The organism is Neisseriaceae bacterium CLB008, from assembly GCA_041228285.1.
Lineage (GTDB): Bacteria > Pseudomonadota > Gammaproteobacteria > Burkholderiales > Neisseriaceae > JAGNPU01.
The window spans coordinates 3,102,641-3,159,685 of the sequence record CP166133.1 but is presented as its reverse complement, the minus strand read 5'-3'; the positions used below and the strand labels follow the sequence as shown (position 1 = coordinate 3,159,685).

Sequence of the window (57,045 nt, the reverse complement as noted above, 5' to 3'; positions counted from 1 at the left end):
AGATTGTAAATCGGGCAGCGCGTGGCTACCGCGGTTTTCAGCGCCTGTAGGCGCTCCTCAGACTCATCGGTTTTAATCTGCACCGAGAAGATCAGGCTTTGAAAATGAGTCGACACGTCCGGCTCGCCCATCAAACCACGTAGGTCAATCACGCCCTTGGTATCAAACGACAGCGCGCTAAAGCGAAAACCCAGCTCTTTCGCAATCAGCGGAATCATCACACCCTTACAGCCGTTTAAAGAAGCCACCAAATACTCCAAAGGGTTCGGCCCTTGATTGTCACCGCCCAAGACGGCGGGTTCGTCCATCACCACCGGGGCAAAATCACGAATTTGACTGTGGGTCTGTACGCCTGACTGCCAATGGCTGCGGGCGGCTACGGCTAATGTGTGGGTACTCATGTCGCGTCCTATTCCGTTTTTTAATGTTTATTAGGTTTCGCCATGATAAAAGACATGAAGCCATCTGTCAATCTAGACGTCTATTTATTCTCAGTTCCTGACTTGACAGCATTTAAACGTTTGATTTAACCTTAGTCTATGAACCTACCCGCACCCCTATTTACTTTTGCCCGTTGGCAAGGCCTGCACCTTTGAATCGTGCGGTCTTCGTTTTGTGCGTGGTAGCAGCCTAAGCTGCCAACCCAATAAACCAAAAACCGCCTAAAGGCGGTTTTTTTAATGATTCATGTTACCCATAGGACTCTTTAGCATCATGAAAACGATTTTTTCAGGCATTCAGCCCAGCGGTACCCCCACTCTTGGCAACTACGTTGGTGCATTGAGCCAATTTGTCGACATCCAGCACGATTACGACTGCTACTTCTGCATCGTTGACCAACACGCCATCACCGTGCGCCAAGATAAAGAGGCGCTGCGCGCCAACATCCGCTCGCTGGCGGCTCTGTATCTGGCCTGCGGCCTGGATCCTGAACAAGTCACCCTCTTCATCCAGTCTGAAAACCCAGCCCATGCTCAAGCCGGCTGGATGCTGCAGTGTATTGCCTACATCGGCGAACTAGAACGCATGACGCAATTTAAAGACAAATCGCGCTCAGGTCGCGCCGCCAAAGAAGGCGTCAGCGCTGGCCTACTGACCTACCCACCGCTGATGGCCGCCGACATCTTGTTGTACGGCACCGACATTGTGCCCGTGGGCGACGACCAAAAGCAGCATTTAGAGCTGACCCGCGACCTAGCAGAACGCTTTAATATGCAGTACGCGCCGATTTTCACCATTCCCGAAGTGAAGATGCCCAAAGTAGGTGGCCGCGTGATGTCGCTGCAAGAGCCCACCAGCAAAATGAGCAAAAGCGATGAAAACCCTAAAGGCTTTATTTCGCTTTTAGATACGCCAAAACAAATTGAGAAAAAATTCAAGAGCGCCGTCACCGACTCAGAAGGCATCATCAAATTCGACGTGGCCAACAAGCCGGGCGTCAGCAACCTCTTAAGCATTTATTCAACCTTAAGCAAAAAGAGCATTCCTGAACTAGAAACCCAGTACGAAGGCCTAGGTTACGGCGCTCTGAAGCAAGACTTGGCCAATGTGGTGATCGACCTGTTGACGCCGCTACAGGAAAAGCGCGAACACTATTTGAACTCACAAATCCTTGACGACATCTTGGATAACGGCGCCGAAAAGGCCCGCAACAAAGCCAACGAGATGCTGTTTAAAATGGAACGCGCCATGGGCTTAGGCCGCCGCTAAGCGACCGTCACACCTTGATCAAGCCCAAACCCGAGCCCAGGCTCGGGTTTTTTATGGTCAGCGTCATCAGAAGGCCATTGATTTGGTGAGTAAACGCAGCCGACCAAACCACTCGGAAACGCCAAAGCAAAATCTGCGTGGGTCACGACCCACCCTACGCATCACGGCAAGCCAGTGTAGGGTGGGTAAAGCGCAGCCTACCCACCATTTCAACCGACCAAACAAGCCCAAACACAAAACCGCGCGGGTCACGACCCACCCTACCAAACACCATACGGCCGACGTAGGGTGGGTAAAGCGCAGCCTACCCACCAAAACACCCTGCAACGCCAATGCAAAACCTACGTGGGTCACGACCCACCCTACCAAACATCGCTCGGCCGACGTAGGGTGGGTAAAGCGCAGCCTACCCACCAATACCATCCGATGATGCCCAACAAAAAACCCGAGCAAGGCTCGGGTTTTTCTGGTCTACCGTTCAGGCATCTGGTCCAACAGGCCTTACATAAACATTTGCGGAATCAACAGCGACAGGCTGCCAATCAAGGCCACGATCGGCATCATGATTTTACCTAAGAGGCCGGTGATCAATAAGCCTAAAATAATCCACGTACCGTAAGGCTCTACTTTTTGGAACTGCATCGATTGCTTCGCGGGCAAAAACGTGTCCACGAAACGACCACCGTCTAAAGGCAATATCGGCAACATATTCAAGGCAAACAACACGGCATTGATCAAAATACCGTATTGCGCCATGCGGTACAGCGGCTCTTGATACTCATAAGCAATGTGGGTCGACAGGCCCATGATCAACCCCCAAATCAAGGCCATCACCAGATTAGAGAGCGGCCCAGCAATCGCCACCATGCGCATGCCCATACGCATGTTTTTAAAGTTACGCGTGTTGATTGGCACGGGCTTGGCCCAGCCAAAAATAAACGGCGTAGCCATCAAGGTGATCAGCGGTACCAAAATGGTGCCGACCGGGTCAATGTGTTTAATTGGATTAAGGGTTAAACGACCCAGCATCTGGGCAGTGTTGTCGCCATAGTGCTTGGCAGCATAGCCATGCGCCGCCTCATGAACGGTAATGGCCAGTAACACTGGCAATAAGGCCAATAAAAAAACACCTAGGTCAAAATTTTGAAACATGATGGTGGTTCTCGCTCTGTGAGTCGTGATGAATGAGGCTTATAGCCCAAAAATACTGCTGTCGCCCTTGCCTTGGCGGACCAACTCAACGCCATCAGTCATGTCGATGACGGTGGTGGGCTCTTGGCCACACCAACCGCCGTCGATGATGACGTCGACGGCATGGTCTAGGCGGTCTTTGATTTCATAAGGATCAGTTAAAGGCTCCTCATCCTCGGGCAGCATCAGGGTGCAAGACAGCATCGGCTCGCCCAAGGTGGCGATTAAGGCGCGGGCGATGTCGTTGTCGGGCACCCGTAACCCAATGGTGCTGCGCTTAGGATGTTGGGTACGACGCGGCACTTCTTTACTGGCCTGCAAAATAAAGGTGTAGCTGCCCGGCGTGGCTGCTTTGAGCATCCGAAACTGGCTGTTGTCGACTTTGGCGTACGTGCCTAAATCGCTTAAATCAGCGCACACCAAGGTTAAATGATGTTTGAGGTCGATCTGGCGAATGGCCAAAATGCGGTTCATGGCGTCCTTATTGTCTAAGGCACAGCCAAGGGCGTAGCAAGAGTCGGTTGGGTAAACCACCACGCCGCCCTTTTTAATCACGTCAGCAGCCTGATCAATCAAGCGCTGTTGTGGGGTTTCGGGGTGTATCGATAAAAACAAAGCCATGAGGCCTCCTTAATCAAACTGGGTCCAAATGGGCCGACAAATTTTCGGTAACTCTGGCGGGCAGCCCATTTTACGGCCGCCTTCACCTTGGGCATGAAAATCACTGCCGGCGCTGGCGTAAAGCTCAAACTTATCCGCCATTAGGGCAAAATTAATCACCTCATTGAGGCTGTGGCTGCCGCTGCTGACTTCGATGCCCACACCACCGGCCTCTTTAAATTCTCGTACCAGCTCTCTGAGCGCCGTGGCGCTGACAGTATAACGACCAGGGTGGGCGATCACCGCCACGCCGCCGGCGTCGTTAATCACCCGCACCGTGTCTTCTAGCGTCGCCCAATCATGGGAGACATAGCCGGGCTTGCCTTCGCCTAAGTATTTTTTAAACGCCTGCTGCATATGCTTCACGTGGCCGGCCTGCATCAAATAGCGCGCCATGTGGGCACGGCCTACCATTTCAGGATTACTGGCCAAGGCCAGAGCGCCGTCATACAGGCCATCAATGCCTTTTTTAGCCAGTTTTTCCGAGATCCGCCCCAATCGCTCCAGCCGCCCGGAACGCACGGTGGCCTGATGCGCCAACAAGGCCTCATTCTGATCGTCAAAGTTCAGCCCCACAATGTGGATGCTGCGACCACGCCAGGTAATCGAGGCTTCGGTGCCGTTGATGAAGCGCATGCCTAACGCTTCTGCCGCCGCGCGCGCTTCGGCTAAGCCGCCGGTATGGTCGTGATCGGTCAACGACACCATGGTGGTGCCGTTTTCATGCGCCATCGCCATCACCTCGCTGGGGCTATGGGCGCCATCGGAAACGGTCGAATGACAGTGTAAATCAACGCTCATGCTCATCCTTAGCGGCTGCAGCAGCCTTAATGGCCTGCTGCTGGGCTTCATAAGCCCGTTTTTCTTCATAATAAGTGTCCCACACGCAAGGCGTGCAGCCACTGCCGCAGCAGGCCCAGTCTTCAGGCGCCACAGGCTCTTCCAGCACAGGCGTCAAAGCGACAGGATCACTCATCAAATCCGGCTCGCACTTCAATCTTAAAGCCATCGCCGGTGACGATGCTGCCGGCCACAATTTTCGCCGTCTTACGCAGCTCTACCTGGCCATTTACCTTAATCAGGCCTTCGGCCACCATCATTTTGCCTTGGCCGCCGGTTTCGGACACGCCGACCATCTTCAATAGATTACACAAGGCCACATGAGGGTGGTCTTCTAAATAAAACAATTCATTCATCTGGGTTCTCAGTTACTTCAGACATCAATACACGATGTCTTAACGGTTAAAGGCGTCATTTTACGCTTAATTATTTGAATCACCTAATCAAAACCCATGCCTTTAATCAGGTTTAAGGGGCTTTTTTCGGTAAAAAAGACAGATCCATCACGTAGTTTTCCGGCGCATCGGGAATCACCTTCACGATGATTTTCTCAGGCAGGTAGGGCTTAGGATCAAATTCAATGGGATCGCTGCGAAACTGAATGATCTGACGGGTTTCTGGGTGCTCCCACACCGTGAAAATCTCATAGCGGGTGACATAATTGTTTTCGCCTTTTTTTCTGTCCCACGATCGCACGTGATCGATGTGGGTCGGCACTTCTACCCCATAGGCCTGCGCAGCCTGCTCATGCTTGTATTTAGGCCAGATCAAGAAAGACGTCACCAGCACCATCGCCGCGGCGGCAAGCCAAGTTGCAGGGTGAGGCAGCATTAAGGCCAACACCATAAAAATCAGGGTAACCACCACTGCCACAAGTAACATGGTCATTTGATGTCCTTTATCAGACCGGTAAAACAACAATTGTACTGAATCAAGGCCAAAACTCAAACCCCATAAATACATAAACCCCAGCTTAGTTTCAAGCTGGGGTCCTGAATACACTTTCCCATTTTTGTGGTAGTGTTTTTAGTAGTTTCTCCGGTCTTCTCTATGTACACTTGACGTGTTTTTTATATGAATAACATACCAGTCTTATGTCACTGATTATTCAGGACTCTAGTATATTTATTCAATAACAGCAACCATATCACGAGCAAAGGTCTTTTCGCAATACTTGCACTGCATTTTTGTTCCCGACTGTGAACTTTTTACGTAGAAATAGCTCTTCACCGGCTCATTGTGCGTGGCACAATTCGAATTAGGGCAAGAGAAAATGTCTTCGATGACTTCAGGCGACTCTAGGTGTAACTTCTTAGAAACCTCAAAGTTTTCAATTACATTCACGGTGGCGTGCGGCGCAAACAGAGCCAATTCATTGGCCTGCGTATCGCTGAAATGTACGTTTTCAACTTTAATCAAGTCTTTTGCGCCCATATGGCGACTATTTAGATTAAATCCAACAGTGACACGTTGTCCAAGCTGGTCTAACTTAAATAAACGCAGAATCGTCAGCGCTTGGCCTGCTGGAATGTGGTCAATAACGGTGCCTTCTTTTAAGGCTTCAACGTTGCGTGTGTAATCCATGTTCATCCCCTTATACCTCTTCGTTCAACACTAAAGCCAAGAGCGCTTGGCGGGCGTACACCCCGTTTTTGGCTTGTTCAAAATAATACGCATGCTGGGTTTTATCCACGTCAGGCGTGATTTCATCCACGCGTGGCAGCGGGTGCAAAATGCGCATATTGGGCTTGGCGTCGGCCAACATGTCGGCGCGCAGCACAAACTTACCCTGAATTTTCTTGAACTCATCTTCGTCAAAGCGCTCGCGCTGAACGCGGGTCATGTACAACACGTCCACAATCGGGATGATTTCTTCCAGCGACTCAACGATGCTGTAGCTGACATTAGCCGCATCCAACTCTTCGCAGATGTATTCAGGCATGGCCAATTGGCGCGGCGCCACAAAATAAAATTCACAGCCCCATTTGCTCAAGGCCTGAGCCAAAGAATGTACGGTACGGCCGTATTTCAAATCACCCGCTAAGGCGACTTTCAGGCCTTTTAAAGTACCTTGAGTTTCAACGATGCTGAATAAGTCTAACAGCGTTTGCGTTGGGTGCTGATTGGAGCCATCGCCGCCATTGATCACCGGCACGGCGCTGAACTCACTGGCCACGCGCGCAGCACCGTCTTTAGGATGGCGCATCACGATGGCGTCGGTATACGAACCGATGATGCGCATCGCATCAGCAATGGTCTCGCCTTTTTTAGCACTGGTGTTGCCGCCATCGGCAAAGCCAATCACGCGGCCACCTAAGCGCTGAATCGCGGTTTCAAACGACAGACGGGTACGGGTCGACGGCTCAAAAAAGCAGCTGCCGATCAGCTTGTCTTTTAACAGGTCATCTCTGGGATTGGTTTTCAGAGATTGTGCGGTGGTTAATACCAATTCCAACTCAGGAACGGTAAGCTGAGCAATCGATAAAATGTTTTTTTGATAAAGTAGATTGGCCATTAGCTTTCCTTGCTTTCATTGTGTGCAGGCAAAAAAATACCCCGAATAAACGGGGGATTTTTCATAAATACGGAAAATGGGAGAACGCTGCGGTTTCAGCAGATTCAATTACCAACACAGATCGTTCTCGCGTTGTCAGTCTTAAATACATCGTCGTTCTCTCCAATTAAACCCTCAGATTATGCCACGACTTTTCTGACTTGTCTCGATATTTTTAAACTATTTTACGCTTAATGCTGACGGAATACGACATAACGTGCCACGTTTTCCAATGCTTGGGCGCGTGCACCGAAGCCAGACAGCGCAGCAATGGCTTGTTCTGCCAAGCCTTCTGCGTAGGCGCGCGCCGCATCCAAGCCCAACAGCTTCACATAGGTCGGCTTGTCATTGGCTTCGTCTTTACCTGCCGTTTTACCCAAGGTGGCGGTGTCTTGCTCAACGTCGAGCACGTCATCAATCACTTGGAAGGCCAAGCCCAAGTAACGGCCATAGGCATCCAACTGCGCCAACTGCTCATCGCTCAGCTCAGGGCAGCTCAAGCCTCCCAATACCACCGCCACGCGAATCAACGCACCGGTTTTTAAGCCATGCATGTGTTCTAGCTGGGCCTGCGTCAGCATTTGCCCAACATTCGCCAAGTCAATGGCCTGACCACCAGCCATGCCTTCACTACCGCTGGCTACGGCCAATGCTCGCACCATGTGCAGCACGCGGGCGGGCGCCAGAGTACTGGCTTGACTCAACACTTCAAACGCACGCGTTTGCAAGGCATCCCCAACCAATAGCGCCGTCGCCTGATCATAGGCCACGTGGCAGGTTGGCTTACCGCGGCGCAGTAAGTCATTGTCCATCTCTGGCATGTCGTCATGCACCAAGGAATACACGTGAATCATTTCCACCGCGGCCATCGCCCGTACCAGCGCATCGGCATCATGCTCGCCCAGCTGCGCGGCGGCACTAGCCAGCAGTGGCCGTACGCGCTTGCCGCCATCTAAGGCGCTGTAGCGCATGGCTTCGTGTAGACGGCTCGGCGTCACATCATCGGTGGGTAAAAATTGGCCTAAGGCCAGTTCGGTCTGCTGCTGCGCTGCGTGCATCCAGGCTTTAAAGTTCTCAGGGGTCATTTACTCGTCCAAATCTAAGTCAGACAGCGTGTCGCCGTCTAAAACGCTTAATTTTTGCGCCACATCGGCCAGCTTCTGCTGGCAAAACTTAATCAATTCGCCGCCTTCTTGATAGGCTTTCAAAGCCTCTTCTAGGGGCATGTCGTTACTTTGCATGGCCTGCGTCAACGCTTCTAAGCGCGCCATAGCGGCTTCAAAGGTCAGGTTTTCAGGCGTATTTTGGGTCTCAGTCATGGTCTTGGCTCTGTCTACGTCAATGTGCTTCATTGTAACTGATTCAATCAAAACGTGGGCGGCGTTTGCTGCCACTATTGGCCGAATAGTGTTCATGCTTTTAGTGCGTAAGCATTCATGAGTGGTCAACTATGGTTTGTCGATTAGAGAAAAAATATCAGGTTTAATCATCTAAAAATAACCCTTTAGGTTTGAGTTTAAAGTTTGTTGATTCACTGATATCAATTTTATCTCACCACCTCAGCCTCCCAGTGAAGTACCCGTCCCCTTTTAGTCGCCGAGGCGGGTTCTATTGGCCCAGATAAAGCGGGCAAGACGCTTGTGGCGGCCGACCACGCTTTTATAGGAGGGCGCCGCTTTTGCACGCGCTGGGCCAATAGGTTCCGCCGAGGGAGCCCCCTTCAGAGAAGGGGGCGAATAAGCAGGGGTGGCCTTTTCTTTGCGTACTTTACTTTTGGCCACCCAAAAGAAAGTATGTCGCCTACAGGCGAAAGGCAACCTTTAATCAATAGCGAAATAACCGAAGCATTGTGAAACAAACAATTTCAAACAGTGGGCACGCTACGCCTTACCCACCCTACGGTTCAGCCGAGGCCTCTACCCGCCGAACGCAACGGCAAAACACAAAAAAACTGCTTCCGAAGAAGCAGTTCCTTAATCCATCACGCCATCAGATCACGCTACACCTGACCCAAAAGCTGACGCAACACATAATGTAAAATACCGCCCGCCTTGAAGTAGTCCACCTCATTCAACGTGTCGATGCGGCAAATCACCGGAATCTCAATCACTTCACCCGATTCACGCGTCACGACTACTTTCATGGCTTGGCCAGGCTTCACGTCGTCGTTCAAGCCAGGAATCGATACCACTTCACGACCGGTTAAATCGTAGGTAGCGGCATTTTCACCGGGTTGATACTGCAAGGCCAAGATGCCCATGCCGATTAAGTTGGAACGGTGAATCCGTTCAAAGCTTTCGGCCAACACGGCTTTAACACCCTGTAGGTTCGGGCCTTTAGCCGCCCAATCGCGGCTAGAGCCGCTGCCGTATTCCTTACCGGCTAAAACCACGGTTGGGGTGCCTTCTTCTTGATAGCGCATGGCTGCATCGTAAATCGACAGTACTTCACCGCTAGGAATGTGCTGGGTGTAGCCACCCTCTTTATCCGCCAGCATCTTGTTGCGGATGCGGATGTTGGCGAACGTACCGCGCATCATCACTTCGTGGTTACCTCGACGCGAACCATAGGAGTTAAAGTCGGCCGGCAATACGCCTTTAGACTGCAAATAGCGGCCTGCGGGTGAATCCTTACCGATGTTGCCTGCGGGCGAAATGTGGTCGGTGGTAATCGAGTCGCCAAAGTAGGCCAAAATACGGGCGTTATTGATTGGCCCTAACGGTTGAATCGGCGCCTCAATGCCCTCAAAGTACGGAGGGTGTTGAACATAGGTCGAATCCGCCTGCCATTCATAGGTTTGGCTATCGGGCACGGCAATCGCCTGCCAGGTCGCATCGCCATCGAACACGCCATCGTAGCCCTTACGGAACATGGCGCCTTCCACTAAAGCCACAGCATCGGCGATCTCAGCGTTACTCGGCCAAATATCGCGCAAATACACGGGCTGATTTTGGCCATCTACGCCAATCGGGTCTTTGGCTAAATCAATGCGGGTGGTGCCGGCTAAGGCATAGGCCACCACTAAAGGCGGTGAGCCTAACCAGTTGGCCTTCACTTGTGGGTGAATACGGCCTTCAAAGTTACGGTTGCCCGACAAAACGGCAGACACGGCCAAGTCATGGTCATCAATGGCCTTACCCACTGGCTCAGCCAAAGGGCCGGAGTTACCAATACAGGTGGTGCAACCATAGCCCGCTAGGTTAAAGCCCAGCTGGTCTAAGAACGGGGTGAGACCCGCTTTCAGCAGATAGTCTGTGACGACTTTAGAACCAGGCGCCAAAGAAGATTTCACCCAAGGCTTACGCGCCAAACCTTTTTCAACCGCTTTTTTGGCTACCAAGCCAGCGGCCATCATCACACTGGGGTTTGAGGTATTGGTACACGAGGTAATGGCGGCCAACACCACTTTACCGTGGGTCAATTCAAAATCCTGACCGTCTAGGCTCACTGGCACGCTGACTTCTTCATGATTGCTCTGGGTTTTCAAGAACTCATTGAACGCCCCTTGCACTTGGCTTAAGGCTACGCGGTCTTGCGGACGGCGCGGGCCGGCTAAACTGGTTTCCACCGTGCTCATGTCTAAATGTAGGGTGTCGGTAAATTCTGGCTCGTCGCCGGGCTCACGCCATAGTCCTTGAGCTTTGGCATAGGCTTCAACGCGGGCAATGAGGTCTTCTTCACGGCCGGTGAGGCGCAAATAGCGCAAGGTCACGTCGTCGACGGGGAAGAAACCACAGGTAGCACCATACTCTGGGGCCATATTGGCGATGGTGGCGCGGTCGGCCAAAGGCAGATCGGCCAGGCCGTCGCCATAAAATTCGACGAATTTACCCACCACGCCTTTGGCGCGCAGCATTTGGGTAACGGTCAACACGAGGTCGGTGGCGGTCATGCCTTCGCTTAGGCGACCGGTCAGCTTAAAGCCCACTACTTCAGGAATCAGCATAGAAATCGGCTGACCCAGCATGGCGGCTTCGGCCTCAATCCCGCCCACGCCCCAACCCAGTACGCCCAGACCGTTCACCATGGTGGTGTGCGAGTCGGTGCCGACTAAGGTATCGGGATAGGCCCAGGTTTTGCCGTCTTCTTCTTTGGTCCAAACGGTTTGGGCCAAATATTCCAGATTCACTTGGTGACAAATACCGGTACCAGGCGGCACGACTCTAAAATTATCAAACGCTTTTTGGCCCCAGCGTAAGAAGGCATAACGTTCATGGTTACGCTTCATTTCCATGGCCACGTTTAAATCAAACGCATTGGCCGTGCCAAAAGCATCCACCATCACCGAGTGGTCAATCACTAGGTCAACGGGCGACAAAGGGTTAATTTTATTGGGGTCGCCGCCGGCTTTTTTCATCGCTTCGCGCATGGCGGCTAAATCCACCACGGCCGGCACGCCGGTAAAGTCTTGCATCAAAACACGGGCAGGACGGTATTGGATTTCACGCTTGGATTGGCGCGTGGCCAGCCAGTCACGAATGGCCTCAATGTCGGCCAAGGTAACGGTTTTGCCATCTTCATAGCGCAATAGGTTTTCCAGCAACACTTTCATGGATTTAGGCAAACGCGACACATCACCTAAGTGGCCTTCGGCCTTATGAATGTCGTGATAGTGATACGTTTTGCTGCCCACGGTTAAGGTGGCTTCGGTATTCAGACTTTTTTGGTGCTGATTCATGGTTGTGACCTCCTATCATTATTTTTTATGGTACTGCGGCTGTTTCGATAACGACTTAAATCATGTGAACCACATCGGAGAAAACCAAAAAAGCACGCCTCACTTCAAAACGAACTGAGCCATGCTTTCTTGTTTTATTTGGTTTGGCAAGGCCGTGACGACAACGTCAGCGTGACGCATCCTAGGACGATAAATCCTCATCTTGATCTCCTTGCCAAATGGTTAATACGCAATCCAGCATACGCCATTTAACCTATTAAATCAAAGTATAGAGGTCAACAAATAGGGAATTCAATCGGGGCGATAGCTATTTAGGCGCATACTGCTGGCTGAGAATTCGCGCGAGCTCTGTGGGACGATCGGGGGTGTAATACAGCTCGGTAAAGATCAAGCTGTCGGCGCCGCGTAGGTGGTGCCAATTCTGATCGGTATCGACTAATTCACTGAAGGTGCGAGCAGGGCTATGGGCGCGTAAAAAGGCCTGCGCTTGAGCACGAGATAGGGCCACGTGGCGCTTCGGCGTGGTCCCGTAGGTGACGGATTGCTGTAGGCCCGTACCGGCGATCAAAGGCGTGACCTGTAGGTCTAGCCATTCCACTTCAGTATGGGTAAACACCTTCAAAATGCCATACAGCAGGGCTTGATCAACCAGCGCCTGTTTGATGTCGTCGCGGTCATCGGGCAACACCAGCGGGTGCAGCTTAATCACTAAATTATGAGTGTCGGCATGGCTAACCTCAAGGCTGCCGTCGCTGCGCTCATACAGACCACGCTCTTCAAACATCCGCACAGGATGCAGATAGGTTAACACGTCTTCGCTGCTGAAATAATACCCTGTCACCTCATGCACCACAACCGGCGTTACCGGCTGCACCGTTGTGCCGTCAATGCGTTCACCGCCCACATAATCACAGGCAGTTAAACCACTAAACAAGAACGCAATCAACCATGTCTTCAAACACAAGGGATACATAGGCTTTAATAACCGCATCAATAACGAGGGAATATAATATGATAATTGAGGCTATTGATTTTGTCGAATCCAGCGCAACCACGGCTTAAACAACTCAGGCTGTAAAGCAGCAATGGCGGAACGGTTCCAGACATTTTCGCCGCTCCAGAAGGCATCCCCTTCTAGCGTGGCCAAGAGGCCGCCGGCTTCTTCTAAAATCAAGGCGCCTGCGGCGTAATCCCATAGTTTTTGGCCGCCGTGTACGTACACGTCGTAGCGGCCAGAGGCCAAATAGCACCAATCCAAGGCACTGCTGCCCATGCTGCGCTGACTGCCACAAGGCGATAAGTTTTGAATGCGGCTGGCTAATTTACCAGAACGCAGATATTTGACCTCCACCCCAGCAATCGCTTCACTGAGGGGATTAACGGTGTGCTTCAGCGGTAGGGCCACGCCATTCATAAAGGCGCCGCCATCGCGTTTGGCGTAAAACATTTCTTGAGTGGCAGGATTGTACACCACGCCAAGGTGGCTTTTGCCGCCTTTGACATAGGCCACAGAAAGGGCAAAATGCGGCAGCCCATTGAGGAAGTTGGTGGTGCCATCAATCGGATCCACGACCCACACCCCCGCCTCATGCTGCTGCCACAAGTCATGCTGCTGCGCTTCAGTCATTTCCTCACCCAACACAGGGCAAGCCACAATGCCCCCTAGACGCTGGGCAAAAGCGGTTTGCGAAGCAATGTCGGCCTCGGTGAATAAAGAACCATCTTCTTTCTTCCCCCTACCGACGCGCAAAAACCGAGGCATCACCTCGGTTTGTGCAACTTCTCTGACTAAATTAATCAGCTGATCTAACACTCACTCATCCTTTGGCTCCGCGAGCCATATTGATTAGCCAACCCAATACTAAAGCAATGCCTGCTGGCAGCAACCATTCCATAGAAATGTCGCGGAACGGTAAAAATTCAATAGTACCCTTGGCAAAGACAGACAGCAAGCTAACCACCACAGTGGTGTACACCGTCATTTGCATGGCCAAACGGCTCACGGGCACGACTAGATTCAAGTACACCAAGGCAATCAATACAATAATAATGGGGTAAATCACCATCAGCACAGGGATAGACAGGCTAATCACCTGATTCAAACCCATGGTGGCGATCCCAAAGCTTACCACTGTAAAAAGCACGGCGTAAGTCTTGTAGCTGATCTTTGGATAAATTGATTGGAAAAACGCACTCACGGCCACGACCAAACCAGTAGCGGTGGTCAAACAGGCTAGGGTCACGATGATGCTCAACAGATAGCGGCCAAACGAGCCATAGGTCAGGGTTGCTACTTCAGTCAAGATGTAAGCCCCTAAGTTACCGGGCACTGCCGCAGCCTGTTCAGTGGTCAAAGCAAAGTGGTTACCTACCCAACCCAAAGACATGTACACCAAGGCCAAGCCAGCACCGGCGACCAAACTGGCCATCACGGTGTATTTAAACAAGCCCGTTTCGCGAGTCACGCCGGTGGCTTTCACCGCACTCATGGCAATCATCGCAAACGCAACGGCGGCGATGGTGTCCATGGTTTGATAGCCTTCAACGAAACCGTGGAAAAACGGTGCTTCGGCATTAAAGCTCGCCTGAGGCTCCGTCGCGCCAGGGCCTAAGACCATAAAGGCGCGCACGGCCAATGCAAAGATCGAGATCAACAGCATGGGGGTCAATACTTGACCAATACGGTCTACCATTTTAGAGGGGTTAATGCTCAGGTACAGCACCACGGCAAAGTAAATTGCGGCCGCAAGCGGCAGATAATTGGTATCTGTATTGCCAATAAAGGGCACTAAGCCCATTTCAAACGCCACAGTGGCGGTACGCGGAATGGCAAACAAGGGGCCGATGGTCAGATAGACCACGATGACCAAGATCAAACCAAACAAAGGGTGAACCTTACTGGCCTCGCCCTGAATGCCGCCTTCGTTAAAGGCACCGGCAATTAAGCCCAAGAGCGGCAGACCCACACCGGTGATCACAAACCCCAAAATAGCCCAGCTAAAATCGTTGCCGCTGGCCCAACCTAGGCTAGGCGGGAAAATCAAGTTGCCCGCACCAAAGAATAGGGCGAATAGCATAAAGCCAATCACCATTGTATTTTTAACCATACTTACTGACTCCAAAGACCACAGGTCTTCCTTCAAACTAATTAATTAAGCACAAAATTGATTATAATAAGACACCATTCGTCTTAAGTAGAACATTATGCCCCGTTTTTATTGCTTGTTTCCCATCGAAGTCGCACATACTTACCCCCTACCCGATGCCGTGGTGCGCCATATTCAGGTGCGTCGCCTACAGGTGGGTGACACACTTGAGCTGTTTAACGGTGATGGCCATGCCTATGCGGGCACATTAACCCACTTAGACAAAAAAAACGCCTCGGTGCACATCGACACGAAGCTGGCCACTCATAACGAATCACCTTTAGAGATTACCCTGATTCAGGCCATCTCTAGCGGCGACCGCATGGATTTCACCTTGCAAAAATGCGTTGAACTCGGGGTTAAACACTTCTTACCGGTCATCAGTGAACGGTCGGTGGTGCGCCTTCAGGGCGATCGTGCGCAAAAGCGGGTGGAGCGCTGGCAGGAAATTGTGATCTCTGCCTGTGAACAATGTGGTCGTACCACAGTGCCTACGGTTATGCCCATCATCCCTTTTAAGGAACTGGGTCAGCATCCCTTTGAACGCGACGCCCTGAAATTTATTTTAAGTATCGCTAAAAATCAAGGATTAAAAGCAATTCAGCCCACAACCACAACATTTTACCTACTGGCAGGGCCCGAAGGCGGCCTCACCGAAGCCGAGGAAGACGCGGCTTTTGCGCTGGGTTTTCAACCCATTACCTTAGGTCCTCGGGTTTTGCGTACCGAAACCGCCGCGATGTGCGCCGTTTCAGCCATGCAACTGCTTTGGGGTGACTTCTGAATCTAATGTTGTCCAGTATACGCATCAGCGGACATTTGCAAGCCTGAATTTCGCCTACTCGTCCACATTGTCCAATTTTATTTAAAATAAATGTGCAAATCGCTTAAAATTAAATCGTTTGGACTAACTTTTTCGTACAATTTGTCTCTTTTTTGCCAAAAGACGACATTTCGTCGAAAACATTTTTAACCTAAGCCGATAAAAGCGAGCAACTTTACTAGATAAATCGGATCAGAAGTTCTATAGTAAAGACTCTATACCGATATGGTTGAAAGGCGAAAACACCCTCTATGTATGCAAGTGAACGCTTTAATGCTTATAGCCATTTAATTGGCACCGTTCTGGCCATTGCTGGCCTCGTCATCCTGGTAGTCAAATCCAGCCTCTACGGTGATGCTTGGCGCATCGTCAGCAGCAGCATCTACGGCAGCACCTTAGTCATTCTGTACGGCTTCTCAACGCTGTATCACAGCATTCGCAGCGTCAAAGCCAAGCAAGTGCTGCAAAAATTTGACCACTGTTCAATTTATTTACTCATTGCCGGTAGCTACACGCCCTTCGCCTTGGTCACGTTAAATGGCCCTTGGGGCTGGACGCTTTTTGGCCTCGTATGGGGGCTTTGCGTCATCGGCATCATCCAGGACGTAACCATCTTTCGCAAAAGCCAAACCCGTCTGCTGTCTTTGATCATCTACGTATTGATGGGCTGGATTGTGCTGATTGCAATCAAACCGCTGATTGCGGCCATGCCCTTCTGGGGCCTATTCTGGCTGGTCTTGGGCGGCCTCGCCTACAGCATTGGCGTGTACTGGTTTGTGAATGATGAAAAGATCAAACACGGCCACGGCATTTGGCATCTGTTTGTCTTAGCCGGTAGCCTAGCCCACTATATTTGTATTTTCCTGTATGCGAGTTAATCCATGACCCTAATCGAGCCTCAACACCCCTGTCCTTGTGGACTGACCAGCCCTTACGCTGAATGCTGCGCCCCCTATCACCAAGGCAAGGCCGTGGCCCCCACCCCAGAAACCTTGATGCGCTCGCGCTACAGTGCGTTCGTGGCTCAGGATGCGGATTACTTAATCCACACCTGGCACGCCAGCATGGGCGTGGCCAAGTTTAAAGCAGAACTCGTGGCTGATTTTGACCACACCGAATGGTTAGGGCTAAACGTTTTGGCCAGCGCCACTGAAGGCGATGCAGGAATGGTGACGTTTGCCGCACGTTTTCGCGACGACCGCGACGGCCAAATCCACCTGATTCACGAGCGTTCGCGCTTTGTACGTGAGGATGGCCAATGGTATTACCTCGACGGCAACCAACCTAAAGTCGGCCGCAACGACGACTGCCCTTGCGGCTCTGGGCAAAAGTTTAAGAAATGCTGCGCCTAACGTCGGCAGCAAGCCCCAGCCCACGCGTCGCGTGGGCTTTTTTTATGGGGCAACCGGTGAGACCACATCCGTGGGTAGGCTTCGCTTTACCCACCCTACAGCGGCTTGCCATCATGCGTCGGGTGGGTCGTGACCCACGCGATTTTTGTGAATGGATCAAGAGACCACATCGGTGGGTAGGCTACGCTTTACCCACCCTACGGTGGTCACGGCCAACGGGGCTGTCATCAGCGTGGCGCACCCGAGCCCCACCCAGAGACGCAAAAAAGCCCAGAGCACGCTCTGGGCTTGGGCCAAACCAGACTAGATTACAGCACGTAGCGCGCCAAATCTTCTTGCTGGGCAATATTGTCTAAACGCGCATTCACGTAGGCCGCATCAATGATCACTTCACCGGCTGGGGCGCTGAACGACACTTCTTCCAGCAATTTTTCCAACACGGTGTGTAAACGGCGGGCACCGATGTTTTCGGTTTTTTCATTCACCTGGAAGGCGATCTCGGCTAGGCGCTGAATGCCCTCATCCAAGAACTTCAGTTCCACCCCGTCCACTTTCAACAGAGCCTCATACTGATGAGTCAAGCAGGCATCGGTTGCGGTTAAGATTTGTTTGAAGTCAGACACGCTCAGGCTGTTCAACTCCACCCGAATCGGGAAGCGGCCCTGTAGCTCAGGAATCAAGTCCGAAGGCTTGTTCAGATGAAAAGCGCCCGACGCAATGAACAAAATATGATCGGTTTTAATCATGCCGTACTTAGTCGTCACCGTAGTGCCTTCAACCAAGGGCAGAAGATCGCGCTGTACGCCCTGACGCGACACGTCTGAGCCTTGGGTACGGTTGCTGGTGGCAACCTTATCGATCTCATCTAGGAACACGATGCCGTGCTGTTCTACGGCTTTGACGGCCTCTTCACGCAGGTCTTCATCGTTTACCAGCTTGGCAGCCTCTTCATCGATGAGCAATTTCAAGGCCATGGCGACCTTCAGCTTTTGCTTCTTGGTCTTTTGATTGCCCATGTTTTGGAACATGCCTTGTAGCTGCTGGGTGAAGTCTTCCATGCCTGGAGGGCCCATGATCGACATATTGGCCGCGGTTTGAGCCACGTCGATTTCAATTTCTTTGTCGTCTAATTGACCTTCGCGCAGCATTTTGCGGAATTTTTGGCGGGTGCTGTTTTCTTCTACCTTAGGCGCAGGCTCATCGGCAAAGCCAACCTGACGCGGCGGCGGCAATAAAGCGTCCAATACGCGGTCTTCAGCAGCATCTAGGGCGCGATCACGGTTTTTCTTCACTGCGATGTCGCGCACGTTTTTCATCGCCACTTCGATTAGATCACGGATGATGCTGTCGACGTCGCGGCCCACATAGCCCACTTCGGTGAACTTTGTGGCTTCAATTTTAATGAATGGGGCATTGGCCAGGCGAGCTAGGCGGCGGGCAATCTCGGTTTTACCCACGCCGGTAGGCCCAATCATCAAAATGTTTTTGGGCACAATCTCGGTTTGCAACGGCTCGGCTACTTGGCTACGACGGTAGCGATTACGCAAAGCCACGGCCACGGCTTTTTTCGCGCCGTCTTGACCAATAATGTATTTGTTTAACTCATGTACAATTTCTTGTGGGGTCATCACACTAGACATGATTTTCCTTTAAGCGAGGGTTTGTCCGTTTTAGGCGTTGTCGTCTAAAACTTCTAAAATATGGTTACCGTTGGTGTAAATACAGATGTTACCCGCTATTTCCAGCGATTTTTTCACAATCACTTCGGGGGCTAAATCGGTATTTTCAAACAGGGCCGTGGCCGCTGACTGGGCAAACGCGCCACCAGAGCCGATTGCGGCAATGCCTTGTTCAGGCTCGAGCACGTCGCCGTTACCGGTAATGATTAAGGTGTTGTCTTTATCCGCCACGATGAGCATCGCTTCGAGGCGACGCAAGGCGCGGTCGGTACGCCATTCTTTGGCCAGCTCAATCGCAGACAGCACTAAGTGGCCCTGATGTTTTTGCAATTTGGCTTCAAAGAGTTCAATGAGGGTAAACGCATCTGCGGTACCGCCGGCAAATCCTGCTAAAACTTTGTTGTTATAAAGTTTGCGCACCTTACGTGCGGTGGCTTTGATGACAATGTTGCCTAAGGTGACTTGGCCGTCCCCTCCGATGGCAACGTGATTGCCTCGACGCACAGAGATAATCGTTGTGCCGTCAAATTGTTCCATAATGTGTCCTTTGTTTCTAGCAAGAGTCTTTTATAAATAGGGCCATTCTGTTTTTTTTCAAGACGGTGACGACGAACATAAAAAAGCCGCTTTCTGTCTAGACAGAAAGCGGCTTTTTAGGGTTTTAGCCTTATTCAGCTGATGCGTGCACGCTTTGTACCGTATACAAAGGCATGCCGACTTCTTCATTCTTGGCCAGCTTCGAGCGCGGCACGCCAGCTGGCGCACCCTGTTCGTGTGGGCTCACCCACTCAAACTCACCTTGGAAACGGCCAACTAAAGCGATTTGGTCTAACGACACCACCTCAAACACCAATAGACTGCTGCCCCCTTCATCGTCTCGGACCCAAACCACATCACCTGGCTTAATTTCGTCAACGCTAAAGGTCTGTGGACTTCTTTGAATTGAGATCATACTCACCCCCTACACACTTAACTGGTTATGGTCAGACTACGTGTGCTCACCGTTTAAAGGTGAGCGATTACGCGCCTAGGCTAGGCTGCCAAGCGCTGATACGGGCGGCGATGCCGGCGCCATCTAAGCCTAAATCGGCCAAGAGCACGCCATGATCGCCATGTTCGCCAAAGTCATCCGGCAGGCCCAGATGCAAAATCGGCTTTAACAGGCCTAGGCTTTGCAGCACTTCGGCGACGGCGCTACCAGCGCCGCCCATGATGGCGTTTTCTTCCACCGTCACGAAATAATCATGGCTATTGGCCAAGGCCTGAATCAAGGCCACGTCGATGGGCTTCACGAAGCGCATGTCGGCTACAGTGGCGTTCACGGCATCAGCAGCCTCAAGACTGCGGCTGACCATGCTGCCAAAGGCCAAGATGGCCACGCGCTCGCCTTCACGGCGCACAATGCCTTTGCCCACGGGTACGGTGGCTAGGTCAGCGCCTGTACCGACTTCAGCACCCTTACCGCTGCCGCGTGGATAGCGTACCGCCGTCGGTTGATTCAGCTGATAGCAGGTGCTCAGCAATAGGCGACATTCGGCTTCATCGCTCGGCGCAGCCACCACCATATTGGGAATACAGCGTAAAAAGCTCAAGTCAAACGCACCTGCATGGGTGGGGCCGTCGGCGCCCACTAGCCCAGCGCGGTCAATGGCAAACAGCACCGGTAGGTTTTGAATCGCCACGTCGTGAATCAGTTGATCGTAGGCGCGCTGTAAAAACGTCGAGTAAATCGCCACCACTGGCTTCAGGCCCTCACAGGCCATGCCGCCAGCAAAGGTCACCGCATGCTGCTCAGCAATGCCCACGTCGAAGTAACGCGTCGGAAAAGCGGCCTGAAACGCCACCAGACCAGAGCCTTCACGCATGGCAGGGGTAACCCCGACTAGCTTTTCACAGGCCTTAGCCTGATCAATGATCCATTGTCCAAATACCTGCGTATACGTTGGCTTACTCGGCACCTTCGCAGGCGTTAAGCCGTTACAGGGGTCAAACTTGCTGACGCCGTGATAGCTAACGGGGTCGTTCTCGGCCAGCTTGTAGCCCTGGCCTTTCTTGGTCAATACGTGTAAAAACTGTGGGCCTTTTTTCTGACGCAGCTGCGTCAAGGTTTCCACCAGCTTCACCACGTCATGGCCATCCACGGGGCCGGTGTATTCAAAACCAAACTTTTCAAACAAAGTCGAGCTACCGACCATGTCTTTAATGCGTCCTTCAACCCGATTGGCCACGTCTAATGCCGATGGAACCTTACCCAAGACCCGCTCAGAGCCTTGCTTCACCGCGCGGAAAATGTCGCCCATAACGCTGTTGGCCAAATGCTTGGGCAAGGCGCCCACGTTCGGTGAAATCGACATCTCGTTGTCATTTAAAATCACCAAAAGGTCAACATTGGCCATGTCACCGGCGTTATTTAAGGCTTCAAACGCCTGGCCAGCGGTCATGGCGCCATCGCCAATAATGGCCACGGCTTTATCCGGCAACCCCTGTAGCTTGGCCGCGACCGCCATCCCCAAAGCCGCGCCGATCGAGGTCGACGAATGGCCTACTCCGAACGTGTCATAGACCGATTCGGCGCGCTTGGGAAAACCCGCTAGGCCGCCCTGCATGCGCATGCTGTCCATTTGGGCGCGCCGACCGGTTAAAATTTTATGTGGGTAGCTTTGATGACCAACGTCCCACACCAGCTTGTCTTGCGGCGTTTGATACACGTAATGTAGGGCCAAGGTTAGCTCTACACAGCCCAGATTACTGGCCAAATGGCCGCCGGTTTTGCTGACAGAATGCAGTAAAAACTCGCGTAACTCATGCGACAGCTGCGGCAGTAAGGCGCGATCTACCTGACGTAAATCGCTGGGGTCGTTAATTTGGTCAAGCAAAGGTGTTGTGTTCATATTGGGCATCTTAAGGCAACGGGCTCAGGGTTAAGTTTACTCCTGAAGGCCGCTTAGGGTTTAATTTTTATTCTTATGCGGTGCCCCATCACTCTCGGTGATAGGGATGGTTATGTATGATAGACACGGCACGGTACAATTGTTCCGCCAACAGCACCCGAACCATGCCATGCGGCATGGTGAGATTAGACAAACGCATCATCATATTGGCTTTTTGTTTCAGCGCATCGGTCATGCCGTCGGCGCCGCCAATCACGAAATACACGTTGCTGTGGCCTTCATGCTGCCAGCGTTGGAGGTGGTCGGCTAGCTGTACCGACGTCGGTGCTTGGCCGCGTTCGTCCAATACCACCAGAAAACATTGGTTGGGTAAGGCGGCCAAAATACGCGCCTCTTCTGCGGCCATACCCTGAGCGGCATTGACCCCAGAGCCTCGTTTTTCTGGTTTGATTTCTTTTAAGCTAAGCTTAACATCTTTGCCAAAGCGTTTGGCGTATTCATCGTAGCCATCGCTGACCCAGCGGGGCATTTTGGTGCCCACGGCTAAAATGGTGATATTCATGGTGTCATCTGTTCATAAAAAAACAGGCACTTTGTGCCTGTTAGATTGCGTCAACCATCAGGCAAACTTAAGCGTCTGCGGCGCTCCATGGCTTGGCATGGCCCATATGGAATGAAGGCTTCTCACCACCCCATAGCGCTTCTAAGTCGTAGTAATCACGTACGGCTGGCAGCATGGCGTGTACCACCACATCGCCCGCATCTAGCAAAACCCATTCGCCAGAATCCATGCCTTCAACGCTGATCACTTCGTGACCGGCTTCTTTTAAGGCCAGCTCCGCATTGCGAATCAATGATTTTACTTGGCGATTGCTGTCGCCGGTCACCACGATGAGCTGTTGGAACATCGAGGTTAATTCTGTGGTTTTCAACACCACTAGGTCTTTGCCTTTGGTGTCTTCTAAAGCGTCAACCACCACTTTGGTGATGTCCGCGACGAGTTGTTCGATTTCGTTCATTCTGATCCTAAATATAAAGAGTGTGTTTGGATATAAGCCCACACATCTGGGTCAAGCACATCATTCACACGCTGCTGATGGGCAATTTTGTGACGAATTTCTGACGAAGACACCAACATCGGGGACAAATCTAATATGCGTATTGTACCTTGTGTGGGTGCGGCGTCTAGTTTATTTGCGCTTTTTTTTACCATACAGGCCTGAATATCAGGGTGTATTTGTGGCCGCACAGCCGAATCTCGTGGCGCCACGGCAAAGTTGGTTAAAGTAAACAGTCGCTCAAAATCGTGCCACGTGTGCAGCTGAGCCAAGGAGTCGGCGCCCATCAACCACCAAAACGCCACGTCTGGCCCATACTGTGCCCGCATCGCTGCAAGCGTGTCGGCCGTATAGGTGGGGCCGCGACGCACAATGTCTGCGTCGCTGACGCCTGCTTGCGGCAGCTTGGCCACGGCCAGCTGCGTCATGGCCAATCGATCGGCTGCCGACGCTTGGCCATGATTGTCCTTATGATAAGCCTCGCCAGCGGGCATCACAATCAGCTCATCTAGGCCACACTGCGCCTGAAACGCCTCGGCCATGCGCACATGGCCTAAGTGGATCGGGTCGAAGGTGCCGCCAAAGAAGCCGATGGTCTTCATGCGGCCTATTCGTCGTCGCTGGTTTCGGCTTCGGCTGCCTTGGCTGCATCTGCGGCCACTACGGCGTAGCCGTCTACCACTTTATGCAGCTGGCCAGTGGTCGGGTGAATCACCAAACCATGGATCGGGATGGACTTAGGCATGAGCGGATGTTTCTTGATGATGTCGACGGTGTGACGCACGCTGTCGTCTACGTTTTCAAACCCTTTAAGCCAGGTATCCAGATCAATGCCGGCATTACGCAAGGTTTCGATGGATTTTTCAGTGATTCCCGCGGCTTTTGCACGCTCTAGCAAGTGTTCAGGATCAAAGCCACGCATGCCGCAATCCATGTGTGACACCACAAAAATTTCATTGGCGCCCAGCTCTAATACCGCCACCAGCAAGCTACGCATCACCGAACCCCAAGGATGGGTCACGAGCGCGCCGGCGTTCTTAATCAGTTTGGCGTCGCCATTTTTTAAGCCCATGGCTTTTGGCAACAGCTCTACAATGCGCGCGTCCATACACGACAGCACCGCGATTTGTTTATTGGGGTATTTATCGGTAAAAAACTGAACGTATTCACCTGAATCAACAAAGTCTTTGTTGAAATCCATGATTTCTTTTAACACTGACATAATGTATGTGACCTTAACAATATAGAAAACGGTAGAATTCCAGCTTATGGCGCAGTTTAGGTCTAAGCGGATTTCGATCAATCAAGCCCGTCATGCTATCACGTTTTGCCGACGAGCGTCACCTTCTTAAAAGATAATTAGCACCGTTATATCAAGGCACTATCTTCAAAGGGGCGGTTTGACCGGCATTTTTATGACGTCCAATATTGGGCTATTCAGCCCCCTAGCACAAACATGCCGAAGTTAAGCCTATGAGTTATAATCAAATCAGTCTCATTTGTGCCTTTAGGAGCCCGCCATGCCGCAACCTTCGCCTGATCAAAAAGTCATCCTCATCACTGGGGGCGCCAAACGCATTGGCCAAGCCTTGGTGCAACACTTCCATGACCAAGGCTGGTGGGTCTGCATTCATTGCCACCAATCCACGGCGGCGGCAACGTCCTTAAGCGACAGTCTACCCAATAGCAGCGTCCACGCCCTAGACTTAACGCAAGACTATGACGCTTTTAGCGCCTACATCGAGGCCATTTACCAACAGCATGGCCGACTCGATGCGCTGATCAACAATGCGGCGCGTTTTGAGCCCGATCATTTTTACGACTTCCAGCCCGACAGCTTCAACGCACAGATGCAGGTGAACTTTCGGGCGCCCGTCTACTTCAGCGCCGCCTATGGTGCTGCGCTGAAGGCACGCGAACACGAGGGCTCGGTGGTGCAGCTCCTGGACCAAAAGCTGTTCAACCTCAATCCTGATTATTATTCTTACACCTTGTCCAAGCTCGCGCTCAAACAAAGCGTACGCATGAGCGCCATGGCGGCCGCACCGTATTTACGCATCAACGCGATCGCCCCAGGGCTGTCGCTGATCAGCGGCGATCAAAGCCCAGAAAACTTTGCCCAGGCCCACGTTAAAACCGCTCTGGGCCGCGGCACTGAGTGCGCCGACTTAGCGGCGGCGGCCGACTATCTGGTCAATGCCCGCGCCGTCACCGGCCAAACCCTCACCGTCGACCACGGCCAACACCTGGTCCCGCTGGCTCGAGACGTGATGTTCACCATTGACAAATAAGCCCTGGCATTAGCCCTATAAGGAGTTGTCATGCAATCTGCCATTTTTTTACGCGATTACGACGTGATGTGCTTCATCGGCATCCATGATTTTGAACAGGGCATCAAGCAGCGCGTGCGCTTTAATATTCGCCTCGACTTGCCCTACCTCATTCCCAAGCAAGACGACATCGCCCAAGTGTTTGACTATGATTTTTTACGCACCAGCATCGCCCAGCTGACTGACCAAACCGTGTTTCAAACCCAAGAATACCTGCTCGGCCAAGTCATGCGACTGTGCTTCAAGTCACCCTTGGTGCAAGGCGTGTGCATTGAAACCAATAAGATTGACGTCTACCCCGACTGTGGCGGCGTCGGTTGTCGTTTGGACATGACTCGCGCCGAATGGCACAATCGCACCACACATTCAGGATAAGGACGCTGAGCATGTCATTTTGGGACGAGAAATACGCCGTCGACGCCTATATTTTTGGCGAACGCGGCAATGTGTTTTTACAAGAATCATTGCCGCTACTGCCGCGCGGTAAGGCGCTGGGCATTGGTGAGGGCGAAGGGCGCAACGCGGTCTTGTTGGCAGAGCACGGTTTTGACGTTTTGGGCATCGATGCCTCGGCCGTTGGCCTAGCCAAAGCCGAAGCGCTGGCGGCGCAGCGCAACGTGTGCATCCGCACCGAGGTCGCCGACCTGAGCGATTACACGTTTGCCACCGATCACTACGACATGGTGACGCTGTTTTTCTGCCATCTGCCGCTGCCGCTGCGCACCGAAGTGCTGCAAAAGGCCATGAACAGCCTAAAGGCCGGCGGCATGCTGATCATGATGCTGTACACCCCAGATCAGCGCCAATACAACACCGGCGGCCCCAAAGACATCGCCTTGCTGCCAACCTTAGACGAAATCATGACCACCTTAGCCCCACTGGAGGCCGTGGTGGCCGAAGAGGTGGTGCGCGAGCTGAACGAAGGCCTCAACCATCGTGGCCCCAGCGCCGTGATTCAATACCTAGGCCGTAAGCCTAGCTAAATCACCTGGCTAAATCAAAGACTCAGCCATAAAAAAGCGGCCATCAGGCCGCTTTTTACAGGTGCTTGAGCACAGGCTTAATCCTGACTCAATCCATCGTCAAGATGGCTAAGCTCGCCCAATACAGGCAGTTCTTTACCGCGACGAGCGCGCTTATTCAAAATGTCTTGCACCCGCACTTTTTCCGTACTCAATCCGCCACGTGGCCCAACGATGTGGCAGGTCACCTGCGGCTGTTCGGTCACGCAGGCCGATTTGAGCACTTCTTTATCCAATAGGCGCATCAACTGTAGACCACGGCCTTTACTCATCAGCTTCAGTTCATCTAGGCCAAACGCCAACACCCGGTTGTCGCTAGACGCCAACACCAGGCAGGCGCCCGACTCAGGCGCAATGCTGGCCTTACTCACGCGGATCGGCGCCAGCAAGGTCTCGCCTTGTTCTAAACTCATGAAAGCCTTACCGGCTTTGACGCGGCTGATCATGTCTTTCAACTGCGAAATATAGCCATAACCACCGGTGTGGCTCATCACGTATAGGTCTTCTGGCAAGCCCGTCAAAACGTGAGCCACTTGAGCGCCGTCTTGCAGCTCAACCAAGGAACCAATCGGGGCGCCATCACCACGCCCGCTGGGCACGTCGGCCGCATCAATGGTGTAGGCGCGGCCTAAGGTATCCAACACAATAACGGGCCAAATGGTGCGCCCTTCCAGCACCTGCCTTAAATCATCGCCCTCTTTAAACGTGGTTTGGCTTAAGTCTAGATGATGGCCAGAGCGCGCACGCAGCCAGCCTTGCTGCGACAAAATCAGGGTAATCGGCTCATCGGCCGTGCTTTGCGTCAATACGGCGCGGTCGGCGGATTCGATTAAGGTGCGGCGTTCGTCGCCAAATTTTTTGGTGTCATCGGTGATTTCTTTGATGATCAAACGGCGTTTGGCGTTGTCGTCACCCAACAGCCGATTCAACTCATCACGCTCTTCTTTGAGCTTATTCAACTCTTGCTCCAGCTTAATGCCTTCCAAGCGCGCCAGCTGGCGTAGGCGAATCTCTAAAATATCTTCAGCCTGAATGTCGCTGAGGGCAAACGCATTCATCAGGTCTTGCTTGGGCTCGTCGGCCTCGCGAATCACCCGAATCACTTCGTCGATGTTCAAGAAGGCAATCATGCGGCCATCCAGAATGTGGATGCGCTTATCTACTTGACCCAAGCGATGGGTCAGGCGACGGGTCACGGTGAGGGTGCGAAAATCTACCCACTCAGTCAAAATGGTTTTGAGGTTTTTTTGCGCCGGACGGCCGTCCATGCCCAACATCACCAGGTTAAAGGACACATTGCCCTCTAGGCTGGTTTGCGACAGCATCACGTTCATGAACTCTTCGGCGTCAATGCGGCTAGACTTAGGCTCAAACACCAAACGCACAGGGTTTTGGCTGTCGGATTCGTCACGCACGCGGTCCAATAGCGACAACATCAAGGCTTTGAGGTTTTGCTGCTCTTGATTCAGGGTTTTCTTGCCCGACTTGGGCTTAGGATTGGTTAAATCCTCAATTTCGGCCAATACTTTCTGGGCACTGCTGCCCGGCGGCAATTCATTCACAATCACGCGCCACTGGCCACGCGCCAGCTTTTCAATCTCGTAGCGCGCCCGCACCCGCACGCTGCCGCGGCCGCTCTCATAGGTGGCCAGCATGTCTTCTGGCGAGGTGATGATTTGGCCACCGCCGGCGAAATCTGGGCCTTTCACATAGTCCATCAGCTCGGCCGTGCTCAGACGGCGGTTTTTCAATAATGCCACGGCGGCTTCGGCTACTTCAGTCAAGTTGTGCGAGGGAATCTCGGTAGCCAAGCCTACGGCAATGCCAGAAGCCCCATTGAGCAACACCATCGGCAAACGTGCCGGCAAAACCTGTGGCTCAAAAAAAGCACCATCGTAGTTAGGGGCAAAATCCACCGTACCCATGTCGATTTCCGACAGCAACAGATCGGCGATCGGGGTCAGACGCGCTTCGGTGTAGCGCATGGCGGCGGCGCCGTCGCCGTCGCGAGAGCCAAAGTTACCAATGCCGTCGATCAAGGGATAGCGCAGGGTAAAATCTTGCGCCATGCGCACCATGGCGTCGTAGGCCGACGCGTCACCGTGGGGGTGATACTTACCCAGAATTTCACCGACCACACGCGCCGACTTAACCGGCTTGGCGCCATGCACCAAACCCATGTCTTTCATGGCGTATAAAATCCGGCGCTGCACCGGTTTTTGTCCATCGGTTACTTCAGGAAGGGCTCGGCCCTTAACCACACTCATGGCGTATTCTAAATAGGCACGCTCAGCATAGGCGCCTAAAGATAAAAAATCATCGCCCACCACCACTGGCTCAATCGCAGAATGTTCAGGTTGGTTTTCTAACATAGTGTGGTCACATACCCTTCGGATTACTTTAAACTCGGTTAAGCACTTCACGTAGTGCTAGTGCGCATATTTAAGCATAATTTTGATTATTGAACATCATTTTGCTGCCGTTTTATGCCGATCAGCTGTCTGAACGTGGATTTTAGCCTTCTTCGGCATGATGATCGGCCAAAATCGTCATCAGTTCGCCCCCAAAGGTGTCGAGCTTTTTCTCGCCCATGCCGTATACCTGAGCCAGCTCAGTGACGTTGGTGGGCATGGTCTGCACAATCTCACGGAAGGTGCGGTCGGCAAAAATCACATAGGCCGGCACGGCGTCGGCCAGGGCCTGCTCGCGCCGCCAGCCGCGAAGCGCCTGCCAGAGGCGTTCTTCGCGTTCGGTGCGCAGCCATTTTTCTACCGGGCCTTGGGTTTGCGCCTTATCGCGCTTGAGCGGCCGCATCGACACTTGGCGCTGGCTGGTCAATACTTGGCGCGACGCCTCGGTCAACACCAGCGCTTGATTGTGGGTGAGGTCGATGTCCAATAGGCCCTGCGCCACACATTGGCGCACCACGGCGCGCCACTCCTTGTCGGTCAGCTGATCGCCAATGCCAAACGTGGACAGCTTTTGATGGTTTTGATAGCGCACATAGTCGCTGTTTTTACCTTTGAGCACGTCAATGACGTGGGAGGCGCTGAAGCGCTGGCCGACTCGATACACGCACGACAGCAGCTTCTGCACCAACTCGGTGGCGTCGAACTGCTGCGGTGGGTGTTCGCACTGATCACAGTGACCGCACGGCGTACTTTCTTCTTCAAAATAAGCCAGCAGCGGCACGCGACGACAGCCTGAGGTTTCACAAAATGCCAGCATGGCGTCTAGCTTTTGCAGCTCGACTTGCTTTTGTAAGTCCGTTTGCTGGCCGTCCATGATCATCTGTCGGCGCAGCACCAAATCGTTGAGGCCGTAGCATAACCAGCTGATGGCCGGCAGACCATCACGTCCTGCCCGACCGGATTCTTGATAAAAGTTTTCCACGCTGCCCGGTAAGTCGAGATGGGCCACAAAGCGCACGTCGGGCTTGTCGATGCCCATGCCAAACGCCACGGTGGCGACGATGATGACGCCGTCTTCTTGGGTAAATTTCTTTTGGTTGGCGTTGCGCACGTCGAGGTCAAGCCGAGCATGGTAAGGCAAGGCATCAAACCCTTCGCTGCGTAAAAGCTCAGCCACTTCTTCCACGCGCTTACGCGACAGGCAATAAACAATGCCGCTTTGGCCTACGCCCTGACGCTTGAGAAACGACACCAGCTGCTTTTTGCCGTTGTTTTTTTCCACTACTTGATAATAGATATTGGGCCGATCAAAGCTGGCCAAAAACGTTTGGGCATCCTGTAGGCGCAAATAATGCACCATGTCAGCCTGAGTTTCCGAATCCGCCGTCGCAGTTAAGGCAATGCGCGGCACAGTAGGGAACTCATCGGCCAATAGCCCTAGCTGCTGGTATTCTGGTCGAAAATCATGCCCCCACTGGCTCACGCAGTGGGCTTCATCAATGGCAAATAGGCTGATGTTGAGCGATTTTAAAAACCGAATAAACTTCGGACTCACCACTCGCTCGGGCGCCACATACAATAGCTTTAGGCTACCGTCGTAGGCATCGTCGGCGATGCGCCGCGCTTCTTCACTAGAGGTACCGCTGTTGACGCTGCCGGCATTCACGCCGACCGCACGCAGGCTGGCCACCTGATCGGCCATTAAGGCGATCAAAGGCGACACCACCACGGTGAGGCCTTCCTTCATCAGCGCGGGGATCTGATAGCACAAAGACTTACCGCCACCGGTGGGCATCAACACCATCACATTGTGATTTTGGCTCAGGGCCTGAACGATTGCGGCCTGATTGCCTCTAAACTCGGCATACCCAAAAACGTGTTGTAAAATGTGTTGTGCGCTTAAGTCAGACATGTTGATACTGTTATCCCGATGACGATGGCCCATCCATTTGGCCTTTTGATGAAAGACAATGTGCCCAGCAGGGCGGCAGATTTTTGCCCCTGTGCCAGACGACATTTGTTACACTACTGATTTCTAATGCCGATTTAACCATACGAAGGATGTCCGCATGACCCGCAAACCTTATTTAGGCGTGCTCGCCGGCGCCAGTCTCTTATTTTTGGCCGCCTGTGGCACCACAACGCCCAGCAGCTCAGGTAAAAACTGGTTGTCTTTAGGGGTGTCGCAAAACAGCAATATTCTGCATGAACTGGACCAAACCAGCATCAAGAAAAATGGTCAAGTGGTGACGTTTCGCGACAAAAAAACCTTTTCTGACGTCAGCAAAGAGCATTTCCAGTATTTACCCAAGCATAAATACTCTTTAAATACTTGGGAAATCAACTGCACCAATAAGACCATTCGCCTCGTGGCGACGGAGTTGATGACCGAAAACGGCACCCAAGTGTGGCAAAAGACGTTTGATTTTAACACAGCCCCCACCCGTAAAATCGTGGCGGGCTCTTCTACCGACAAACAATACCAAGCCGTTTGTCGCTAGCCGGAGAAAGTAAGCCCATGAACCGTTCCCTATTTTGCCTCATCGCCACCGCCGCGCTCAGCAGCGCCGCTTGGGCCCAAACCCCCGCCGAAGCAGAACTGCTGTCGGCTCAGGTTAACTACCAACAAGCCTTAAAAGCACAGCAAAACTTTAAAGGCCAAGTCGGCGAAACCGAAGGCCGACTACAAATGGCCAAGCAGCGTTTACAGGGCCTACAGCAGGAAGTCCAAACGCTGGAAACCAAATTAGGCGAATTAAGCCAGCAAAGCAGCAGCGCTCAAGCCACGCTCGAACAGGCTGGCCAGCGTTTAGACGCGGCCTGGGCCGCTTCGCGCTAACGCCAAACCCCCTAATGGGGGTTTTATTTTGCCTGACACTGTTGGCGCACTTTGGCCACCGCCTGATCGAGCTTGGTCCCATTAACCAAGCCATAAATAGGCTCGCGTGCGCGGCAGCGCTCGCTGTACACCAGCGTAAAAGGTACACCACCCGACACGTTGCCTATGGTCTTAAACCACTGGGCGCTGTCGCCTTTCAGCTGCCAAATCGGGTAGTCTATCGGCACTTCTTTGATGAATTTAGCAATATTTTGAGGCTCATCCAAGGCCACGCTCAAAACCCGCACTCGTGGCTTCAGCTGACTTTTTTGCTGTTTTTTCGACCACTGGTTCAGTTCGGGGATCTCTTTACGACAGGGCGCACACCACGTGGCCCAAACGTTCAGCACTTTAATGTCGGGGCTTTGATCAAATAAGGTTTGCGGTTTTTGGGTTTGCCAATCCACCAGCTGCGGCGCAGCTACCGCCGCGAATGGTAGCCCCAATAGCCAGCCCAATGCCACCATTTTTGCCGCCCATCGTTTGCTCATGCCCTGTCCTTTTTATGATGAAAAACAACCTGATTAGGTCGGCTTCATCATACCAAAGCCCGTCATAGGGCACCACCATCCACACCGATTAATCGTGTCAATCGACGCAATAAAATCCCATTGGTGTGTGCCGAGGCAGGGCGAGCAATGTTATAATTAGCCCATTATTGATTTGATTTACCTAGGATGTTTATGGCCATTACCCTCTACCACAACCCGCGCTGCTCTAAATCACGCGAAGCGCTGGCCGCTTTACAAAACTTAGGCCATGAGCCGAACGTGGTGCTGTATCTAGAGACGCCGCCAGACGCGGCGACATTGGCGTCATTGCTGACCAAGCTCAACCTACCCGCACGAGCGCTATTGCGTACCAAAGAAGCCGAATACGCTGAACTGGGCCTAGCTGATCCAGCCATCAGCGACGAAGCGCTGATGGCCGCCATGGCGGCCCACCCCAAACTGATCGAGCGGCCCATTGCCGTGATCGGTGAGCGCGCCGCCATTGGCCGCCCCCTAGATCAGATTTTGGCCCTGCTACCCTAAACCATGCCCTTATTGAAACATCGCCCCTATCGTTTTTTTAAAAACCTGCGCCGCGGCCTTTATTTAAGCCTATTGCTGTCGCTCGGGGCCTTTGCCTATGCCTGCTATTCGGTGTACGCCTATGCCGACTTAAGCACTGATGAGCACGCCGATGCGGCCATTGTGCTGGGCGCCGCAGCCTGGGGGAATAACCCCTCACCGGTGTTCAAAGAGCGCATCAATCACGCCATTGAGCTCTATCACAATAAACAGGTACAAATGCTGATCTTCACCGGCGGCACGCCCAAACCGGGCTTCCCCACCGAAGCAGAAGTGGCTAAAAACTATGCCGTAAAAAAAGGCGTGCCCAAAAGCGACATCATCATTGAGACCAATTCACGCACAACCTATCAAAACCTAGCGTTTGTGCAACAGGAAATTCGCGGCATCACTCACTTAAACCGCTTTATTTTGGTCAGCGACCCCTACCACATGGCCCGCGCCAAGCTGATGGCGGAAGATCTAAACCTCGACGCCCTCACCTCACCCACGCCGACCTCACGCTTTTCTCACGGCGAAAAACAGGCTAAATTCTTCTTCACCGAAGCGGCGCTGACCTTTGCCTATTATGGCGTGCGGCTGACACATTGGCTTTATTAAGCGACACCGTGCGCCCCTAGGCCATACAAGATGCCCTCAAGTGGTTAGATATTCGTTCGAAAACCCGTTAGAATGAGGGCAATCTTTCAATCAACACAGAAATGACTGAATGACTTACCTCATCCTTAAATCCCTGCACCTCTTTTTCATCATTGCGTGGTTTGCAGGGTTATTTTATTTGCCCCGCCTCTACGTGAACTTGGCCATGGCCAAAGACGACGCCACCTACGACCATTTACTGTTGATGGCAAATAAGCTGTATCGCTTCATGACGCCTTTCGGCCTATTGGCCCTGGTATTTGGCGTCTGGGTCATGTTTGCCATGGGCGTCTGGGGCGCAGGCGTGGTGTGGCCACACATTAAAATCACCATTGGTTTGGCCTTGGCCTTATACCATCTTTGGTGCTACCGTCTGTTGCTGCGCTTTCGCGCCAAAACCAATCAGCACAGCCACAAATGGTATCGGGTGTTTAATGAAGCCCCGGTGCTGTTGCTCATTTTGGCACTCTATATTGTGCTGTTTAAGCCATTTTAATCAGAAGGAATCGCATGAACATCGAAATCGAACGTCGCTTTTTGATCCACAGCGACGCCTGGCGTGGCCTAGGTAAGTTTGAACTCTTACAACAAGGCTATTTATCGGTCGACCCTGACCGTACCGTGCGTGTACGCACCGCCAACAACCAAGGTTGGTTAACCCTAAAGTCAGCCATTTCTAACGTGTCTCGACAAGAGTTTGAATACGAGATTCCGTTTGAAGAAGCGCAGGCCATCATGCAAAGCATGTGTCCCCTGACCGTGGCCAAATACCGACACCTGATTGAGTTCGGCGGCTTCACCTTTGAAGTCGACGAGTTTTTAGGCGAAAATGCGCCTTTAATCGTGGCCGAAATCGAGCTACCCAGCGAGGACACCCCGTTTGAGCGCCCAGAATGGTTAGGTGAAGAGATCACCCATGATCCACGCTACACCAACTCATACCTCAGCAAAAACCCCTACGCCAGCTGGCCAGAAAACCAAACCCCTGCAAAATAATCGAAAGACCCTACTATGGATAAAAATGCTCAACTGTTTGAACGCGCCAAAAAAGTCATTCCTGGCGGTGTGAACTCTCCCGTACGGGCCTTTGGCAGCGTAGGCGGTGTGCCACGCTTCATCAAAAAAGCCGAAGGGGCCTACGTCTGGGATGAAAACGACAAGAAATATTTAGACTACGTTGGCTCTTGGGGCCCCGCCATTGTCGGCCATGCCCATCCAGAAATCATCGAAGCCGTACGCACCGTGGCCTTAGATGGCCTGTCTTTTGGCGCACCCACCGCCGCTGAAATCGACATCGCCGAAGCCATTTGCCACATTTTACCGAGCGTGGAGCAAGTGCGTTTGGTGAGCTCTGGCACCGAAGCCACCATGAGCGCCATTCGTCTGGCGCGTGGCTACACCGGTCGCGACGCCATCATCAAATTTGAAGGTTGCTACCACGGCCATTCCGACAGCCTATTGGTGAAAGCCGGCTCTGGCCTATTGACCTTTGGCAGCAACCCCAGCTCTGCTGGCGTGCCTGCTGACTTTACCAAGCACACCCAAGTCTTGGAATACAATAACGTCGCCCAGCTAGAAGAAACCTTCGCCAGCATGGGTGACAAAATCGCCTGCGTCATCGTCGAGCCCTTCGCCGGCAATATGAATCTGGTCCAACCCAGCAAAGCCTTTATTCAAGCCATGCGCGACCTAACCGAAAAACACGGTGCGGTGTTGATTTACGATGAAGTGATGACGGGCTTTCGCGTGGCCTTGGGCTGCGCCCAAAGCCTGCACGGCATTCGCCCTGACTTAACCACTATGGGTAAGGTCATCGGCGGCGGCATGCCACTGGCGGCATTTGGTGGCCGTGCCGACATCATGGCCCACATTTCACCTATGGGCGGCGTGTATCAAGCCGGTACGCTATCGGGCAACCCAGTGGCCGTGGCTGCAGGCTTAAAAAGCTTGGAAATCATTCAACGCCCAGGGTTTTACGAACACCTCAGCGCCATGACTGAGCGCCTAGCCGTCGGCCTAAAAGCCGCCGCCGACGAAGTAGGCCTGCCGTTCAGCAGCGCCGCCATCGGCGGCATGTTGGGCCTGTATTTCAGCAATGAGCTGCCACAAAACTACGGCGACGTGGCCAAAAGCAATGTGGCGCTGTTCACTCAATTCTTCCACGGCATGTTGGAACACGACATTTACCTTGCCCCTTCTGCCTACGAAGCGGCTTTTGTGTCTGCTGCCCACACGCCAGAATTGATTGACCACACCATCGCTGCAGCCAAGCAAGTGTTTGCCACCATGGTTTAAACCTAGCACAACAGCCCCAGCTCGTTGTCATGAGCTGGGGCTGTTTTTATTTATTTTATGGTATGATGAACCATCGGCATTTTAATCATCGTGTGCGGGTGCGCCCACAGCATCGTCACGTTAAAATAGGCCCCCTATGACTTCACCCACTCCTGCGCTTTCTTGGCGCCAACGGCTATGCCGTTTTATTAACACAGGCTTACCCAAAGCGGTACAGGCTGAAAAAAAATACGTCTTGTGGGCCCATTTATTTTTCTTTGGCCCGGCCATCAGCATGATGATTTGGATTGGTAACGACCCCAGCAATTTTGGCGTTTTTGCCAACGAAGCCAACAGCCGCACCAATTTGCTCACCCTATACCGTATGGTGGTTGAGGCCAGCTTGGGAGAATACGTGTGGATGGCCAGCATCCACCTCAACCATGTATTCACCATGATGGTGCAATTCTTGCTGGGAGGCTTTTTGCTCGGCCTGGGTACGGCGGCTAGCCTCATCAACCACGGCCTATATTTTGGCAGTATTTTAGGGCTATCGATGGACTTACCGCTGCCGTGGTTGTTCATCTATCACACTTTTTACCGAGGCGCTCTCGAGCTCCTCAGCATGATGCTGGCTGGCGCCAGCGGCCTACGCATCGGCATCACCCTATTGCGCGTCTGCTGCGGCCGCCGCGACTATAAACCAGGGCTACAGGCTGCTTTCACATTATTTTTAGGCGCCCTGTTCTTCTTCATCCTGACCCTACCGGCTGGCCTGGCGTTCTACCCTTTATCCAAGGCCCACATCCTAGTTAAAACCACCTTTAATCTGATTTTCTGGGTTGCCTGCTATGCCTATCTATTTTGGCCCAGAGGCCCTGTATCCCGCCCAGACGCTGCGACCGAAAACCAACCATGACCCTGCTCTTGACCCATCCTACTGCTGACCCCATAGAGGCACAGCGGCTCAGCCAAGCCTATGGCTTCACCCTTAGTCCTAACCTACCAGAACAGGGCGTCTACCTCTATTTAGACGAATATGAACTCAGCCTGAGGCACGCCCTTAAAAAGGGTCAGGTCAGCGTGAACTTCATTAGCGGTAGCCTCGACTACCGCCGCCAAAAAGGCGGCGGTGAGCTCATCAATAAAGCCATTAACCACAAGCAAAACCAATCCGTCTGGGACTTTACCGGCGGTCTAGGCCGCGACGCCTTCATCATGGCCAGCAGCGGCCTCAAGGTCACCGTATTTGAACGCCACCCCGCCGTGGCGGCTCTGTTGGCCGATGGCCTCAAGCGTGCCGCAGCCGTACCAGAGCTGGCGGCCATCATGGCCAACATCACGCTACACCATCTGGATGTCTTCGATCCTCAACTAAACTGGGCCCAAATCGGCCCGCAGCCAGATGTAGTGTATTTAGACCCGATGTACCCGGACAGCAAAAAAAGCGCGGCGGTCAAAAAAGAGATGGCTTATTTTCATGAACTGGTCGGGGCCGGCGACGACGCTGCCGCCCTGTTACCACTTGCCTTGGGCTTGGCTAAAAAGCGCGTCATCGTGAAACGCCCACGCTTGGGTGAATGGCTCAACCAAGCGGAACCCGCCTATCAATATCAGGGCAAAAGCACCCGCTTTGACGGTTACACACCGCCAAAACGATAGAGTACTTAATGAATATGGTTAAATTTTAATATATTTATTTAAAATAAAACCTGTTTGGAACCGAGACAGTAGTGCTAGAATGATTGCTTTACCTGTGCTTGGCTGTAGCGGCCCTGCGCCCATCATTCAGCCCAAGATAAGGATGTTTTATGGTTGTTTCTGCTTTCGATCACACGATACAAACGCAATTATTGCAACAAATGACGTCGGTGTTTCATGTGCCGATAGCAGACTATACGCCCCTCTTATTTCGTGGCCGCGCCTTAGGCAAGGTCGCTCCAAAGTGGAAAACCCACCTACTCAACGACGCCAGCGAGTGGGTCAGTGATGCGGGCGACCACCTCATCCTCAAAGACGAAGCATCCCTCACCGACATCGCCAACGGCCTGCAAAATGTGGCCATGGACTGGTATTTCACCGGCCTATTGAGCGGCTGGCGCAACGAATTTTTCTTGGTCCAAGACCCGCAAACCCACGAAGCCTTATTCCCGCTAGAGCGCTCGGCCTTTAGGCCCTTAGGCTTTCTCAGCCAAGCGGTCCACATCAACGGCCTCACTTTGATAGATGACGTACCCCATTTTTGGATCGGCACGCGCAGCCCATTTAAGGCCGTCGATCCCAATAAATTAGACAATCTGGTGGGCGGCGGCATCAGTGCGGGCGAAAGCATCCAAGAAGCCATGGTCAGAGAAGGCTGGGAAGAGGCCGGCCTGTGCGCCGAAGATTTAGGCCCTTTAGAACAGCAAAGCCGCTGCTTGAGCCTGCGGCCCGTCACCCGCGGCTTGCATCGTGAATACCTGCATATTTTTGACTGCTGGCTACCCGCCGGCACCACGCCGCAAAATCAAGACGGCGAAGTGGCTGAATTCAACCTCATGTCACCAGATGAGGTGGCCTTGGCCATCATCAATAAACGCTTCATGAATGACGCCACTCTAGCCACCTTAGACTGTTTCAAACGCCTAGGCTACCTCAGCCCAGAACATCCGTTGTGCGACTGGCTTAACCACTGCCAAACGGTTTCGGCCTAAGCCCACCATTTTTGCAGTAGCCACCACGCCAACGCCGTGGCGGCTACCGACAACAGCACATGCGCCAAAGCCAAGCTGATTGCCCCGGCGTATCGCTGCGCCTGCAGCAAGCCCAGCATTTCCAGAGAAAAACTGGAAAACGTGGTGAATCCACCACAAAAACCGGTGATCAACAGCACCCGCCAAACGGGGCTGGCCTCAGGCTTTTGCAATAAGACAAACGCCACCGCCCCAATCACAAAGCCCCCCAGCACGTTGACCACCAACGTCGGCCATTGAAACCAAGCGCCTTTACCCACTAATAGGCCAAATCCATAGCGTCCCAGCCCGCCGCCAGCGGCTCCAAGCGCCACCCACAGCCACAGCTGCTGTAGCAGGATCTTCACTCGTTGGCCTCAGCCAAACAGTCTTGCAACACCGCCACAAACTGCACCAAACCATCTTCGTCGTCTGGGCCAAAACGCCCCACGCTCGGGCTGTCTACGTCCAACACACCCCATACTTGGCCGTCGCGCATAATGGGCACCACTACTTCTGAGCGACTGCGCGCATCGCAGGCTATGTGGCCTGCAAAAGCATGTACGTCGTCTACTCGCTGCGTGGTTTGGGTTCTGGCCGCAGCGCCACACACGCCCTTGCTAAAAGGAATACTGCTGCAGGCTGGTAGCCCTTGAAAGGGGCCTAAATATAAAACGTTGGCGTCGGCCAAATAAAACCCCACCCAGTTCACATCGGTTAAAAACTGATTCAATAGCGCGCTGGCCTGGCTCAGCATGGTCACCGCCCGCGTTTCGCCGCTGAGTAAAGCCTGTAACTGCTGTGCCAGCTGGGCATAACGAGCCTTTAAATCGCCTTCATAGGCTGCTGTTTGAAAAGTGGACATGCCGTTAAAATCCTTCCATAAACGTGTAGCAATGGTCGCGTCTGCGACAAGAATAATCCTATTTTTGCCGCTTTTAGGCTATCATGCAACTGAACTTTTAAGCGCCTATCCTCTTCTAAATCAATTAAGAGGATCAATATAATCACGAGGCGCGTGGGCATGTCTGGGCGTCATAGTAAAAAGCAATCTATTTGATGGCCTTTTTCTATACCTCACACATCTTGCTTTATATCAGTAAATATTTGTAATGTAACCCTTTTATATGGCTTTATAAAAAAATCCACATTATAATCATTTCTGTAATGAAGAAAATAACAAGCCGCCACAGCGTAGGCCCACTTTCACTGCTGTAGGCGAATAGGCACGGCATAGACCACGCCATAACCAGGAGCTAACCATGACCACCAGACGTACCTTTTTATTGAAAATCTTACCTGCTGCCGGCGCTGCCGCCATGTTGGGTAACCGCGCCATCGCCGCACCTGCCGCGGTGAAAGAAACAGATCCTATGGCCGTTGCCCTAGGGTACAAAACCAACACCGCCGCCGTAGACAAAAAGAAATACCCCAAGCACAAAGCAGACCAAACCTGCGCCAACTGTGCACTATACCAAGGTGGCACGAAAGCCGTTGGCCCTTGCACCCTATTTGCCGGTAAAACCGTGACCAAAGAAGGTTGGTGTATGTCTTGGGCCAAAAAAGCCTAAGCCAAACCGCAAAAAAACCAGCTTCGGCTGGTTTTTTTATGCCTCTTTGATGGTGATGCGCAGAGAGTGGTCATCTGGGCATGAATCAGTTAGACTGTAAGGCTATTTTGACGCTGATTTTGACCCCTAACGGTAAGGTAACTGCATTGACCCACCCCGCTTATCCTGATACCCCACAGCCGCGCGATGAGGCCGCTACAGAAGCCCATCGCCTTGCGTTTCGTCACGCGATGGCTCAGCTCAGCGCTGCTGTCAATATTTTGACCACATCTGGCCCCGCTGGCGACTACGGCATCACCATGACCGCCATTTGCTCGGTGACCGACACGCCCCCCACTATTTTAGCCTGCATCAATGGCAAGAGCACCCTCAATGCCGTTCTACGCGAGCAAAACCCGGTATGCGTGTCTATTTTAGGCAGTCACCAACAAGACATGGCCAATCATTTTTCTGGCCAGACCGGCTTAAGCATGGCCGAACGCTTCGCCACTGAAGGCTGGCAACGAAACCCGCAGGGCCAATGGTACGTAAACGGCGCCATCGCCCATTTAAGCGGCAAGGTTAGCGACCTCAAAGAAGTCGGCACCCACACGGTGTTTCTCATTGAGCTAGACGATATTCAGTTTGGTGAGGCGCCTGAAGCCCTAGTCTATTTCGACCGCCAATATCAGGCCTTAGCCAAACAAAATACTTAACCGAATGCCCGCAAAAACCGCCAGAGACACCCTCTGGCGGTTTTTTTTGTCTCTATTTATAAGTATTTAAGCCACCATCAAAAAGCCATTTGCATTAAAAGCTTGCACCCGCTGAAAACTCATGCTTGAATGAAGCCATCCTACTATAAAAGTAGGAAGACATTATAAAGACAACTATTTTTGGAGAAATAGCTCATGGAAGCGCTACAGTCATTTTTTGATTATGTGGGCGGCCTCGTCTGGGGCCCCGTCATGCTGGTGCTGTTGGTGGGCACTGGTGTTTACCTCACCGTTAGATTGGCATTCTTGCAATTTCGCATGCTGCCCTTCGCCTTAAAGCAAGCGTTCTGTCCCTCAAAAACCCAAGACCATCAGCCTGGTGACGTGTCTCACTTTGGTGCATTGATGACGGCCTTATCGGCCACCATCGGCACGGGTAATATTGCCGGCGTGGCCACTGCCGTTGTATTAGGCGGCCCAGGTGCGGTTTTCTGGATGTGGATTACGGCCATTTTCGGCATGGCCACCAAATACGCGGAAGGGATTTTGGCGGTTAAATACCGTATTAAAGACGCCCGCGGTGAAATGGCCGGCGGTCCGATGTACTACATCGAGCGCGGCCTTAATATGAAGTGGTTGGCCATCTTGTTTGCCGCATTTGCCACCATCGCCTCATTCGGCATTGGCAGCTCGGTTCAATCAAACTCTGTGGCCCAATCCATTCAGGCCAGCTTTGGCGTCGACACCTGGATTACGGGCTTGGTCTTGACCATTTTCACCGCTATTGTGATTTTGGGCGGCATTAAAAGCATTGCCAAAGCGTCATCAATCATTGTACCGGTGATGGCCGTAGGCTATGTATTGGGCGGCCTAGCCATCATCTTCCTGAACATAGAAGCCTTTTGGCCTGCCGTTCAGCTGATTTTCAGCGATGCCTTCACTGGCCAAGCTGTTGCAGGTGGTGCCTTGGGCACGGTGATTCGCTTTGGTGTGGCACGTGGTGTGTTCTCTAACGAAGCCGGTATGGGTTCTGCGCCTATTGCCGCAGCGGCCGCAAAAACCGACCACGCTGGCCGTCAAGCCTTGGTGTCTATGACTGGCACCTTCTTAGACACCATCATTGTGTGTTCTATTACCGGTATTGCGCTGGTGATGGGTGGCCTTTACACCGGTGGCGAAACCGGCGCGGCCTTGACCACCATGACTTTTGACAAATTATTGCCAGGCCCTGGCGGCTACATCGTGACCTTTGGTTTGGTGTTCTTTGCCTACTCAACCATTTTAGGCTGGAGCTATTACGGTGAGAAATGTGCCGCCTACCTATTTGGCCCTAAATCAGTGTTTCCATACCGCATCGTGTACGTCATCACCGTGATGTTGGGTACCGTGGTGCACCTAGACTTGGTGTGGGCTGCTGCCGATACCTTTAACGGTCTCATGGCCATCCCGAACTTGATTGCGCTGTTGCTGTTGTCTGGCGTAGTGGTTAAAGAAACCAACGACTTCATTGCCAAACGTAAGAGCGGCGAATTGCCTTAAGCCATCACCTAAGACAAAAATTTAAAGGCCCCAAGCACTGCTTGGGGCCTTTTTTGAGCCTGGCGTAAACGTCTTTTATGCCTGCATTGAAGCCAGTAATTGATTTAAAAAGGCATCGCACTGCGCCAGCTGGTCTAGGCTAACAAACTCATCAGGCTTATGCGCCTGCTGAATGTCGCCGGGGCCACACACCAAGGTGGTGATGTTGGCCTGTTGGAACAACCCTGCTTCTGTGGTGTAAGCCACTTTGTGCTTTTGTTGGGCGTTGACCAATTTAGCCACCAGCTGCTTCAGAGCGGGGCTGCTGCCATCGGCTTCGTCTAGCGGCGGCACTTGATTCATTTGGCTCAGCTCAATGCGGGCATGGGGCACCACGGCCTGCATCTGGGCGACGGCTTGGGCCATATAGTCTTGGATGGGCGCCAAAATAGCGGCAGCGTCTAGGCCGGGGAGCTGGCGATACTCAAAAAAGAACTCACACAGCTCCGGCACAATGTTCATGGCCTGGCCGCCTTTAATCAGACCGGTGGATAAGGTAGTAAACGGGACGTCAAAATCGGCATCAAACGGACCATTGGCCTGATAGCGGCGCGCCTCATCATTGATGAAGCAGATGATGCGCGCGGCGTATTCGATGGCGTTGACGCCGCTGGGGGTTAAGGATGAGTGGGCCGCATGGCCGTGTACCGAGCATTTATAGCTATTGATGCCTTTATGGGCCACCACCATTTTCATACTGGTGGGCTCACCCACGATACAGGCGCTGGGGCTGAGGCCATGCTGCTGCAAGGCGTCAAGCATGACGGGGGCGCCCAGGCAGCCGATTTCCTCATCATAAGAAAACGCCAGATGCAGCGGCGTATTCAGCGGCTTGGCCAATGCAGCAGGCAATAGCGCGAGGCTGGCACCGATAAAACCCTTCATGTCACAGGTACCGCGGCCATACAGCTTGCCATCGGCAATGTGTGGCTCAAAAGGATTGCTTTGCCAGTTTTGGCCGCTGACGGGCACCACATCGGTATGTCCGGATAAAATGGTGCCGCCGGCGATGTTGCCTTGGGCATCGGGTAGGGTGACGAATAGGTTGGCCTTACTTTTATCATGGTTATAAGCCAGCCAAGGCGCCAGCCCTAAGCCCTTGAGATGGCTTTGAATCAGGTCGATTAACGCTAAGTTAGAAAACTTACTGGTGGTGTCGATGGCCACCAATGCCTTAGTCCAGTCTACGGTATTCATATTCTGCCTTTGTGGGTGTTTTGCTTAACCTTAGAGGATTCTGCCAGCGAAGGCAATCAAAAAACCAGCGCCCAAAAAAAGCCGCCTGATAAAGGCGGCTGGCGGTGTTTATGTGGTTTATTCGACCACGATTTTCGGCATGATGCCGCTGAAATCTTTGCCCTTCTTGGCTAGGCTGATGGCGATTTGGAGGGCCGCATCTTGATAGAGCTTGGCAATTTCGGTCTCTTTAGCCTGCATGCTCACAGCGTTACCTTCGTCCATGGCCAAGCGAATCGGTAGGGCCAAAGGCAACTTGCCCAATAACGGTACGCGTAGTTCGCCCGCTAAGGCTTCGGCGCCGCCGGTGCCAAAAATAGGCTCGGCGTGGCCGCATTGGCTACACACGTGCATGGACATGTTTTCCACCACGCCCATGATGCTGATGTTGACTTTTTCAAACATGGAAATGGCTTTTTTAGCGTCTAAAAGCGCGATGTCTTGAGGCGTGCTGACCACGACGGCACCCGTCACGGGGATTTTTTGCGACAGGGTCAGCTGAACGTCGCCGGTGCCTGGCGGCAGATCGATGAAGAGGTAGTCTAAATCGTCCCAAGCCGTTTGGAACAGCAGCTGTTGTAGGGCCTGGCTCACCATGGGACCACGCCAAATAATGGCTTCTTTTTCTTCCACCATAAAGCCAATCGACATCACCTGTACGTCACCATTGGCCACGACGGGCACAAAGTGGTCATTTTTTTGCAGCGGCTTTTCTTTGGCCACGCCCAGCATCGCTGGCTGGCTTGGGCCATAGATGTCGGCATCTAACACGCCCACGCGGGCGCCCATTTTACTCATGGCTAAAGCTAGGTTGGCGGTGGTGGTGGATTTGCCCACGCCGCCTTTACCAGACGCGATGGCGATGATGTTTTTTACGTTTTTAATCGTGCTCACGCCTTGCTGAACCTTGTGGGCGACGATGTGTTGGAACAGCTGTAATTTAATTTTATCAGCGTCAACCAAACCGGTTAAAGCGGCTTCTACCCAGGCGCCAATCTCGGTGGCAATGCCTTGGATGGGGTAGCCAAACTGTAATTTTAAGGCCACTGAGCCCGCGTCTTCGACCACACCCTGTACGACTTTTTCATCGCCAAAGCGTTGGTTGGTGTAGGGATTATGGATGGCCTCTAAGGCCTGTTTAATGGCATCTAAGTTCATGTGTGCTCCTGATATTGGTCATGCTGTGTGGCGCGCGTGGATCAGGGTCGCCATCTTTTGGCTGGCGCCTTGATGTTGTTGGATAAATGCGTGAGCGCGGTCTTTAAGGTCTTGGCGAACAAGGGGTTGGCCTAATAATTGGGCAACCTGATGTTGCCATGCTTGGGCCGATGATACTTGAATTGCGGCATTTGCGCTAAGGACATCTTGACTCACTTGCGCAAAATTATAGGTTGAAGGCCCAAACAGCGTAGGCAGGCCTGCGATCAGCGGCTCGATGATGCTTTGGCAGCCGGTGTCCACCAAACTGCCGCCCACGAAGGCCATATCGGCAGCTAAATAATAGGCAAAAAGCTCACCCATGCTGTCGCCCACCCACACCTGAGTGTCGGCAGCAATGGCCTGCTCATCGCTGCGACGCTGTACCTTAAACCCCAAGGCCTCGGCGCTGGCCACCACGGCATCAAAGCGCTCTACGTGGCGCGGTACGATGACTAAGAGGGCATTGTCGGGGTTGGCATAGGTTTGCCAGGCCTGAAGCAGCAGCTCAGCTTCATCTTGCTCATCGTTGACGTAGCGGGTGCTGGCGCACACGACGACGGGGCGCTGGCCGCTGCGTTGTCGAAAGGTGTGGCTCAAGGTGTGCATGGCAGGGGGGATGGGCATGTCGTATTTGCTGCTGCCGCACACGATGGGGCTGAGGGCGCCTAGCTGGCTCAGCCGTTCGGCATCGGTAGGCGCTTGGGCACAGACCAAGCCAAATTGCGCCACAGCTGGCTGAATTAAGGCTTTCACTTTTAAATAACCGGCCAATGAACGGGCCGATAGGCGGGCGTTGGCCAAACACATAAGCACGCCCTGAGCCTTGGCTTCATGCAAAAGATTAGGCCACAGCTCGGTTTCCATGATCACGCCAAACAGCGGTTGATGCTCTTGGAAAAACTGACGTACGTAGGCAGGCTTGTCATAGGGTAAATAGCGGCACTGGGCTTCGGGATACAATGCCTCAGCCGTTTGACGGCCAGTGGGCGTCATCTGGGTGAGCAGCAAGGGCGCATCTGGATAATAGGCTTTTAACGCCTGAATCAGGGGATAGGCCGCCCGCGTTTCACCAACCGACACCGCGTGTAGCCAAATCGGCCGCTGACAGGGCTGTGCCAACGGCGCCCCAAAGCGCTCCGACCAATGCTCTAGATAGGCCGGGGCGCGCTGGGCACGTTTACGTAAATAACGTTTCAACAGGCTAGGGGCGACGAGCCACAGGCCGTTATACAGGGTTAAAGCGATCCATCGCATGGCCAGCCCCTTTAATCGAAGCGAATGGTGTAGCGCGTTTCCGCACTGGACGAATCTTGACCGAGGCGAATAATGGCCTGCCATGCCTTACTGAATTGATACGCCATTTTCACGGCATTCTCCGCCGAATTCAGGCCGTATTCATAGCCCACGTAAATTTCATTGGTCAGATGTTTGCCCACGGTGATCATTTGCTCAGCCGGATTCATGGCGCCTTGGCTGTCACGGGTGGTGCGGTTAGCAATGCCAAAGTCGTCAAACAGGCCGATTTTGTCGTTAATCGAGCCGGCTAGGGCGGCACCTACGCTGGCCGCAATCGCCGCATCGTCCTCTTCGCCACCAGCCGCACGGCCCAACACCAGCCAAGCCAGCTTGTCTTTTTGACTCATCGGGGTATCCGCAATCAAGTTGATGCGCGGATTCAACACGTTGCCCGTCACTTCCACACCAGCGCCTACAGGCGACATTTTACGCTTGGCGCGGATGTTTAAGGCTGGGTTGTCGATAGGGCCCACAAACGCCACCACGCCTTTGTCGATTTCAAGATCCTGGCCGTAAGCCTTATAGCGGCCTTCCACCACGATCACCTGGCCAATGGCCTGAATCGGCTGCTTCGGCTTGGCGCGGATGTTGATTTTACCGCCCATGAGGATGTTCAAACCTTGACCGACAAAGCGAAAACGGTCATTGAGGTCTAAGGTCAAATCCATGAACACCGGCATCGGCGTGCCCTGTGCTTCTTGGGCGCGACCTTTAACCACCACATCGCTGCTCAATGAGGGTGCGCCGGCTTCGGGCAGGTCAATTCGGCCATGATCAACCTTAAGGTTACCCACCAGCTCAATGCCGATCATGTCGGCGTAGCGCAGCTTAGTGTCGCCGCTGATGACCACGCGGCGGTCTGATTTACTGAATAGGCTGTAGCGATCAAACACCACGTTGACGTTAACGTCGGGGCTGCGGTTGAGATTTTTAATCACGCCATTGGCGCTGATGTTGCCTTGAGCACTGTTAAATCGCAGCTGATCCAGCACCAGCTGTTGACCGCTGAAGTGGGCGCGCAAGGTGCCATCGGGGAAATGTAGGCCGCTATTAAAGTCGCGTAAATCCAGCCCGTCGCCGGCCATAGTGCCGCTGAGATTGGGCTGACTAATCGAGCCGCTGACGCCGACATTGGCATTGAAACGGCCGCGTACCTGTAGGCCAACGGGCAATAAATACCTAAATTGGTTAAGGTCGTCTGCCACCAGCTGTAGCTGGCCTTTGAGCGGCGCTGTCATGATGTTGCTGCCAAAGTTTTGGGCCAGAGACAGATTGGCTTTGGCGCTGGCAAACTTGGTGCGTAGGCCTGCATCTAGGGCGATTTGGCCGCGGCTCAAGGTGGCTTTAAGCACCAGATCGCGCAGCTCTAACGCCTGATTGCGGTAAGGCAAAATCACGTCGCCGCTTTCATGGCGTAAGGTGAGGTAGCCGCTGGCATTTTCAGTGTAGTTAAGATCCCAATCGCCACCAATAACCAGATTTTGCTGAATCGGGATGGGCACAATATTGGCCAACTGAGCTAGGGCCAGACGGCTAGCTTGACCTTTGGTGCTGACGCCTTTGGCCTTGCTCCAATTCAAGTGCTGTAGGCTGAGGCTGCCGCCCATAGCCGACCAGCGGGCTTGGCCCAGCTTCACTTCTTCGGCACCAGCGGTGAGCGACACAGGGTTTTGCAGTAAAAGATTGAAGGCGCCCTGAATGTTCAGCTTGCCGACGATGCCTTTCCAGACATAGTCGTCGCTGAGTCCACCGTTGGCGGCCACGTCTAAGGCATAATTTTTACCATCCACATTGGTGTTGGCTTTCGCACTGAGGCTGTGCTTATTGCCGGTGCCGTTGATGGCCAAGTTCAAGTTGTGAATTTGGGTGTCGTTTTTCTTGCCATTACTCAAGAATGCCAACTCATCCCCAGTGATGGCGACCTTAAGCGGCGCCTTCATATTCGGCGACACGGTGGTGTCCACGTTGAGCTGGCGAATCGACACAGCGTTGGCTACCTGGAGATTACGCGCTTGCCCTTTGAGGTTGGCGGTGAGGTTTTTAGGCTGGCCTTGGACAAAGCCTTTGGCTTCTACATAGCCTTTCAAACCAAAGCCAAATAGGTCAAGGTTGGGTGCCTGTACGTCTAGGTCGAGGCGGTCTTTGTCGGTGCCAAATGCGCCTTTGGCCTTAATGTGGTTATTGCCTAAATTGATTAAAGCATCAATATTGGGCAAATGGCCTTGGGCGTAGCGTAGATGGCTTTTACCGCTTAAGGGTGCGCCCGAGAGGCGGCTGGCTTGTAGCACGAGGTCAACGCTGATGTCTGGCTCGGGCGCAGGGTCTTTACCCTTGCCCTGCACAGCTAAAGCCCCTTTGGCGGTGAGGCTCAAGTTGACGTCACCCTGAGGGAGCTCGGGCATGATTTTGCTGGGGTCAAACTGTTTGGTGGTGAGGCTTAGGTTGATTGCCTTCTCATCAAACAAGGCCAATGTCCCTGCGACGTCTAAGCTGCCGCCTTGTTTGGGTTTGATAAAGGCTTCTTTAATGTTAAGCGTGGTTTTCTGGTCTGAATCTTGAGCCAGCAATAACAATCCTTCCGACACCACTTCGCGATCGGTGCGTAAGGCCCAACGGGTTTCTGGCGCAGCTAAAGGGCCGTTGACGCTGAGGTCACCATTTAGCGTCATCTTGAGACTGGATTCAACCACGTCTTGAATCGACAGATTGCTGATGTTGAGGCTGGTTTTTAAGGTTTTGGCGGCGGTGTCGATCACGCCTTGGGCGCTGAGGCGGCCTTCTTTCAGCGCGTGCACATCCAAGGCACTGACGTTGATGAGGCCGTCTTGATTGACGTTAAACTGGCCCAAAAGGGTTTGCACCGGCAGCCCATTTTGGCTAGGCGTATTGGGCTGGGTGTTGGCCAAGGTCAGCTGGCCATCCAGAGCATTGCCGCTGGCGTCTGGGCTGACAATGAGCGAAAAGGCCAGATTGGCGGCAGGAATGCTGCTTACAAACAACTGTGGGTTAATGTTACCGGCAGCAATGGTGATGCGGTTTACTTTATTTGCCAGCTCTGGCGCAAACGGCGTGGCGTCGATGTCGACGGTGGCGGCCACACCCTCGCCGCTAAAGCCCCCATTAATCAGCGGCTGCTCAAGGCTGCCGCCAAAATTCAGGCCGCCTTCAATGGCGACATCGTCTAGGGCACCGGTCATGGCCATTTTGCCCTTCAGAGCATATGGTGCCTCATTCTTAAGGCTCAGCTCGCCCTGATGGCTAGACCAAGGCGTGCGTAAGGCCACCAGCTTCAGCTCATGGCCATTATCTTGATAGCGATAGGCAATTTCACTGCTTTTCAGTAGCACCGTATTTTCTTCACCCATGGTGAGGCCAGCCAGACGAACGGCCTCAATATTGGCCTGTAGGCCCAATGGCAAACCAATATTTTGCGGCAACACCAAGGGCTCACTGGGCTTATCTGGTGTGGTTTTATGCAAATCTAGATGCACCACGCCAACGTCGAGTAGATTAACGTGCAGCATTCTTTGCCACAGCACTTTGGCCTGCCACTGAAACTGGATGTGTTCAATCGACACGGTGATGTCAGGGGTAGTGACCAGCATGTTTTTGGTGTCAAAGCCATCCCAAACTGAGCCATTCAGAGTATCGGCCTCAATGTTGACGCTGGCGAGCTTAGGAGCAGTAAAGACGGCAAAGCGCAGGCCCGAATTAGTGGCCAACAGCCAATACAGGGCCAGCACGATGAGGGGCAGCAAGAGCAGCGCCGCCAGCAGGCTGCGTTTTAACCACTTAAACCTTTTTTTAGGTGGCTGAGCTTCGGTGGGCGAAGTCGTGGCTAGATGTTCGGTTGCGTTGTTTTGGTCAGACATTAAAAAGTAGTTCCTAAGCTAATGTGCCAGCGTATTTTGTTGTCGTCATGGGCTCGGGCGATGTCAAAGGACACTGGCGCAACGGGGCTAAACCAGCGTACGCCCACGCCTGTGGCCTGCCGTAGTTTAAAATCCTTAGCCTTATTGGCGACGTCACCCATGTCTTGGAACAGGGCCAAAGAAAGGTTTTTACTCATGGGGTATTGGTATTCAATGCTGGCAACGCCAATGACTTTGCCCCCTAAAACGGAACGATTCGGGCCGTCGATACCAATACCCAGATATTCGTAACCACGAACCGAACCGGAGCCACCGGTACGGAATAATAGGTCGGTCGGCACCGACGCTTCATCTTTGGTGTGGACAATACCGGCCTGCGCGCGCAGCACCACCGTACCCAATTGGGCATTTTCTGGCGTGAAGTAATAGCTGGCGCGGGCATTAGCGCGCTGAATATTGGCGGTTGAAGCCAAGGTGCCCAAGGTAGACGACACGCTGCCTTCTAGGGTGTAGCCATGCAGGGGCCGTAGTCGAGTGGTCACTGCCTGCTGTTTCCACATCGCCGTGGCCAATAGGGCGCGGCTGTTGCCGAGGTTAGGGCCCCCCTCAATGCTGGCGGTCTCTAAGTAGTATTCTAGGCCAAACTGGGCATCAATATTGTTGTCATGGCGAACCCGCCAAACACCCACGTTGGCGGTTTTGGTTTTTACTTTTTGAATTTCGGTGTTTTTAAATCGAATACCGGCCGTGTGGTAATAGCCTTTTTCATTACGGGGCTGGCTGACGCCGAAGCCAACGGCCTGTTCGTATTTACTCAGGTCGGCGACGATGGAACCTACGTAGCCACGTTTAAACATATTGTAGTGATCGTAGCCAAAGTGGGTACCGATGCCCTCGTTGGTGTCGTATTTCAAACCCAGCTCGAGCTTTTGGCGCGGCACTTCCACCACGTTGACCTTAATGGGAACGTGGCGCTCCTGCAAGTTGTCAAAGTCGGCGTTGACCACCACGTTGGCATAGTGGTTGTCTTGCTCGAGCGCCTCTTGATAGTCCAGAATTTTTTCTAAATCGTAGTCATTACCGTAGCGAAAGTCGGCTAGGCCTAAAACAACCGATTCTGGATAGCGCTCGGTGCCAGAGACTTGAATGTGGCCAAAATACACAGGCTCATTGCTGTCTACCGTGACGCTGAGCTGCGCCGTTTGCGCATCGGGGTCGATGTAGGCTTGTGAAAACTTAAGCTGTGCCAAAGGGTATTTGTATTGAGTGATGCCGCGTAGAACCGCGGTCTTACTGCTGTCCCAATTGCTTTGATCGTAAGGGTTACCCACCGGTAAGGCCCAGTTGCTCATCGCCTTACGATAGTAGTCGCCTAGACTCTCGTCCTCGGTAACCGAACCTTCTAACAGCACCACTACGTCGTCAATCTTGACCCTAGGCCCTAGCGTCACGTAGACATCGTACTGGTCCTGAGTTTTCTTAATCGACACCGTGCTGTTGAAATAGCCTAGGGTTTCCAGCATTTCTTGCGCTTGCTTGGGGCCATCCTCAACCAAAAAGCCAATTTGTTCAGCGTCTAAGTCCTCCATCTCCCGCTGTTTAATCAACCCAAGGTGTTGGGTTAATAAAGCCTGGGCCTCATCGTCTTCGGCGTGCACCACCACCTCATAGGGCAAGGGTTTTTTGGTGTCGTCGTCCTTAGGCCGTTCGGCCGCAAAGGTGCTCAGCGCACTTAAAGTACAGACTAAAATAGGGAAATGCCGAAAAGAAAACATAGTCACTCGTGGTTACATAACAAGGTGTGGAAAGAATTTTAACATCATTTTCTGACAGGCAAGCGAATTAGGGTCAAAAAGATGAAATTTATCAGCCGTCTAAAATCGACTTTACCCAATATCATAAAGCCTTAGTCTCAATAAGGACATTTAAGTTTAGAAGGCATGGCACAAATGCATGGCTTATTCTACAATTGCGGCATGAATGATTCATCAATCAAAAGGATAACGGATGGAAAATAAAGGTCTTTTGGGGCTGCTGAAGCGCATTGGCATGGTTAACCTCATTTTTATCGGTTTAATACTGGGCGTGGTGCTGGCCTTGGTGTCACCATCGAGCGCACAGTCTGTGGCGCTATTGGGCGAACTCTTTGTGCGTGCACTGAAGGCCGTCGCACCGGTTTTGGTATTTGTGCTGGTGGCGTCTTCAGTGGCGCAACATCGTACGGGCCAGGCCAACAGCATCAAGCCAGTGTTGTTTTTATACCTAATCGGCACGTTCGCGGCCGCCTTGGTGGCCGTCGTGGCGAGCTTCATGTTCCCCACCACCCTCACTCTAGCCATTAACCAAACCGACGTGGTGCCGCCTTCTGGCATCATTGAAGTGCTACGGTCGGTTTTGTTAAGCTTGATTGATAATCCTGTGGCTGCTCTTTTAAACGGTAACTTCTTAGGCATATTGATGTGGGCCATTGGCTTGGGCTTAGCCCTACGTCAGGCCAGCGACAGCACTAAGAAAATGGTGTCTGATCTGTCTGAAAGCGTGACGCTAATCGTGCGCTGGGTGATCTGCATGGCGCCGATCGGTATTTTTGGCCTAGTGGCTTCCACCATCGCCACCGCAGGGCTAGAGGCTTTATTGGGCTATGCACAGCTATTGGCCGTGCTGTTGGGCAGCATGGCGGTATTGGCCTTGGTGGTCAATCCTTTAATTGTGTTTTGGAAAATTCGCCGCAATCCCTATCCTTTGGTTTGGCGTTGCCTGCGCGAAAGCGGTGTGACCGCCTTCTTTACCCGTAGCTCAGCTGCCAACATCCCAGTAAACATGGGGATGTGCCGCGACATGAACTTGGATAAAGACACCTATTCTGTATCGATTCCGTTGGGGGCCACGATCAATATGGGCGGCGCCGCCATCACCATTACCGTGTTGACGTTGGCAGCCGTGAATACGCTGGGCATTCAGGTCGACCTCGCCACGGCGCTATTGCTGAGCATCGTCGCTGCGGTGTGCGCTTGCGGCGCCTCTGGCGTGGCGGGCGGCTCACTGCTGTTGATTCCTTTGGCCTGTGGCCTATTTGGGATCTCGAATGACGTGGCCATGCAGGTCGTGGCCGTTGGCTTCATCATTGGCGTGCTGCAAGATTCGGCCGAAACCGCGATGAACTCATCGACCGACGTCTTGTTTACGGCAGCCGTGTGCTTGGCGGAGCAAGAAAAAAAATCGTCGTAACCTAAACGGCGCGAGAAAAGGGGGCTTAGCCCCTTTTTTTGCGCCTCAAGACCGCCTTAGACAAGTTTATTTGGGCCAGAAGCCGTTAGGGGCTGTCCATAATGCGCAATATATGGTTATTATATTCAGCAGACTTTCAGATTGCTGCTTATTTTTGGTCTGCTGGTCATATAAATAACATATTATGCTAAAATAAAAGACTATACTTAAAATTAGGACAAAAACTTAAGACAATCGCCGCTTTTGTGGCAGATTCGTTCAAGTCAACGTCCATATAGGAAGCTGTGTCGAACATGGCTTCTGGTGACAGATAAAAAGGAACGGGCATGACCATCACGCGCTTGAAAAATACTGACGACGTTAAAATTAAAGAAGTAAAAGAACTGTTGCCGCCGATTGCTCATCTGTATGAGCTGCCTATTACCGAGGAAGTGGCCGACCTGATTCACCAAACGCGAGAAGACATCGGCGCCTTAATCCATGGCCGTGACGATCGACTCTTGGTGGTGATCGGGCCTTGCTCGATTCACGACACCAAAGCCGCCTTAGAATACGCCGAACGGTTACTGCCTCTAAAACAAAAATACGCTCAAGAACTATTGATTGTGATGCGGGTGTATTTTGAAAAACCGCGCACCACTGTGGGCTGGAAAGGCTTAATTAACGACCCTAACCTAGACGGCAGCTACGACATCAATGCAGGCTTGCGTACCGCCCGTCAGCTGCTGTTGACCTTAAACAGTATGGGCATGCCGGCCTCAACTGAATTTTTAGACATGATTACCCCGCAATATTATGCCGATTTAATCAGCTGGGGCGCGATTGGTGCCCGCACGACAGAAAGCCAGGTGCATCGTGAATTAGCCTCTGGCCTATCTAGCCCTGTGGGCTTTAAAAATGGCACCGACGGCAACCTTAAAATTGCCATTGACGCCATTGGCGCCGCCAGCAAGCCGCACCACTTTTTATCCGTGACCAAAAGCGGCCATTCAGCCATTGTCCACACCGCCGGCAATCCTGATTGTCACGTGATTTTACGCGGCGGCAACAGCGGACCGAATTACGATGCTGCCAGCGTGGCTGAAGCAGTAGGCCAGCTACAAAAAGCAGGCGTCACGCCAAATTTAATGGTGGATTTCAGCCACGCCAACAGCAGCAAAGACTTTAAACGCCAGGTTCAAGTAGCCGAAAACGTGGCCGAGCAAATCGCTCAGGGTCAGCAGCACATCATGGGGGTGATGGTAGAAAGCCATTTAGTGGAAGGCCGCCAAGACCAGAAGGAAGGCCAAGCCTTAACCTATGGTCAAAGCATTACCGATGGCTGCATCGGCTGGGACGACACCGAACAATTGCTACAGATCTTGGCTAAAGCGGTGCAATCTCGCCGATAACAGGGTAAAATTTATCCCCAATAGCAAACCGCTTTAGTTTTTGAAGCGGTTTTATTTTTGTGGCAGCCGACCGTCTTGCAATTTTATTGCTTTTTAAGTTTATGATTTGCAATAGAGTAATGAGTGTAAGACAATTATGGCCATAAATTATTTATGATTTCATTTTGGATTAATTATGTCGTTTCAAAAACTTAAAGATATAGACGTGGCCGGTAAAACGGTCTTGATTCGTGTGGACATGAACGTACCGGTTAAAGATGGCCAATTGGGCGATGACACCAGAATTAAAGCCTCTTTACCCTCGATTCAACACTGTTTAGCTGAAGGCGCGGCGGTCATTTTGATGACCCACCTAGGCCGTCCCACCGAAGGCGAATTCAAACCTGAAGACAGCTTAAAACCTGTGGCCGCCCGCTTAGGCGAGCTATTAGGCCAAGACGTAGCCGTGCGCGACGATTGGCAACAGCAGGGCCTGAGCGTGGCCGCTGGCCAAGTGGTGATGTTGGAAAACGTGCGTTTGAACATCGGCGAGAAAAAGAATGACCCGCAGCTAGGCCAAGCCTATGCCCGTCTATGCGACGTGTTTGTCAACGATGCCTTTGGTACGGCTCACCGCGCCGAAGCTTCTACCCATGCCGTGGCGCAATACGCCCCTGTGGCGTGTGCCGGTCTATTGCTGACCGCTGAGCTAGAAGCCCTAGGTAAAGCCTTAGAAAATCCTAAGCGTCCTTTAGTAGCCATCGTGGCCGGCAGTAAGGTGTCGACCAAGCTGACCATCTTAGAAAGTTTGGCCGATAAAGTAGACCAGCTCATCGTTGGCGGCGGCATTGCCAATACCTTCTTACTGGCCAAAGGCCACGGGATTGGTAAGTCTTTGGTGGAAATTAAGCTGGTGAACGAAGCCAAAAACATCATGAACAAGATTGAAGCCAACGGGGGTTCTGTGCCGTTGCCAACCGACGTGTGCTGCGCGACTGAATGCTCAGAAACCGCTGAAGAGCGCGTGATTCCTTTAGATAAGGTGGGCATTGAAGACCGTATTTTGGACATTGGGCCAGACTCCTCTAAAGTGTTGGCCGACATCGTGGCCAAGGCGGGTACCGTGGTGTGGAACGGTCCTTTGGGCGTGTTTGAGTATGAGCAGTTTGCCTACGGCACCCAGGCTTTGGCTCAAGCGATCGCCAACAGTGACGCATTTTCAATCGCCGGCGGTGGCGACACCTTATCCGCGATTGCCAAATTTGGCGTGACCGATAAAATCAGCTACATCAGCACCGGTGGCGGCGCATTCTTAGAATTTCTTGAAGGCAAAGAGTTGCCAGCCGTGGCGATTTTAAAAGCCCGCGCTTAAATCATGAATCCATAGCCTAGGTCACTAGGCTATTTTTTCGTCCATACCATCGGTGATGGTGAACGTTACGAGAACCAAGATGTCTTTACAGCTGTGGCTATTATATTTTCCCATTTTAATTGTGCTGTCCGCCGCGCCTGGCCCTAATATGTTATTAGCGTTTCAGCATGGCAGCCTCTATGGGGTGAAAAAGACGCTGATGACGCTGGCCGGCTTGAGTACCGGCCTGTTTATTTTAATTGCGCTGTCCCTATCGGGGGTAGCGGCATTAAGCGCAGAGTACCCGCTAGCCTTTGAACTATTTAAGGCCTTAGGCGCCATTTATTTACTTTACCTAGGTTGGCAAAGCTGGCATCAGGGCCAAGTGAACATGAGTACGGAACCACAGGCGTATATTGTGCCGGTGCCGAAACGCATGTATCGACTGGGCTTGGCCGTGTCGCTGTCCAATCCTAAGGCGATTATTTTTTTTGCGGCCTTTTTGCCCAAATTTATCAACCACGACGCGCCACTTATGGCACAATATAGCGTCTTGCTGTTGACATTTTTTATTGTTGAAACCACTTGGCAACTGGTGTACGCCAGTAGCGGTAAAGCCTTATCGGCGTGGTTGTTACGAGGGCGTCGATGGCAATGGTTTAACCGTGCGTGCGCGCTGTTGTTCGCGTTAGTGGGCTGTACAATATTATGGGATGTTTTACATAAGTGGATGGGTTCATGATTAGAAACAACTATTTTAAACATTTTGCAACGTTTGGGATGATGATCTTCATTGGTCTGAATATGCTGCCCATCGGTAAGCTACGTGGCTATGAAGTCGGCGCCATTGTGCTGTTATTGACGGCGTTGGTGTTTCTATTCAGTCCCGCACGCAAAAAAATTCGGCTGAATCGCTCGGATAAATGGTTGTTATTAGCAGGTTTTACTTATGTTTTAGTCAGTTGTGCCGAAGTATGGTTAGACAATCAGCCCATCCGCGGCTACGACCATGCCTCTCGTTATCTCCTCAGCCTCCCCATCTTTCTGTTATTGCTGGTTTACCCCCCCCAGGCCAAACATTTTTTTCAAGCGGCCGCATTTGGCGGCCTTTTGTTGGGCATCACCAGTATTTACTATAGGCTGTTCTTAGGCCAACCTTCCACCATGGGCCTATTGTCCATTCAATACGCTTGTTTCAGCATGGTCATCGCCGCCATCTCTCTTTCCGGCATCGGTTATTTTTATCAGTGCCGCCGCGTAGCGTGCTGTTTGATGAGCTTATTGGGCAGCGCCTTAGCGGTAGTGGCGGTATTCTTATCGGGCTCCCGTGGTTCGTGGGCGTCCATTTTTATCATTTTAGCGCTGATGTTCTGGACCTATCGTCACATTTTAAAGTTAAAATTGATGATGCTGATTTTGGCTATTGTGATGGCCTTGTGCACCAGCCTTTATTGGGCGCCGCAAACCAAAGTGAAAGTCCGCGTTGAGCAAGCATTTGTGGACGTTGAACAGTGGCAGGATAATCAAATTCGCAGCTCTTTAGGCGATCGGTTTGTGATGTGGGACAATGCCATTGAGCTGGCTCAAGAGCGTTGGTTAACTGGCTGGGGCGCACAAGGCTTTATGGCTGAAAAAGAACGCCTGTATCAGCAAGGCGAACTATCGAAAGTTGTTCAAAGCTATGCTCATCCTCATCACGAATTTTTAAACGCGTGGGTGAAACGCGGC

General features: G+C 52.5%; 59 protein-coding genes (2 of these 59 only partly in view). 25 read left to right on the top strand and 34 right to left on the bottom strand.

All coding sequences use genetic code 11. The annotated features are described in order from the left end of the window. Positions 1-401, bottom strand: the 5' portion of a protein-coding gene (locus AB8Q18_14725; protein XDZ51402.1) for an OsmC family protein. Its footprint begins 49 nt before the window's first position; the window shows 401 of its 450 coding nt (coding positions 1-401); the start codon lies at positions 399-401; the stop codon falls past the left edge of the window. Between the two features lie 313 nt (positions 402-714). Between AB8Q18_14725 and trpS the strand changes: the two genes are divergently transcribed. Further along, the gene (gene trpS, locus AB8Q18_14720; protein XDZ51401.1) at positions 715-1,710 is read left to right on the top strand and encodes a tryptophan--tRNA ligase; all 996 of its coding nucleotides are present in this window, start codon (positions 715-717) and stop codon (positions 1,708-1,710) included. A gap of 66 nt (positions 1,711-1,776) precedes the next feature. Here trpS and AB8Q18_14715 read toward each other — a convergent pair whose 3' ends face one another. The 15 genes from AB8Q18_14715 to brnQ all read right to left on the bottom strand — a co-directional run bounded on the left by AB8Q18_14715 (position 1,777) and on the right by brnQ (position 14,740). Then, the gene (locus tag AB8Q18_14715; protein XDZ51400.1) at positions 1,777-2,064 is read right to left on the bottom strand and encodes a hypothetical protein; all 288 of its coding nucleotides are present in this window, start codon (positions 2,062-2,064) and stop codon (positions 1,777-1,779) included. 147 nt (positions 2,065-2,211) lie between these two features. Further along, positions 2,212-2,862, bottom strand: coding sequence for a site-2 protease family protein (locus tag AB8Q18_14710; GenBank protein XDZ51399.1), 651 nt, complete (start codon positions 2,860-2,862; stop codon positions 2,212-2,214). A gap of 39 nt (positions 2,863-2,901) precedes the next feature. Then, entirely contained in the window at positions 2,902-3,522 is a 621-nt protein-coding gene (locus AB8Q18_14705) for an L-threonylcarbamoyladenylate synthase (GenBank protein ID XDZ51398.1), read from the bottom strand. Between the two features lie 9 nt (positions 3,523-3,531). After that, entirely contained in the window at positions 3,532-4,362 is an 831-nt protein-coding gene (locus tag AB8Q18_14700; GenBank protein ID XDZ51397.1) for a PHP domain-containing protein, read from the bottom strand. Continuing rightward, positions 4,352-4,537 (bottom strand): oxidoreductase-like domain-containing protein, encoded by a 186-nt coding sequence (locus AB8Q18_14695; protein ID XDZ51396.1) that lies wholly within the window; start codon positions 4,535-4,537, stop codon positions 4,352-4,354. The genes AB8Q18_14700 and AB8Q18_14695 overlap by 11 nt, the downstream gene beginning before the upstream one ends. After that, a complete protein-coding gene (locus tag AB8Q18_14690) occupies positions 4,530-4,757 on the bottom strand; it encodes an RNA-binding S4 domain-containing protein (protein ID XDZ51395.1) in 228 nt (75 codons plus the stop codon). The genes AB8Q18_14695 and AB8Q18_14690 overlap by 8 nt, the downstream gene beginning before the upstream one ends. A 112-nt stretch (positions 4,758-4,869) precedes the next feature. Beyond that, a complete protein-coding gene (locus tag AB8Q18_14685; protein XDZ51394.1) occupies positions 4,870-5,289 on the bottom strand; it encodes a hypothetical protein in 420 nt (139 codons plus the stop codon). Positions 5,290-5,526: 237 nt separating this feature from the next. Beyond that, positions 5,527-5,985, bottom strand: coding sequence for an aspartate carbamoyltransferase regulatory subunit (gene pyrI / locus AB8Q18_14680; GenBank protein ID XDZ51393.1), 459 nt, complete (start codon positions 5,983-5,985; stop codon positions 5,527-5,529). A 10-nt stretch (positions 5,986-5,995) separates the two neighbouring features. Continuing rightward, the gene (gene pyrB / locus AB8Q18_14675; GenBank protein XDZ51392.1) at positions 5,996-6,916 is read right to left on the bottom strand and encodes an aspartate carbamoyltransferase; all 921 of its coding nucleotides are present in this window, start codon (positions 6,914-6,916) and stop codon (positions 5,996-5,998) included. A 230-nt stretch (positions 6,917-7,146) separates the two neighbouring features. Beyond that, a complete protein-coding gene (locus AB8Q18_14670; protein ID XDZ51391.1) occupies positions 7,147-8,040 on the bottom strand; it encodes a polyprenyl synthetase family protein in 894 nt (297 codons plus the stop codon). Next, on the bottom strand, positions 8,041-8,274 hold the full coding sequence (locus AB8Q18_14665; GenBank protein XDZ51390.1) for an exodeoxyribonuclease VII small subunit: 234 nt from the start codon (positions 8,272-8,274) through the stop codon (positions 8,041-8,043). Positions 8,275-8,954: 680 nt separating this feature from the next. Continuing rightward, on the bottom strand, positions 8,955-11,633 hold the full coding sequence (gene acnA / locus AB8Q18_14660) for an aconitate hydratase AcnA (GenBank protein XDZ51389.1): 2,679 nt from the start codon (positions 11,631-11,633) through the stop codon (positions 8,955-8,957). Between the two features lie 307 nt (positions 11,634-11,940). After that, entirely contained in the window at positions 11,941-12,591 is a 651-nt protein-coding gene (locus AB8Q18_14655; GenBank protein ID XDZ51388.1) for a hypothetical protein, read from the bottom strand. 66 nt (positions 12,592-12,657) lie between these two features. Continuing rightward, on the bottom strand, positions 12,658-13,446 hold the full coding sequence (locus AB8Q18_14650; protein XDZ51387.1) for an inositol monophosphatase: 789 nt from the start codon (positions 13,444-13,446) through the stop codon (positions 12,658-12,660). Between the two features lie 4 nt (positions 13,447-13,450). Then, entirely contained in the window at positions 13,451-14,740 is a 1,290-nt protein-coding gene (gene brnQ / locus AB8Q18_14645; protein ID XDZ51386.1) for a branched-chain amino acid transport system II carrier protein, read from the bottom strand. Between the two features lie 97 nt (positions 14,741-14,837). On the opposite strand from brnQ, the gene AB8Q18_14640 reads away from it, so the two are divergent. The 3 genes from AB8Q18_14640 to AB8Q18_14630 all read left to right on the top strand — a co-directional run bounded on the left by AB8Q18_14640 (position 14,838) and on the right by AB8Q18_14630 (position 16,954). Then, on the top strand, positions 14,838-15,563 hold the full coding sequence (locus AB8Q18_14640) for a 16S rRNA (uracil(1498)-N(3))-methyltransferase (GenBank protein ID XDZ51385.1): 726 nt from the start codon (positions 14,838-14,840) through the stop codon (positions 15,561-15,563). Between the two features lie 290 nt (positions 15,564-15,853). Further along, entirely contained in the window at positions 15,854-16,480 is a 627-nt protein-coding gene (locus AB8Q18_14635) for a hemolysin III family protein (protein XDZ51384.1), read from the top strand. A gap of 3 nt (positions 16,481-16,483) precedes the next feature. Beyond that, the gene (locus tag AB8Q18_14630; protein XDZ51383.1) at positions 16,484-16,954 is read left to right on the top strand and encodes a YchJ family protein; all 471 of its coding nucleotides are present in this window, start codon (positions 16,484-16,486) and stop codon (positions 16,952-16,954) included. A 308-nt stretch (positions 16,955-17,262) separates the two neighbouring features. Here AB8Q18_14630 and hslU read toward each other — a convergent pair whose 3' ends face one another. The 8 genes from hslU to AB8Q18_14590 form a co-directional block, all read right to left on the bottom strand. Then, on the bottom strand, positions 17,263-18,582 hold the full coding sequence (gene hslU, locus AB8Q18_14625) for an ATP-dependent protease ATPase subunit HslU (GenBank protein ID XDZ52945.1): 1,320 nt from the start codon (positions 18,580-18,582) through the stop codon (positions 17,263-17,265). A gap of 42 nt (positions 18,583-18,624) precedes the next feature. Next, entirely contained in the window at positions 18,625-19,170 is a 546-nt protein-coding gene (gene hslV / locus AB8Q18_14620; GenBank protein XDZ51382.1) for an ATP-dependent protease subunit HslV, read from the bottom strand. A 130-nt stretch (positions 19,171-19,300) separates the two neighbouring features. Then, a complete protein-coding gene (locus AB8Q18_14615; GenBank protein XDZ51381.1) occupies positions 19,301-19,585 on the bottom strand; it encodes a hypothetical protein in 285 nt (94 codons plus the stop codon). Between the two features lie 67 nt (positions 19,586-19,652). Next, a complete protein-coding gene (dxs, locus tag AB8Q18_14610) occupies positions 19,653-21,524 on the bottom strand; it encodes a 1-deoxy-D-xylulose-5-phosphate synthase (protein XDZ51380.1) in 1,872 nt (623 codons plus the stop codon). Positions 21,525-21,612: 88 nt separating this feature from the next. Next, positions 21,613-22,086: a 23S rRNA (pseudouridine(1915)-N(3))-methyltransferase RlmH gene (gene rlmH, locus AB8Q18_14605; GenBank protein XDZ51379.1), complete on the bottom strand. Its 474-nt coding sequence runs from the start codon at positions 22,084-22,086 to the stop codon at positions 21,613-21,615. 67 nt (positions 22,087-22,153) lie between these two features. Continuing rightward, complete coding sequence (gene rsfS / locus AB8Q18_14600; GenBank protein XDZ51378.1) at positions 22,154-22,543, bottom strand: ribosome silencing factor; 390 nt, start codon at positions 22,541-22,543, stop codon at positions 22,154-22,156. Continuing rightward, positions 22,540-23,184, bottom strand: a complete 645-nt coding sequence (gene nadD, locus AB8Q18_14595) for a nicotinate-nucleotide adenylyltransferase (GenBank protein ID XDZ51377.1) — start codon at positions 23,182-23,184, stop codon at positions 22,540-22,542. Before nadD ends, rsfS begins: the two co-directional genes overlap by 4 nt. 5 nt (positions 23,185-23,189) lie before the next feature. Beyond that, positions 23,190-23,804 (bottom strand): beta-class carbonic anhydrase, encoded by a 615-nt coding sequence (locus tag AB8Q18_14590; protein ID XDZ51376.1) that lies wholly within the window; start codon positions 23,802-23,804, stop codon positions 23,190-23,192. 298 nt (positions 23,805-24,102) lie between these two features. On the opposite strand from AB8Q18_14590, the gene AB8Q18_14585 reads away from it, so the two are divergent. From AB8Q18_14585 to AB8Q18_14575, 3 genes are read left to right on the top strand one after another with little or no spacing between them, the layout of a single operon-like run. Beyond that, a complete protein-coding gene (locus AB8Q18_14585; GenBank protein ID XDZ51375.1) occupies positions 24,103-24,873 on the top strand; it encodes an SDR family oxidoreductase in 771 nt (256 codons plus the stop codon). A 30-nt stretch (positions 24,874-24,903) separates the two neighbouring features. Next, the gene (locus AB8Q18_14580) at positions 24,904-25,287 is read left to right on the top strand and encodes a dihydroneopterin aldolase (protein XDZ51374.1); all 384 of its coding nucleotides are present in this window, start codon (positions 24,904-24,906) and stop codon (positions 25,285-25,287) included. Between the two features lie 11 nt (positions 25,288-25,298). Beyond that, positions 25,299-25,895: a class I SAM-dependent methyltransferase gene (locus AB8Q18_14575; protein XDZ51373.1), complete on the top strand. Its 597-nt coding sequence runs from the start codon at positions 25,299-25,301 to the stop codon at positions 25,893-25,895. Between the two features lie 77 nt (positions 25,896-25,972). Here the strand turns inward: AB8Q18_14575 and parC are convergent, their stop codons facing one another. Continuing rightward, on the bottom strand, positions 25,973-28,306 hold the full coding sequence (gene parC / locus AB8Q18_14570) for a DNA topoisomerase IV subunit A (GenBank protein ID XDZ51372.1): 2,334 nt from the start codon (positions 28,304-28,306) through the stop codon (positions 25,973-25,975). Between the two features lie 142 nt (positions 28,307-28,448). Further along, positions 28,449-30,257, bottom strand: coding sequence for a DNA helicase RecQ (recQ, locus tag AB8Q18_14565; protein ID XDZ51371.1), 1,809 nt, complete (start codon positions 30,255-30,257; stop codon positions 28,449-28,451). A gap of 157 nt (positions 30,258-30,414) precedes the next feature. On the opposite strand from recQ, the gene AB8Q18_14560 reads away from it, so the two are divergent. Next, positions 30,415-30,846: a surface-adhesin E family protein gene (locus tag AB8Q18_14560; protein ID XDZ51370.1), complete on the top strand. Its 432-nt coding sequence runs from the start codon at positions 30,415-30,417 to the stop codon at positions 30,844-30,846. 17 nt (positions 30,847-30,863) lie between these two features. Next, positions 30,864-31,184, top strand: coding sequence for a hypothetical protein (locus AB8Q18_14555; protein ID XDZ51369.1), 321 nt, complete (start codon positions 30,864-30,866; stop codon positions 31,182-31,184). 23 nt (positions 31,185-31,207) lie between these two features. Here the strand turns inward: AB8Q18_14555 and AB8Q18_14550 are convergent, their stop codons facing one another. Further along, positions 31,208-31,714 carry a TlpA disulfide reductase family protein gene (locus AB8Q18_14550; GenBank protein ID XDZ51368.1) on the bottom strand — a complete coding sequence of 169 codons (507 nt, stop codon included), beginning with the start codon at positions 31,712-31,714 and terminating at the stop codon, positions 31,208-31,210. A gap of 192 nt (positions 31,715-31,906) precedes the next feature. On the opposite strand from AB8Q18_14550, the gene arsC reads away from it, so the two are divergent. From arsC to AB8Q18_14510, 8 genes are all read left to right on the top strand, one after another. Further along, positions 31,907-32,257 carry an arsenate reductase (glutaredoxin) gene (gene arsC / locus AB8Q18_14545; GenBank protein XDZ51367.1) on the top strand — a complete coding sequence of 117 codons (351 nt, stop codon included), beginning with the start codon at positions 31,907-31,909 and terminating at the stop codon, positions 32,255-32,257. Between the two features lie 3 nt (positions 32,258-32,260). Next, positions 32,261-32,896 (top strand): YdcF family protein, encoded by a 636-nt coding sequence (locus AB8Q18_14540; protein XDZ51366.1) that lies wholly within the window; start codon positions 32,261-32,263, stop codon positions 32,894-32,896. Positions 32,897-33,005: 109 nt separating this feature from the next. Continuing rightward, entirely contained in the window at positions 33,006-33,431 is a 426-nt protein-coding gene (locus AB8Q18_14535; GenBank protein ID XDZ51365.1) for a CopD family protein, read from the top strand. A 14-nt stretch (positions 33,432-33,445) separates the two neighbouring features. Next, positions 33,446-33,931 (top strand): CYTH domain-containing protein, encoded by a 486-nt coding sequence (locus AB8Q18_14530; GenBank protein ID XDZ51364.1) that lies wholly within the window; start codon positions 33,446-33,448, stop codon positions 33,929-33,931. A 15-nt stretch (positions 33,932-33,946) separates the two neighbouring features. After that, a complete protein-coding gene (gene hemL / locus AB8Q18_14525; GenBank protein XDZ51363.1) occupies positions 33,947-35,230 on the top strand; it encodes a glutamate-1-semialdehyde 2,1-aminomutase in 1,284 nt (427 codons plus the stop codon). A 136-nt stretch (positions 35,231-35,366) separates the two neighbouring features. Further along, positions 35,367-36,128, top strand: a complete 762-nt coding sequence (locus AB8Q18_14520; GenBank protein XDZ51362.1) for a stage II sporulation protein M — start codon at positions 35,367-35,369, stop codon at positions 36,126-36,128. Continuing rightward, on the top strand, positions 36,125-36,871 hold the full coding sequence (locus AB8Q18_14515) for a class I SAM-dependent methyltransferase (protein XDZ51361.1): 747 nt from the start codon (positions 36,125-36,127) through the stop codon (positions 36,869-36,871). The genes AB8Q18_14520 and AB8Q18_14515 overlap by 4 nt, the downstream gene beginning before the upstream one ends. 149 nt (positions 36,872-37,020) lie before the next feature. Further along, positions 37,021-37,902 (top strand): NUDIX domain-containing protein, encoded by an 882-nt coding sequence (locus tag AB8Q18_14510; GenBank protein XDZ51360.1) that lies wholly within the window; start codon positions 37,021-37,023, stop codon positions 37,900-37,902. Here AB8Q18_14510 and crcB read toward each other — a convergent pair. Next, a complete protein-coding gene (gene crcB, locus AB8Q18_14505) occupies positions 37,899-38,288 on the bottom strand; it encodes a fluoride efflux transporter CrcB (GenBank protein ID XDZ51359.1) in 390 nt (129 codons plus the stop codon). The two genes, AB8Q18_14510 and crcB, sit on opposite strands and share 4 nt — an antisense overlap. Beyond that, positions 38,285-38,785, bottom strand: coding sequence for a GAF domain-containing protein (locus tag AB8Q18_14500; GenBank protein ID XDZ51358.1), 501 nt, complete (start codon positions 38,783-38,785; stop codon positions 38,285-38,287). Before AB8Q18_14500 ends, crcB begins: the two co-directional genes overlap by 4 nt. A gap of 397 nt (positions 38,786-39,182) precedes the next feature. Here AB8Q18_14500 and AB8Q18_14495 point away from each other — a divergent pair, with 397 nt between their 5' ends. From AB8Q18_14495 to AB8Q18_14485, 3 genes are all read left to right on the top strand, one after another. Further along, positions 39,183-39,491 (top strand): high-potential iron-sulfur protein, encoded by a 309-nt coding sequence (locus AB8Q18_14495; GenBank protein ID XDZ51357.1) that lies wholly within the window; start codon positions 39,183-39,185, stop codon positions 39,489-39,491. Between the two features lie 80 nt (positions 39,492-39,571). Continuing rightward, the gene (locus AB8Q18_14490; GenBank protein ID XDZ51356.1) at positions 39,572-40,186 is read left to right on the top strand and encodes a flavin reductase; all 615 of its coding nucleotides are present in this window, start codon (positions 39,572-39,574) and stop codon (positions 40,184-40,186) included. 195 nt (positions 40,187-40,381) lie between these two features. After that, positions 40,382-41,725: an alanine/glycine:cation symporter family protein gene (locus AB8Q18_14485; protein ID XDZ51355.1), complete on the top strand. Its 1,344-nt coding sequence runs from the start codon at positions 40,382-40,384 to the stop codon at positions 41,723-41,725. 75 nt (positions 41,726-41,800) lie between these two features. Here the strand turns inward: AB8Q18_14485 and argE are convergent, their stop codons facing one another. The 5 genes from argE to AB8Q18_14460 form a co-directional block, all read right to left on the bottom strand. Next, on the bottom strand, positions 41,801-42,961 hold the full coding sequence (gene argE / locus AB8Q18_14480) for an acetylornithine deacetylase (protein XDZ51354.1): 1,161 nt from the start codon (positions 42,959-42,961) through the stop codon (positions 41,801-41,803). Between the two features lie 117 nt (positions 42,962-43,078). Then, positions 43,079-44,158, bottom strand: a complete 1,080-nt coding sequence (gene apbC / locus AB8Q18_14475) for an iron-sulfur cluster carrier protein ApbC (protein XDZ51353.1) — start codon at positions 44,156-44,158, stop codon at positions 43,079-43,081. Positions 44,159-44,176: 18 nt separating this feature from the next. Continuing rightward, positions 44,177-45,454 (bottom strand): lipid IV(A) 3-deoxy-D-manno-octulosonic acid transferase, encoded by a 1,278-nt coding sequence (gene waaA / locus AB8Q18_14470; GenBank protein ID XDZ51352.1) that lies wholly within the window; start codon positions 45,452-45,454, stop codon positions 44,177-44,179. Positions 45,455-45,465: 11 nt separating this feature from the next. Further along, entirely contained in the window at positions 45,466-49,368 is a 3,903-nt protein-coding gene (locus AB8Q18_14465; GenBank protein ID XDZ51351.1) for a translocation/assembly module TamB domain-containing protein, read from the bottom strand. Next, the gene (locus tag AB8Q18_14460; GenBank protein XDZ51350.1) at positions 49,368-51,143 is read right to left on the bottom strand and encodes an autotransporter assembly complex family protein; all 1,776 of its coding nucleotides are present in this window, start codon (positions 51,141-51,143) and stop codon (positions 49,368-49,370) included. Before AB8Q18_14460 ends, AB8Q18_14465 begins: the two co-directional genes overlap by 1 nt. Positions 51,144-51,375: 232 nt before the next feature. Between AB8Q18_14460 and sstT the strand changes: the two genes are divergently transcribed. The 5 genes from sstT to AB8Q18_14435 form a co-directional block, all read left to right on the top strand. Then, positions 51,376-52,596 (top strand): serine/threonine transporter SstT, encoded by a 1,221-nt coding sequence (gene sstT, locus AB8Q18_14455; GenBank protein ID XDZ51349.1) that lies wholly within the window; start codon positions 51,376-51,378, stop codon positions 52,594-52,596. Positions 52,597-52,928: 332 nt separating this feature from the next. Then, positions 52,929-53,987: a 3-deoxy-7-phosphoheptulonate synthase AroG gene (aroG, locus tag AB8Q18_14450; GenBank protein XDZ52944.1), complete on the top strand. Its 1,059-nt coding sequence runs from the start codon at positions 52,929-52,931 to the stop codon at positions 53,985-53,987. A 175-nt stretch (positions 53,988-54,162) separates the two neighbouring features. After that, the gene (locus tag AB8Q18_14445) at positions 54,163-55,338 is read left to right on the top strand and encodes a phosphoglycerate kinase (GenBank protein ID XDZ51348.1); all 1,176 of its coding nucleotides are present in this window, start codon (positions 54,163-54,165) and stop codon (positions 55,336-55,338) included. Between the two features lie 79 nt (positions 55,339-55,417). Beyond that, positions 55,418-56,059, top strand: coding sequence for a LysE family translocator (locus AB8Q18_14440; GenBank protein XDZ51347.1), 642 nt, complete (start codon positions 55,418-55,420; stop codon positions 56,057-56,059). Then, on the top strand, positions 56,056-57,045 hold the 5' portion of the coding sequence (locus AB8Q18_14435) for an O-antigen ligase family protein (GenBank protein ID XDZ51346.1). It continues 270 nt past the right edge of the window; the window shows 990 of its 1,260 coding nt (coding positions 1-990); it begins with the start codon at positions 56,056-56,058; its stop codon lies off the right edge, out of view. The genes AB8Q18_14440 and AB8Q18_14435 overlap by 4 nt, the downstream gene beginning before the upstream one ends.

Coding starts and splice junctions, on each gene's coding strand:
- trpS (XDZ51401.1), top strand. CDS start 715: ATGAAAACGATTTTTTCAGGCATTCAGCCCAGCGGTACCCCCACTCTT.
- AB8Q18_14710 (XDZ51399.1), bottom strand. CDS start 2,862: ATGTTTCAAAATTTTGACCTAGGTGTTTTTTTATTGGCCTTATTGCCA.
- AB8Q18_14705 (XDZ51398.1), bottom strand. CDS start 3,522: ATGGCTTTGTTTTTATCGATACACCCCGAAACCCCACAACAGCGCTTG.
- AB8Q18_14700 (XDZ51397.1), bottom strand. CDS start 4,362: ATGAGCGTTGATTTACACTGTCATTCGACCGTTTCCGATGGCGCCCAT.
- AB8Q18_14695 (XDZ51396.1), bottom strand. CDS start 4,537: ATGAGTGATCCTGTCGCTTTGACGCCTGTGCTGGAAGAGCCTGTGGCG.
- AB8Q18_14690 (XDZ51395.1), bottom strand. CDS start 4,757: ATGAATGAATTGTTTTATTTAGAAGACCACCCTCATGTGGCCTTGTGT.
- AB8Q18_14685 (XDZ51394.1), bottom strand. CDS start 5,289: ATGACCATGTTACTTGTGGCAGTGGTGGTTACCCTGATTTTTATGGTG.
- pyrI (XDZ51393.1), bottom strand. CDS start 5,985: ATGGATTACACACGCAACGTTGAAGCCTTAAAAGAAGGCACCGTTATT.
- pyrB (XDZ51392.1), bottom strand. CDS start 6,916: ATGGCCAATCTACTTTATCAAAAAAACATTTTATCGATTGCTCAGCTT.
- AB8Q18_14670 (XDZ51391.1), bottom strand. CDS start 8,040: ATGACCCCTGAGAACTTTAAAGCCTGGATGCACGCAGCGCAGCAGCAG.
- AB8Q18_14665 (XDZ51390.1), bottom strand. CDS start 8,274: ATGACTGAGACCCAAAATACGCCTGAAAACCTGACCTTTGAAGCCGCT.
- acnA (XDZ51389.1), bottom strand. CDS start 11,633: ATGAATCAGCACCAAAAAAGTCTGAATACCGAAGCCACCTTAACCGTG.
- brnQ (XDZ51386.1), bottom strand. CDS start 14,740: ATGGTTAAAAATACAATGGTGATTGGCTTTATGCTATTCGCCCTATTC.
- AB8Q18_14640 (XDZ51385.1), top strand. CDS start 14,838: ATGCCCCGTTTTTATTGCTTGTTTCCCATCGAAGTCGCACATACTTAC.
- AB8Q18_14635 (XDZ51384.1), top strand. CDS start 15,854: ATGTATGCAAGTGAACGCTTTAATGCTTATAGCCATTTAATTGGCACC.
- AB8Q18_14630 (XDZ51383.1), top strand. CDS start 16,484: ATGACCCTAATCGAGCCTCAACACCCCTGTCCTTGTGGACTGACCAGC.
- hslU (XDZ52945.1), bottom strand. CDS start 18,582: ATGACCCCACAAGAAATTGTACATGAGTTAAACAAATACATTATTGGT.
- hslV (XDZ51382.1), bottom strand. CDS start 19,170: ATGGAACAATTTGACGGCACAACGATTATCTCTGTGCGTCGAGGCAAT.
- AB8Q18_14615 (XDZ51381.1), bottom strand. CDS start 19,585: ATGATCTCAATTCAAAGAAGTCCACAGACCTTTAGCGTTGACGAAATT.
- dxs (XDZ51380.1), bottom strand. CDS start 21,524: ATGAACACAACACCTTTGCTTGACCAAATTAACGACCCCAGCGATTTA.
- rlmH (XDZ51379.1), bottom strand. CDS start 22,086: ATGAATATCACCATTTTAGCCGTGGGCACCAAAATGCCCCGCTGGGTC.
- rsfS (XDZ51378.1), bottom strand. CDS start 22,543: ATGAACGAAATCGAACAACTCGTCGCGGACATCACCAAAGTGGTGGTT.
- nadD (XDZ51377.1), bottom strand. CDS start 23,184: ATGAAGACCATCGGCTTCTTTGGCGGCACCTTCGACCCGATCCACTTA.
- AB8Q18_14590 (XDZ51376.1), bottom strand. CDS start 23,804: ATGTCAGTGTTAAAAGAAATCATGGATTTCAACAAAGACTTTGTTGAT.
- AB8Q18_14585 (XDZ51375.1), top strand. CDS start 24,103: ATGCCGCAACCTTCGCCTGATCAAAAAGTCATCCTCATCACTGGGGGC.
- AB8Q18_14580 (XDZ51374.1), top strand. CDS start 24,904: ATGCAATCTGCCATTTTTTTACGCGATTACGACGTGATGTGCTTCATC.
- AB8Q18_14575 (XDZ51373.1), top strand. CDS start 25,299: ATGTCATTTTGGGACGAGAAATACGCCGTCGACGCCTATATTTTTGGC.
- parC (XDZ51372.1), bottom strand. CDS start 28,306: ATGTTAGAAAACCAACCTGAACATTCTGCGATTGAGCCAGTGGTGGTG.
- recQ (XDZ51371.1), bottom strand. CDS start 30,257: ATGTCTGACTTAAGCGCACAACACATTTTACAACACGTTTTTGGGTAT.
- AB8Q18_14560 (XDZ51370.1), top strand. CDS start 30,415: ATGACCCGCAAACCTTATTTAGGCGTGCTCGCCGGCGCCAGTCTCTTA.
- AB8Q18_14555 (XDZ51369.1), top strand. CDS start 30,864: ATGAACCGTTCCCTATTTTGCCTCATCGCCACCGCCGCGCTCAGCAGC.
- AB8Q18_14550 (XDZ51368.1), bottom strand. CDS start 31,714: ATGAGCAAACGATGGGCGGCAAAAATGGTGGCATTGGGCTGGCTATTG.
- arsC (XDZ51367.1), top strand. CDS start 31,907: ATGGCCATTACCCTCTACCACAACCCGCGCTGCTCTAAATCACGCGAA.
- AB8Q18_14540 (XDZ51366.1), top strand. CDS start 32,261: ATGCCCTTATTGAAACATCGCCCCTATCGTTTTTTTAAAAACCTGCGC.
- AB8Q18_14535 (XDZ51365.1), top strand. CDS start 33,006: ATGACTTACCTCATCCTTAAATCCCTGCACCTCTTTTTCATCATTGCG.
- AB8Q18_14530 (XDZ51364.1), top strand. CDS start 33,446: ATGAACATCGAAATCGAACGTCGCTTTTTGATCCACAGCGACGCCTGG.
- hemL (XDZ51363.1), top strand. CDS start 33,947: ATGGATAAAAATGCTCAACTGTTTGAACGCGCCAAAAAAGTCATTCCT.
- AB8Q18_14520 (XDZ51362.1), top strand. CDS start 35,367: ATGACTTCACCCACTCCTGCGCTTTCTTGGCGCCAACGGCTATGCCGT.
- AB8Q18_14515 (XDZ51361.1), top strand. CDS start 36,125: ATGACCCTGCTCTTGACCCATCCTACTGCTGACCCCATAGAGGCACAG.
- AB8Q18_14510 (XDZ51360.1), top strand. CDS start 37,021: ATGGTTGTTTCTGCTTTCGATCACACGATACAAACGCAATTATTGCAA.
- AB8Q18_14500 (XDZ51358.1), bottom strand. CDS start 38,785: ATGTCCACTTTTCAAACAGCAGCCTATGAAGGCGATTTAAAGGCTCGT.
- AB8Q18_14495 (XDZ51357.1), top strand. CDS start 39,183: ATGACCACCAGACGTACCTTTTTATTGAAAATCTTACCTGCTGCCGGC.
- AB8Q18_14490 (XDZ51356.1), top strand. CDS start 39,572: ATGAATCAGTTAGACTGTAAGGCTATTTTGACGCTGATTTTGACCCCT.
- AB8Q18_14485 (XDZ51355.1), top strand. CDS start 40,382: ATGGAAGCGCTACAGTCATTTTTTGATTATGTGGGCGGCCTCGTCTGG.
- argE (XDZ51354.1), bottom strand. CDS start 42,961: ATGAATACCGTAGACTGGACTAAGGCATTGGTGGCCATCGACACCACC.
- apbC (XDZ51353.1), bottom strand. CDS start 44,158: ATGAACTTAGATGCCATTAAACAGGCCTTAGAGGCCATCCATAATCCC.
- waaA (XDZ51352.1), bottom strand. CDS start 45,454: ATGCGATGGATCGCTTTAACCCTGTATAACGGCCTGTGGCTCGTCGCC.
- AB8Q18_14465 (XDZ51351.1), bottom strand. CDS start 49,368: ATGTCTGACCAAAACAACGCAACCGAACATCTAGCCACGACTTCGCCC.
- AB8Q18_14460 (XDZ51350.1), bottom strand. CDS start 51,143: ATGTTTTCTTTTCGGCATTTCCCTATTTTAGTCTGTACTTTAAGTGCG.
- sstT (XDZ51349.1), top strand. CDS start 51,376: ATGGAAAATAAAGGTCTTTTGGGGCTGCTGAAGCGCATTGGCATGGTT.
- AB8Q18_14445 (XDZ51348.1), top strand. CDS start 54,163: ATGTCGTTTCAAAAACTTAAAGATATAGACGTGGCCGGTAAAACGGTC.
- AB8Q18_14440 (XDZ51347.1), top strand. CDS start 55,418: ATGTCTTTACAGCTGTGGCTATTATATTTTCCCATTTTAATTGTGCTG.